We start from the raw sequence: 57,671 nt of genomic DNA on the forward strand, positions 1-57,671 counted from the left end.
AATTATTTATAAGAAAATATTAATAGATTTTATATAAAGAAAAGTTGTGTCGAAAGCATTTATACTCCCTTCGATGTAACCGCTCAAGAAATCTATATAATGTTAAGATTTTACAAGGAAAGAATTCCTTCAATACAAGAGAATTCAACATATTTATCCACCACATGCTGTGGACTAGTCATCACCACACGTATAGATACACTGGTAAATTTACCTGTACTGGATTCTTTGGTAAGTATAACCGCATCTTGACCATCAAAAGATGCTTCAATAATCGCAACACTCTCTAAACTTGATGGTACAATAAATTTAAACAAATACTCCGAAGGCCAGCTGGTATCTTTATCCAATTCGTCTTGTAGTCTTTTGTAGAACTCTTCTGTATTATTATCCATAGTAAATATATTAGGCAAATATACGCATATATAATCAAAGATATAAAAAGAAATAAAAAATCACTAATTGAAAAACAATTTTAACGGCTAAAGTATTTGTCGTAAATTTGCACCTTATTTTCAAAAACGTGAGCAAAGAAATCGTATTAATTATAGGAGGTCCCGGATCAGGTAAAACGACATTAATAAATGGTTTAGCTGAGAAAGGATACATCTGTTATCCAGAAATTTCAAGAGAAGTAACCCTTGAAGCACAACAGCAAGGCATCGAACAATTGTTCTTAACAGACCCTCTATTGTTTAGTCAAATGTTACTGAACGGCAGAGTCAAGCAATTTGAAAATGCTGCAAAAGAAACCGATGAAATTGTCTTTATCGATCGTGGCATACCTGATGTATTAGCCTATATGCATTATATCGGCGACAGCTATCCAACCGACTTTGATTTGGCGTGTAAGCAACACACCTACAATCGAATTTTCCTACTTCCACCGTGGGAAAGCATCTACGAAAGTGATGAGGCTCGATATGAAAATTTTGAACAAGCTCAACTCATTCACCATCATTTGGTCTCCACTTACGAAAGTTATGGCTACCAATTGATCGAAGTACCCCGAGCCACGGTTAATGATCGAATTGATTTTATAATAAATAAAATATAACACGAATAAGGGTTGCAACTAAAATTTTGCAACCCTTATTATTTTTAGTATTTTTATAACAACAATCCAAACATGTCCTCCACCCCATGCAACAAGCTCTTGAGATTCTAAAAAAATATTGGAACCACGATACTTTTCGTAGCCCACAAGACTTGGCAATTCAGTCGATTTTAGATAATAACGATACTTTTGTGCTTTTACCTACAGGAGGCGGAAAAAGTATATGCTTTCAAATTCCAGCATTAGTCAAACCAGGCCTCTGTTTGGTTATTTCGCCTTTAGTGGCCTTGATGGATGATCAAGTTAAAAATCTCCGTAACAAAGGTATTAAGGCAGCGGCTATTATTGGTGGTATGCACACAGATGAGATTATCGCAACCTTAGACAATTGCGAATTTGGAGGCACCAAACTGCTGTATCTCTCCCCAGAACGACTACAACAGGACTGGGTGATTGATCGCATTAAAAAATTACCATTAAACAGCATCGCTATTGACGAAGCCCATTGCGTATCGCAATGGGGACACGATTTTCGTCCTGCTTATTTAAAATTAGCTGGACTCAAAGAGTTTTTTCCAAACATTCCCTTTATCGCCTTAACAGCTACCGCTAATCAAAGCGTTCAAGAAGATATTTGCACACATCTGGGATTAAAGAATCCCAATACTTTTAAAAAAAGCTTTTTACGAGAAAACCTAATTTATGGAGTATATGAAGTTGAAAACAAAGAAGTAACTCTTGAACGGATTCTAACCAAAAACCCGTATTCTTCGATCGTGTATGTTCGCAACAGAAAAGACTGCTTTGAACTGTCTAAAAAACTGAACCAAAAAAACTTCTCTGCAAACTTTTTCCACGGTGGCATAGCTACTTCTGACAAGAAAAAAAGACTCAAACTATGGCTAGACGAAAAAGTCAAAGTCATGGTTGCCACCAACGCCTTTGGAATGGGTATTGACAAAAGCAACGTCAAAACAGTAATCCATTATCATTTTCCTGAAAACCTAGAGAGTTATTATCAAGAAGCTGGCCGTGCGGGCAGAAATGGACAGAAAGCCTTTGCCAGTATACTCTTGGCTCCTAACGACATCAACAATGCCAAAAACAGCTTTAAAGAAACCCTCTTTGATAAAGATTTTCTTAAACTCGTCTATAAAAAACTCAATAACTATTTCCAAATTGCTTACGGTGACGGGTTCAACACCCAACATTCTTTGAATTTAAATCAATTTTGTAATGCCTACCAGTTAAAAGCAAAACAAACCTATAATGCGTTGCAATTTTTAGACCGTCAAGGTATCATTAACCTATCGCAAGATTTTGGGCAACAGTCCAAACTACAACTCTTAGGTTCCACTAGTGAACTGCTGGACTTCCTATCGGTTCATGATGAAGAAGAAGGTTTGTTGTTGAGCATTTTGAGAAATTACCCCGGGATTCACCATCAAATGATGACGATTAATTTGGAGCAATTGGCTCAAAAGACGGATTTAAGCTCCGAAAAAATCAACCAATACTTAACAGATTGGACCAAAAAAGAACTTTGTATCTTCGAAAATGCAAGCAATGATATCACCTTAACCTTCAATGAGGCTCGCGAAGACGAAAAAACACTAAACAGAACCTTTTACTATTTAAAACAACAAAACAATACTAAAGAAAAGCAGTTTAAATCGATGATTTTCTATTTGGAAAACAAGGATGTTTGCAAAAACAAGATTTTACTTCATTACTTTGACGAGATTCTAGCCAAAGATTGCAACTCGTGTTCTACTTGTTTGTCTAAAAACGCAAGTGAACGATCGATAGCGACACGGAGGCTTACTGAAGAAAGAATACTAACTTTGCTGACTAAACAAGACTATTCTTCCTTAGAATTGGAAGAGCAACTTCAGATAGACACCGCACTTTTAATAGAGTCTCTCAATCATTTGCTCGAGCAAAACAAAATAAAACCAACCCCAAACACTAAATACACATATATAAAATGAAAAAATTACGGATCGTCTTTATGGGAACACCTGAATTTGCTGTCGGAATTCTAGATACCATCTATAGCGAGAACTATAATATTGTAGGTGTAGTCACAGCTCCTGATCGACCAGCGGGACGTGGTCAAAAATTAAAACTCTCCGCAGTTAAAGAATATGCCACTTCTAAGGGTATACCCGTTTTACAACCGACCAACTTAAAATCCGAAGCATTTTTAGAAGAATTACAGTCTTTAGATGCTAATTTACAGATCGTTGTTGCATTTCGAATGTTACCAGAAGTAGTATGGAAAATGCCCGCGTTGGGAACTTTCAATCTACATGCTTCCCTTTTACCAGACTATCGCGGTGCGGCACCTATTAACTGGGCAATTATCAACGGCGAAACCAAAACTGGAGTCACCACCTTCTTTATCGATGATAAAATAGATACAGGCGCTATTATTTTAAAAAAGGAAATTGAAATTGAAACAGACGAAACAGCAGGACAATTGCACGATCGTTTGATGAATTTAGGTAGTGAAGCGGTAATAGAAACCCTTCACTTAATCAGTTCCGATAACGTAAAATTGACCAAACAAACGCTGGAGGAAACCAAAACAGCCTATAAGCTCAACAAAGAAAACTGTAAAATTGATTGGAATCAATCTGCCGAAACCATTCATAATCTTGTAAGGGGTTTGAGTCCTTACCCGGCGGCCTGGTGTTTTTTAACAGATGGAAACGACGAGTGGAACATCAAAATATTTGAAACAACTATTGAACTGGAAGAGCATCAAGAAAAAACAGGTCGTGTGGTCTGTACAAAAAAAGAAATGCGTATTGCCGTTGATAATGGGTACATTAAAATAAATAAATTGCAATTTCCCGGTAAAAAGCCCATGCTCACAGCCGATTTATTAAATGGCATTCAATTGACTTTGAATGCAGAAGTTAAATAAAACTTTACTATATTTACACTAAATCCCAAACTCGCAAGTGTTTTTATGAACATTGGGGAAAAGTTATCAACAATTTGCAATAAATTATTTGAAAATACTTGCGTAGTAACTGAATACGTATAAATTTGTGTAGGATAAGTTAAAATTAACCTTTTAAAAAAAATTATTATGAACAAAACAGAATTAATTGATGCAATAGCAGAAGATGCAGGAATCACTAAAGCTGCTGCAAAAAAAGCTTTAGAGTCTTTTTTATCTAATGTTGAGAACACATTAAAAAAAGGAGATAAAGTTTCTTTAGTAGGATTTGGATCTTGGTCTATATCTGACAGAGCAGCAAGAGATGGAAGAAATCCTCAAACGGGAAATACAATTAAAATTGCTGCTAAAAAAGTAGTTAAATTTAAAGCAGGTTCAGAACTTGAAAATTCTGTAAACGGAAAAAAATAATTTTTACTTTAAAAAATATTTTGAAGCCCTGCAGTAGTAGGGCTTTTTTTATAACAAATCTTTAAGGTTTTTTGAACATAAAATTCTTAATTTTATAGGACAATCCCCTATCACATGAAAGCAAGTGAACCTCGAAAAGGCACCGTACTTATCTCGTACCCCTCTACAAACAGCGGTGATACCATTTTTTCAAGATCCGTGATTTTAATCACAGAGTTCAATAAAGAAGGCGCTGTTGGATTTATTCTAAACAAGCCTTTAAATATTCGAATAAGCGATTTAATCCCGTATATCAACATGGATTTCCGCATATACAAAGGAGGGCCTGTGGAGACCGATAAGGTGTTTTTTATACACAATGTACCTCATTTGATTCAAGACAGCACTCCAATCACTGAGGACTTGTTTTGGGGCGGGGATTTTGAAGACCTGGTTCGCGTACTCAATGATGGATTGATCAATGAAAATAACGTTACTTTCTTTTTAGGCTATAGCGGTTGGGATTGCGACCAATTAAACAACGAAATCGAAGATGAATATTGGATTGTTGACAATCGTAAATTTCAAGCTAAGATTTTCAATCAGCTCCAAACAGAATTATGGAGAAACCACTTGTTGGAGCTGGGTGAGGAATATGCTATTTGGGCAAATGCTGCGGAAAGTCCGGAGCTCAATTAAGAAAATCGAATTTTAGCATTGAGTTTTTTCAGTAACTCCTGACTAAATTCAGTGGTAAACTCTTTTTTTCTATATTTGGTAACGGCTTGAATTCCGATTATGCAATTCGACAAGAAAATTTCATCTGCTTTTTGAAGTTCAAAAGGAGATACGGATTCTTCCACCAACTGGTAACCTTCGGTTTTTGCAATCAGTTCCATGAGTTGTTTTCGCATAACCCCTTTAATACAACCATCCGAAATCGGTGGTGTTTTAACCACCTTGTCTTTAATCACAAAGACATTCGCGTTTAGTGCTTCTACAATATTCTTTTCATCATTCAGCAACAAACAATTATCATAACCATTTTCAGCAGCAAAGATACTACCGGTGATCTGAATCATGCGGTTATTGGTTTTTAAGGTGGAAAGCAAGTGTTTGGTTACATAAAAGTCTTTATACAACTCTACCTCATAGGCTGCACTGTTCCAAGAATAAACAGCTTGATCTAAGGGCGTGGCTTGTGCGATATAACTCGTTTTATTAGATAAAGGTAGATAAAGCCCATCCGCATCTCTAAACACCGTAAAACGCACTCTATATGATGCCGCCTTAACTTCTAGTGCATTCACTATAGCTAAGATTTGCTCTTCGAAGTACTCCATAGTAAAATTCATTGGAATCTCCATGCGCACGATACGCATGGAAGACATCAATCGAAAATAATGATCTTCTAAGAAAAGTACTTTTTGATCGAGCACTTTAATAGTTTCAAAAATGGCATCCCCGTAAAGAAATGCCCTATTATTTTCTATGGTAATATTAGATTCTGTAAGAATCTGTCCGTTACTATTAATCATATTTATTGTCTCCTATAATATTCGACAAAGATAAGTTTAATATTATTTATACAGAACCCAAAACCTGCTTTAAATCTGAAATTTGATTCTCCCACAATAACTTGGATTGATCTACATCATCTTCATCAGAAAAGTCAGTGATCGCTAAAGAAACATCTTTAGTGATCTCATCGCGGATAATCTTTATTTCAAAATAATACTCCGTATCATTTCCGTCTTCATCCAACCATCTAAATTTGACTCTTTCATCCGTTTTTTTAGTGACTAATTTGGCTTTTTCTTCCGAATCATTCCAAATAAATGTGAAATACTCTCCTCTAGAGTTCACATTATCAGCGAACCACTCAGAAAGACCCGATGGATCAGAGATGTATTGATATAGTAATTGAGGGGAAGATGTTATAGAAAACTCTAATTCATATTTAATTTTCATATTCGTACAATTTTTTTTGGAAATATAAACAATTTTAAGAGAAATAAAAAACTTTAATATTTTATTTAATTTTGAACATTTTTTTTGGAAGTAATAAAATAAGTTCTATATTTGCACCCGCATTAAGGAAGTAATTTACTTCACAAATGGCGAGGTAGCTCAGTCGGTTAGAGCGCAGGATTCATAACCCTGAGGTCACGGGTTCAACTCCCGTCCTCGCTACAAACTCCAAGTGTGGACATCAAGCGGTTTAAGGAAACTTAAACCGCTTTTTTTATAGAGTAAATTCTCCATTTGTGTTTTTATTTTAACAAAAATCCGACTCATTCGCTTTTTTTGCTTTTGACAAAAAAACACGAGTTCATACATCCGTAAAAAGACCGCAATACCTCAGGGAAACAGTTTGCGCTAAAATTATTCTTTTAAGGTCTTTATTCGTAGCATTCCACTAGTCTCCCCCCCTCTTTTCATTACTTAACACCCTAATATTAATTCTATTTGCATTCAAGTACCAAAAACAGTTTTACGGTATTTTTTGTTAATTTCAATCACAAATTTGCTGAAAACCCAAAAACTATAATTTCGTGAAGTGTTTTTTATATACATTTATGACTAACCAAATAGTCAAATTATGAAAAAATTAATGTTAGTGGGAGCTTTTGCATTCTCCATGGGAGCTTTTGCTCAGACCGAATCCAATCAAATTAAGCCTACTGAACCGATCAATCCAGTAACTCAGTGCTATATCTATCCACTATCAAATTGTGATGAGAACGGCAACTCTACTGGAGATATGCTCGGACCTCTTGTTACTATTTATAATGCCAACTATAATGCCGCAGGTAAAGCCGAAAAGCAGCGAATATATTGTGAAACCGGAGTAGTCGATAATGACTGTCCTCGCTAATAATAAAAAGCGACCTTAATTGGTCGCTTTTATTTATTTCATTAATAATTCAATTATCACTCCATTAGTCCCTCTATTTTCTTTGATTCATCTGCTGCGCTTAATAAAATCATTCGTATACAATGGTCAAATTATCTACTGTCGACTCCTTCCATACATTTTCTGTTACAGACGTTAAAGTGATTTAAACGTTACAGGTTGCAGCAGCAAAATGATTGTTTCTCCCAATTAGCCCAGATACCCTTCACTCACTTCTCGAATTCATAATTGTGGATTTCCGTAAGTAAAACATAATTATTTATCTATATTTAAAACAATTATCTTAAAAACGAAATATTATGGAAAATAATTTTAAATCCGGAGAAGTGGTTCAATTAAAAACTGGAGGACCAAAAATGATTATCAAAGAAATTGACTTGGAAATGAAAATGGCCTATGTCTCGTGGTTAGATACTAAAGAACAGGTACAAAGCAAAGATATTGAACTATCACTTTTAAAGTATGCGCCCAATACGACTTTTAATACTATTCGAGGTTAACGAACATAGTCGTAATAATTCATTAAAGAATCACAGCTTAAGCTTAGAACTTCAAAAGACGGGAAATCAGACACAGTTTGTCAGGATTTATTACTATAACTATTTAATAACAAAAATTTATTCCCCTTTAAAAGCGACCTCAAACGGTCGCTTTTACCGTTACATCATGGACTAGCTTCTCAAAAATCCCTTTCTAACACACCTAGCGCTAAGCGAAGTTCTATTTAAAATCAATTCATATACACAAAAACAGAACGAGGTAGTTTTACGGTAATTTTTGTTAATTTTAGTGTTAAACATCAAAATATAAACAAGAAAAAACCTGTTTTTATTTTTAATCTATATATTTACTGCTAACCAAATATTCAAATTATGAAAAAATTATTTTTACTGGGAATGTTATGCTTCTCCTTTGGGGCTTTTGCACAAATTACCAATCCTGCCAATGACATGTACCTTGCAATATACAGTTGTGGAGTAGAAGAAGTTCTTTATGGAAGCGAAACAGCGACTGGAGATTTTCAAGCACTAAAAGCTGAACGCGAAAAATGGTATTGTACAGAAAACCGTTATTGTTCTCCTCCTGGCGCGAGAAACCCGCTAACCTTTGATCAAATCTTTATGATGAAGCATAAAAGAACTCCAACATTTATAGAGCGATACAATTTAAATAATTGCAAACCGCATGTACCAATTTTAAATCCTCCTACACCTTTCTAGTTTCGACAAGAGAAAGCTGAATACCAAGCGACCTTAACCAGTCGCTTTTTTGTATACGTGTTTTCCAATTCCAATTACTACTCCATGGAAACGACCTATTATCCTCCTTTTATCATCTTCTATTAATGAAATTACTCCTAAGTGATGCTCTAATTGACTTCTTATTTCGGATCCATCTTGATTTCACCCAAACAGTATAAAAATTCAATACCATCCAAATAGGTTCTAGCTCATCGAACTTCAATTTTTTAAAGCCCGTACAATTGCAATAAGAACAACAGTTATCCGCCAAGTAAAAAATCGAATATTTCATTTATTTACAACATAAAAAGAAGATAATTTCAACAAAACCGTATAAAATATTATTTTTCACAGGAAGCGTTTTACGGCATTTGGCCCAAATCCCAAAAATTCCTTAAAAAAAATATTATTTTTTACATTATTTTTATATATGTTTGCATACCATTCAAAAATAAATTATGAAAAAAATTCTTACACTTACTCTTTTAATGTCGCTTCTATTTATATCCTGTAGTAGTGACGATGATTCAGATACAATTGTACCCACTATAGCCGCTACAATGACTCCTCCTGCATGGACACACGGTACATGGAACATTACCGTCCCAAGCAGTATCAAAGGTTTTACATTTTCTAGTTTCAATCTATGTCAGGTTTTAAAAGACGATACGTCTTCTTGTTATCAAGAAAAAATTATCAACCATAATTTTGCTCATTTGACCAATATCGTTGAGGAGACTAAGAGTGCAGAGATTTACAATGTTACGATAAAACTACATAAATCCGTAGTTACCTATAAGTTTAGAAAGGGAGAAGAAGATCTCAATGGAAACTATTTGATCTATTGGATTATTCCCAATGCAGATCCAGAAATTCTGGAGACTGAAATTCCAATGGAAAATACCAAACCAAAGGTTCCACCAGTGACACCACCAACTGGACCAGTACCTGGTCCACCAGTTACTACATAGTATTAACACATAAAAAAACCGGTCTTCAATGAAGACCGGTTTTTTTATGCTTTATTCATATTGAAGCCATACAGCATCCTCTGTCAAGGTTTTGTCAACAAAAGATTCTACGCGCTCATCAACAATCGTCGAGAAATAGATTCTCTGTGTTTTACCAATACTTTCTGAGACTCTTAAGAATTTAGGCTCCAATCGCATTTTCAACTGTTCATCCACATCATCCACCACAAACATTTTCAATTGATTGACATCGAATCCTGCCGAACTAAACATACTGTTTAATTTTTCCATGGTACCAATCAAAATATCATTCCCTTCCGAAAGCATATTTTTGTCGTTGTCCAAATCGGTATTGTTGTGTACCCCATAGACCCTTAAATCCATGCGTTTGGTTAACTTTTCGAAAAGCGCAGTCATTTCCAGAACTTGCTCTTTATCTTTAACAACGACTAAAGCGCGAGTAGCTATTAAATGTGCTTTATCCAATTTCTGAATAACGCTGATAGCCAAGGCCAGTGATTTACCCTCTCTCGTAGGTGCCACAACCATCACATCTACACCACTTTTAATCACGCTAAAGCTTTCCTTTTGCAAAGCCGTAGGTTCTACTAAAGAAAGACCAACCAACGCCTCCTCTAACTCTATATTAATCTTTTTTAATTTCATTTTATCTATTTACTTGCAAATAACTGTACGTCTTCTTTGGAAATTTCTTTTCCACCTAAAATAATCAATCGTTCTACGACATTGCGCAGTTCTCTTATGTTTCCGGTCCAATCGTATTCCTGTAATAAAGCGATGGCTTCAGGCTGAAAATACTTTGCCGAAGTACCGTATTCTACAGCAATTTTTTCAGAGAAATGTTCTATCAACAACGGAATATCCTCTCTCCTGTCGTTTAGAGCCGGAACCTTGATTAAGATAACCGCTAATCGATGGTATAAATCCTCTCGGAATCTTCCTTCTTCAATCTCACGTTTTAAATCTTTGTTCGTGGCAGCGATAACCCGAACATCTATCTTAACATCTTTATCTGCGCCTACTCTACTAATTACGTTTTCCTGCAAAGCTCTTAAAACCTTTGCCTGAGCTGAAAGACTCATATCTCCAATCTCATCCAAAAAGATCGTGCCCTTGTTTGCTGCCTCAAATTTACCAGCCCTATCCTTTACCGCTGAGGTAAAAGCGCCTTTGACGTGTCCAAACAACTCACTTTCGATCAATTCCGATGGTATCGCAGCACAATTCACTTCGATTAATGGAAAAGCAGCTCGCTCGCTTTTTTCATGCAATTGGTGCGCTACTAGTTCTTTTCCCGTACCATTGGCACCAGTAATCAAAACCCTCGCATCAGTAGGAGCTACCTTCTCAATCATCTCTTTGATCTGACCAAGGACTTTACTCTCTCCGATAATCTCGTAGTTTTTACTGACCTTCTTTTTTAGAATTTTATTTTCTACAACCAGATGTTTATTGTCTAAAGCATTCCGTACCGTATTGAGCAAGCGATTTAAGTCCGGTGGTTTTGAAATATAATCAAAGGCACCGAGGCGCATCGTATTGACCGCGGTTTCCAAATCACCGTGTCCAGAAATCATAATCATCGAAATCTCAGGTTTGATTTTTTTGACTTCGATCAAGACTTCCTCACCGTCCATTTTCGGCATTTTAATATCACAAATGACCAAATCGTAATCTTCTGCTTGAATTTTCTCCAGTCCAATTAGTCCATCTTCCGCTTCATCAACTTTATAGTTTTCATTCTCCTCCGTAAGGATACGTGTTAACACACGTCTTATCGAGGCCTCATCTTCTATAATTAATATTTTAGATATTTTTGACATCATTCTTTGTTGTATTAGAAAATATATTTTTTTTAAGTGGTCAACTTAATATTTCAACCATTTATACAATTCTTTCCACGATGGACGTTTTCCGTACATCAAAATACCAATTCTATAAACCTTAGCAGCAAACCAAACTACCAAAAAGAAAGTTCCAAACAAAATTAGTAAGGAAATAGCGATCTGCCACCACGGCACTCCAAATGGAATACGCATCAACATAACGATCGGCGAGGTAAATGGTATCATCGAAAAAACCGTAGCCACCGTTCCATGAGGATTGTTGATTACCGTAAAGAATCCCACATAAACTCCCAACATCAAAGGTAACATAATCGGCAGTAAAAACTGTTGGGTATCGGTTTCACTATCCACAGCGGCCCCAATTGCGGCATACAGTGAACTATACAAGAAATACCCACCTATAAAAAACAAAAAGAAATAACAAACCATCGAAAAAATCGGAAGGTTCATAAATTCTGTCAGATAGTTTTGCGCATTTAAGATGGCACTTTCAGACACCACCCCATCCAGAGGAACATTAGCTACATTAGTCGTTGCATTAATGCCAAATACTGCTGATATGACAAACAATAAGAAACCTCCAATGATGGCCCAAATCGAAAACTGCAAAATACCGGCCATCGAAGTCCCAATAATTTTCCCCATCATCAACTGAAACGGCTTAACGGACGAAATGATAATCTCTATAATTCTATTGGTTTTTTCTTCGATAACACTTCGCATCACCAAATTGCCGTAGATAATTATAAACATCATAATAAGGTAACCAAACAAGCCCCCTATAATGATTTTCATTTCATTCAAGCCTTTTACAGTGGCCTCACCCGAAGCTTTTTCTAAAGTCAAATCGACCTTTGCTTTCGTGGACTCGATTAATTTTAAATCCATGCCTGATTTCATCACATTATAGGTCGTGATTTCATTGGCGATTACCCCTTCTATTTTTGTGATAAAACCAATACTTGGGCTTTCATTCGAAATATATTGGATTCCTTTCTCTAAATCAGAAATATTAGTTGTTTTAGGAATATACAACAGTCCTTCATAGGCCTCTGAACTGATACTGTCTTTGATGATTTTAATATCAATAGCCGATAAGTTTTGGAATTCATACTGTTCTGTATTCTCAAAATGATCTACAAAATATCCAGTCTCGTCGTGTATAGCAATCTTTTTAACATCGGCTTTCATCGTACTGAGGTACGCGATTAAAAAAGACAATAGCACAAATATAACCGGACTTAAAAAAGTCATCACGATAAAAGATTTATTGCGCACTTTGGCAATAAATTCTCTTTTTATTATTAAAGTTAGAATACTCATTATATTAACTTACAGTTTGGATAAAAATGTCATTTACAGTAGGTATTTTCTCTACAAAATGGGTTACTTGACCATTGAGTACTAAAATCTGAAGCAAATCATTTGGCGCTGATTTGCCCAATTCGATTTCCAATTGCAATTCGTTGTTCAGTGATTTAAAGCTCGTCTGAGAAACGGTGAAATGTTGGGTTAAATCAAACATTAATTTTTCGACTTGGCTAGAAATTATCCCAACTTGATAGGTATTGGTTCTAAATTGTTTTTTTACATCGACTAATTTCCCTTCAATCAATTTATTGGACTGATGAATTAAAGCAATATGGTCACACATTTCTTCCACGCTTTCCATACGGTGAGTTGAGAAAATGATCGTGGATCCCTTTCTTTGCAATTCGAGAATCTCATCCTTAATAATGTTGGCATTCACCGGATCAAATCCAGAAAAAGGTTCATCAAAAATCAATAATTTAGGTTGATGTAATACGGTAACTACGAATTGAATTTTCTGTGCCATCCCTTTCGATAGCTCCTGTATTTTTTTGTTCCACCAGCCTTGTATCTCTAGTTTCTCAAACCAATATTCGAGTTGTTTTTTGGCTTCCTCCTTAGTAAGTCCTTTTAATTGGGCCAAATACAAAGCTTGTTCCCCTACTTTCATAGTCTTATACAAGCCGCGTTCTTCGGGCATATAACCAATGTGTTTAATGTGTTTGGGAGCAAGGATTTCGCCGTCTAGCAGTATCTGTCCTTCATCGGGTAGGGTGATTTGGTTGATGATTCGAATCAACGAAGTTTTACCTGCACCATTTGGTCCAAGTAACCCGTAAATACTTCCTTTTGGTATACTTAATGATACCTGATTTAAAGCCGTTTTGTCGGCATATCGTTTAACAACATTTTGAACTTCTAATATGGGATTCATTATGCGCGTAAGTTTATTTTGTAAAAGTAGTTTTTTTTATCTATATTTAGAATAAGTAGTGTAAACCAAATCGAAAAGTCCAAAAAAAACCCATCCTTATTTAAAAATAAATAAGGATGGGAAAAATTGCTATGAAAAAGAAAATCCACCGTTTTATAAGTGTTGTCCAAATATAAAACTTTTTTTCCATATTACGAAAACATTTCTTTTACTTTTTCAAAAAAAGATTTGTCAGACTTTCCGGGATGTGGCACGAAATTTTCGTGATCCTTCATCTTTTCGAAAAATTCTTTTTGTTCTTTATTTAGTGTTTTAGGCGTCCATACGTTAACATGGACTAATAAATCACCCGTACCGTAGCGATTTACGCTAGGCAAACCTTTACCTTTTAATCGAAGGATTTTTCCAGATTGAATCCCCTCTTCGAGTTTGATTCGCACTCGTCCATTGACTGCTTCAATTTCTTTAGAACCGCCTAAGGCTGCTTCTGCAAAACTGATGTACAGATCATAATGTATATTTTCTCCTTCACGTTTTAATTTCTCATGCTCGACTTCTTCGATGACAACGATTAAATCACCAGGTACACTATTGCTACCTGGAGCTTCGTTTCCTTTACCAGAAACCTTTAATTGCATACCATCAACTACACCGGCAGGAATTTTGATTGAAACGGTTTCCTCGTCCATCACCATTCCCTGTGCATCAGCACCTGCTGGTTTACTATCCAAGATTTGACCAGCTCCACCACAAACATGACAAGGTGCTGAAGTTTGCATTCTACCTAAAATGGTATTGGCGATCTTAGTAACTTGCCCAGTACCGTTACAAGTTGGACAGCTTTTAAAAGTCACCCCTTTTGCTTGTACTTTTCTTTTTACCTTAACCTTTTTCTCAACGCCATTAGCGATATCTTCCAAAGTCAATTTGACCTTAATACGCAAACTGGTACCTTTAACTCTTCGTTGTTGGGCACCGCCGCCGAAGCCGCCGAAACCACCACCTCCAAAAATATCTCCAAACTGACTAAAGATATCATCCATATTCATATGATTACCGCCGCCGCCGCCGTATCCACCGCCACCTTCAAAGGCCGCATGTCCATATTGGTCATAACGCGCTTTCTTATCTGGATCACTTAAAACTTCGTAAGCTTCTGCTGCTAGCTTAAATTTCTCCTCAGCTGTAGCATCGCCCTGATTTTTATCAGGATGATGATCAATCGCTTTTTTTCGATAAGCTTTTTTAATCGCAGCGGCATCTGCGCTTCTATCAATACCTAATATTTCGTAATAATCTTGTTTCATTTGAAATCTACTATTTTATGATGTAATCTAAATTTTATTGTCCGATAACAACTTTCGGGAATCGAATGATTTTATCACCCAATTGATATCCCTTTTCAATTACATCTACTATTTTACCTTTCATTTTATCTCCAGCTGGAATCTGAGTAATCGCTTCCGCTTGATCTGCGCTAAAAGCATCTCCTATTACCAAAGGAACTTCTGTTAAGCCTTTTGAAGATAATATATCACGGAATTTATTGGAGATCAAAGAAACTCCTACCAGATTCTCTTGACTTTCTATTTTTGCCATTTCGATCAAAGCTCTGTCAAAATCATCCAAAACTGGCAATAAGGCAACCAAAACTTCCTCATTGGCAGTTTTAAAAAGCTCCATACGTTCTCTAGAAGTACGTTTTTTATAGTTTTCAAATTCTGCAAATAGTCTTAAAAACTTATCTTTCTCCTTTGCTAATTCTTCTTCAACAATTAACTCAGTTACTTCAACATCTTGATTATCATCGAGGTTCTCTACAGTATTTACTTCTTGAACCACCTCTTCTTGATCTCTATTCATGTCTTTGTTTTCAGTGCTCATATTATCAACTTTTATTTTTTTCTATTATATTTACATTGCTACTATGCAAAAGTACTGCCAATTTGATTGGTCGTGCCATTTTGACACGATGCCCGCTCCCAACTGTATATTATAAAAACATTAAGCCCTCGATTTTTGCTTTTTTTTAAAGGAAAATTGATAATTAATTGATATGTTTGCTATAAATAAAATCAAATTTAACTATGAAAAAAAATGTAATTACTTTATTTGCCTTTGCTGCTTTAAGTTTGACAGCATGTAAAAACGATCCTAAAAACACGGTAGATACTACTGATACTATTGAAAGTACTGAAGCTTCGAAAGACGCTACACCTTTTTCTATTGCTGCTGCTGAATCTAAAGTAGAATGGACTGGATCCAAATTAACTGGAGGTAAACACCACGGAACCATTACTATTGCTAACGGTGAAATCAATGTGAAAGACGGTAAAATCGAAAATGGTAAAATCGTTTTTGATATGAAATCGATAGCTGTTGAAGATCTTAAAGCTGGAGACGGAAAAGAAGACTTAGAAGCACATTTAAAAGGAACGGGTAAAGAAGAAGCAACAGATCATTTCTTTAATGTAAATAAATATCCACAAGGAACTTTTGAAATCACTTCTATCACAGAAGAAAATGGAAAAAGTATTGTTTCTGGTAACTTAACATTAAAAGATGTTACTAAAGCGATCAAATTCCCAGCAATGATTACCGTTACTGACAAGGAAGTAATGATTCACGCTGATGAGTTCGCTATCAACAGAACACAATGGAACATCTCTTTCAATTCTAATTCTGTTTTTGACAACTTAGGAGACAAAGCGATCAACGATGATATCCTAATAAAACTTCATGTAAAAGCTACTAAATAATTCATCTTACAAACTAGCTTAATTACATATGACGAAAAAAGAGTTCTATAAATAGAACTCTTTTTTTATTTTAATAGATTCGTCAAAGCCATTTTGATTTCTGGAAACTTAAATTCAAAACCGGCATTTAAGGTCTTTTTGGAGCTGACGTTTTGACTTCCTGTAACCAAAATGTGTCGTTCGCCCAAAATCAATTTTAGAAACACAGTAGGGATTCGTGGAAAAAACACCGGCTTCTTTAAAATAGTTTTTAAATCCATGACCAATTCACGTTGCGTAATCGGATGTGGAGAAACGGCATTATATACGCCTTCAAGTTGATGACTGATGGCATATTCAAACAAGTAAATCAAATCTTCTCTGTGTATCCAAGAATGGATTTGTTCTCCTGATCCCAATACCGCTCCGTAATATCGCTCAATAGGTTTTACCAACTCTGGTAATGCTCCATCATTTTTAGACAACACCATTCCGATTCGAAGCAGGCAAACCCATATCCCCAATTCTTCGAATTTCTTGTTTTCAGCTTCCCATTGGGTTACTAAATCACCTAAAAAATCAGCGTCAACGCGTAGCGAGTCCTCTTGATGAATATAATCTAAACTATCTTCATAGATACCAATAGCAGAGGCTCCTATTAACTGTTTAACCTGATGCTTTTGCTCTTTTAAGGTCTGATAAAGGAATCTGGTAGAATTGATTCTACTGTCAATCATTTGTTGTTTGTTTCTCGGTGTCCATCTTTTTGAGATACTAGCCCCTGCCAGATGTACAATAACATCAACACCATCTAAAGCCTTTAAGTCAAATGAAGATTTTGCTGGATTCCAATAAAACCCGTGATAACGTACCGCATCTTTAATCTTGTCTCTATCTGTTGTTAAATAGTTTACCGTATAACCTTTACTCAATAAATACGATGTTAAAGAACTACCAATAAACCCCGTAGCACCAGTTATCAAAATTTTCATAAATTTTATTTTTTTGGGGTTTTAACTTTTATAGTCCATTCAAAATTCATCTCCGAAACGGCTTCTCCTTTTTCGTTTTTACCCACGGATTTCATCCAGAAGGTTTGCCCTTCACCTGTTGTAACGGCCTCTTGAATTGCTGCGTTTACTTTGGCTCCCTCCGTACATTCAAAGCGAATCCGTCCTACAGCTTTCTTGGTAAATATACTGTTATTCCGTGCAACTAACATCGAAATAGTAGCACCACTTTTTTGAATGTGATACATCACCAAAGCACCCGTTGACAATTCCGCAGCCATTGCTTGTACAGCAAAATACATGGAGCGAAACGGATTTTGATTGATCCAGCGATGTTTGACTGTAGACACACAACGGTCTTCAGATATTTCTTTAACCCGCACTCCTGTCCAATAAGCGGAAGGTAATTTTAAAAACAAATAACTATTGAGCTTGGATGGCGACCATTTCATATGCAAATCAGATTTTTATAATAATAAACATTTTAGCGCCCTACTCTCGAATCTAGTTTCAGCTAGCGGTCGGTTACTAACGCTTTGTCATAAAAATACAAAAAATTTATAGAGCAGGAAAATTATTTAAAAAGTTAAAATAAAGTTAAATAACAGTACCTTGCAATACAAAGTACAGTCCTTTGTATATATCTTTGCATAAGAAACATCGAAACATTCCATAACCATGAATATAGAAAACACTAAAGCGCAAATGCGCAAGGGTATTTTAGAGTTCTGCATCCTTTCCATCATGCAAGGAAGGGACTGTTATACTTCTGAAATACTAGACGAGCTTAAACAAGCGAAACTATTAGTTGTTGAGGGAACGATATACCCGCTACTTACACGACTAAAGAATGATGATTTACTCAGTTATCGCTGGGAAGAATCTAACGCAGGTCCACCGAGAAAGTATTACCGTCTAACCGACCTGGGGCAAGAATTTTTAGTAGAACTAGGTAAAACATGGACCGAACTATCCGTAGCAGTAGAAAAAATAACCACTAACACTCAACCTCATGAATAAGACCGTAACTGTAAATATAGCTGGAATCATTTTTCATATCGATGAAAATGCATACACCAAATTAAATCACTACTTGCAAGCAATCAGAAATTCGATTAATATAGAAGGTCGTGAAGAAATCATCCATGATATCGAGAGTCGCATTGCCGAATTATTTAGCGAGCGTATTGATCAAAATAACCAAGTGATCATTTTGACGGATGTCGATTCTATAATTTCAATTATGGGTGAACCAGAAGCTTATAGAATAGATGATGAGGAACCTCAGACATACAGTCAGCCTCATACCACAAATACTTTTTCACGAAAACTATATCGTGACACAGACAAAAGAGTACTCGGTGGTGTATTGGCGGGATTGGGACATTATTTTAGAGTAGACCCCGTTTGGTTGCGTATTTTATTGTTGATTTTAGTATTCTTCTATGGAACAGGTGTTTTGGTATATATTATCCTATGGATTGTGATACCCAAAGCGAGTTCTACTAGCGAAAAGTTAGAAATGAAAGGCGAACCGATCAATATCTCATCCATCGAAAAAAAAGTTCGAGAAAACATTGACTATGTATCGGATAAAGTAAACAATATCGATTACCAAAAAGTGGGTCATAACATTGGCCAAAACACTCGTGCCTTTGGAGATACTGCAGCACAAGTTCTCAGAAGAATATTTGGAATTGGCTTTTTGATTTTTGCTTTTTTCGGTTTTTTAGGTAGTGCCATAGCGGGTATTGTTATTTCAAACAATAAATGGCATTTTCCTCAAGGCGGGCCATTTGAATTTACACCGGGAGATTTCTCGTTAAGCACCCCACTTTGGGTAATGGGTTTAATCATTTTTCTGATTAGCGCTATTCCATTTATCATTTTGTTTTTACTGGGATTAAAACTGCTCTACAAAAATCTTAAATACGTAGGTTTAACCTCTATTATCTTAGCTGGCTTGTGGTTTTTTGCAATCATCGGATTAATATTTGTTACTATGCAGGAAGCGGGAAACAATTCTAAATTCTTTTCTACTGCCATCCATAAAGAGTTGAATATAGGCGAAGAATTATTTACGTCGTCAACAGATTTAATCCTTAATAATCAACCGTTAGAGGTTATATTTGTAGATGATAAATACTTTGAGTCAACAACTAAAAATGTAGATGAATTTAAAACCGCTTTAAGCGCTGGACAAAAAATGATCGAATTAGAGGTTTTACAGACCTACCAAGACAAGTCCTACCTCACGGTACAGTTAGAAGCGGTAAAAAACGACATTTTACACCTAGACACCGTTGCGGAATCAACACCAACTTACAACTTTGAGATCAAAGAAAATACGTTGATCTTGTCGGATAATTTTATTAACAAAGAAAATGATCCATATAGTGTTAAGAATATAAAATTATATCTATATTTATCTGAAAATTCAACGGCACGATTAAATAGCGATTTCCAAGCTTTTATGGATGATGATTTTGTTTTACAACCAGGTATTCATGTGTATAAAATCACTGATATAGATTTAAGTTGTATCGATTGTAAATAATTACCTATTATATAATACTACCAAAAAACGCATAAATTATGATAGCCCTTGCCTTAAAATTAATTGATTTAGTGCTTACTTGGATAATCGGGTTGATCTTTTAGAGCAACTTACTTTTACAAAAGCGGGTTTACTTTACAAAACCAGAATCGACTACAACACAGTTGGTTCTGGTTTTTTTGGTTCAAAAAAAAGGGTAGCGACCAATTGGTCGCTACCCTTTTATGATTTGATTACAATAAACTATCTTCCAGCTTCTTGTTGTGCATCTTGTACCATTTTTTCATTAGCCGTAATTCCAAATTCCACTCTACGGTTTTTGATTCTACCTGCGTCTGTATCGTTAGAAGCAATTGGATCAGCAATACCCATTCCTTTTGTTTTCATTCTATTAGCAGCAATTCCCTGTTTAGTTAAATATTGTTTCACAGAGTTCGCTCTTTGACCAGACAATTTTAAGTTATACTCTTCTTTACCAGTAATATCTGTATAACCATAAATTTCAATATTAGTATCTGGATTGTCTTTGAATACTTTTACTAATTTATCTAAGTTCGCTTGTGCTGTAGGAGTTAAGGTAGCTTGATTTAGATTGAAGTTTACAGAGCTCTCACCCAAAATCAATTTAATTCCTTCACCAATTCTTTCCACTTCAGCTCCAGGTACTGTTTCTTCAATCTGACGAGCTTGTTTGTCCATCTTATTTCCAATAACACCACCAGCTGCACCACCGATAACACCTCCTAATACTGCTCCAAGAGCACTATTCTTTTTGTTACCCACGTTATTACCAAGTATTCCTCCAATAAGAGCACCTCCAGCAGCACCAATTGCAGCACCTCTTTGTGTCTTATTAGAATTCTGTACAGCATTACAACTTGTCAGTCCAACTGAGGTGGCCAACATCGTTCCTGCTAATAAATAGATATTTAAGTTTTTCATTTGTAAGTTTAGTTTAGTTTATATAAAGTTTTAGTTGCGTTGAAATTGATAAATTACATCTGAAGATTGTCCACCAGCATTGATTTTATCCACCAATTGGAACGACGATTCAGTTTGATTAGCGACTCTTAGCGCATAGCCCGTTGTCACGTGTTTCGCTTTTTCACCTTGATCTACAAATTTAAAGCTAAATTCTCCTGAAGGCGCTATCGTCCATTTGAACTTACTATCAAATTGTGGACAATCACCACCAGCATTCAAGCTTAATGATCCGGAATTGTTATTGGACACAAAATTCCATTGACTTCCGATGAAACATTTAGAATCTGCAATATTAAAAGAATTTATTTTCACAAATTCTCCCCCAATGTGCTTAACATTGGTAAGGGTCCAATTCCCCTTAATTCCCACTTGAGACTTGGAGTCCATTGTAGGTTTACAAGAAACCACAAACAGAGCCATAGCGCCCAAAACAATTAGTTTTTTCATATGAAGATTTTAAATTTTACATTAAGATCATCTGCTATCGTTTTTACTCAAACAAAGGTTCACATGTTAAACCCTTACCCAGTGCCGATTTCATAGATCAATTTATTTTTACAAAATTACGTTAACAATAAACATGCCCAATTTTTTTAGGACTCTTTTTTTTGTTTTTTTTCTTTACTGCCAATATGGCGCTAATTACAATTTGGTACTCAATTTGTAATATTTCGGTTATAAAAGTAAATTTAATTATAAAAATACAAATAATTATGACATCAGGAAAAATTAATGTGACCGTTGAAAACATTTTCCCACTAATTAAAAAGTTTTTATATAGCGATCATGAGATATTCTTAAGAGAACTTATTTCCAATGCTACTGATGCTACTTTAAAGCTCAAGCACCTAACTACTATAGGAGAAACCGCTGTAGAATACGGATCTCCTGTTATTGAAGTAAAAATTGACAAGGAAGGAAAAAAACTTCATATCATTGACCAAGGTCTGGGAATGACCCGTGAGGAGGTTGAAAAATACATCAATCAGGTTGCTTTTTCAGGAGCAGAAGAATTTTTAGAGAAATACAAGGATTCCGCAAAAGATTCTGGAATTATCGGTCATTTTGGATTGGGTTTCTACTCTGCCTTTATGGTAGCTAGTAAAGTAGAAATTATCACTAAATCATACAAAGATGAACCTGCAGCACATTGGACTTGTGATGGTAGCCCTGAATATACTTTAGAAGCATCAGACAAACAAGATAGAGGAACTGAGATCATCTTGCATATAGCTGAGGATTCTCTAGAATTTTTGGAAGAGAATAAAATCAGTGAATTGTTGGTGAAGTACAATAAATTCATGCCTGTAGCCATCAAATTTGGTACGCGTACTGAAGGTGAAGGTGATGATCAAGTTGAAGTAGACAACATCATCAATAATCCAAATCCAGCATGGACCAAACAACCTTCTGAATTAACAGACGAAGATTATAAAAACTTCTACCACGAATTGTATCCAATGCAATTTGAAGAACCTTTATTTAATATTCACTTGAATGTTGACTATCCATTTAATTTGACGGGTATTTTATATTTCCCTAAGTTAAGTGCTGATCTTCAGATGCAGAAAGACAAGATTCAATTGTATCAAAATCAAGTTTTTGTAACGGATAATGTCGAAGGGATCGTACCTGAATTTTTAACGATGTTAAAAGGAGTTATTGATTCACCAGACATTCCATTGAACGTATCGAGATCATATTTACAATCCGATGGTAACGTAAAGAAAATCGCTAATTATATTACCAGAAAAGTAGCCGACAAACTCAAATCTTTGTTCACAGAAAACAGAGCTGATTTCGAAGCGAAATGGAACGATATAAAAATCGTTTTGGAATACGGTATGTTGTCAGAACCTAAATTCTTTGAAAAAGCAGGTGCCTTTGTGTTGTATCCTACCGTTGACGGTAAATACTTTACTTTAGAAGAGTTGAAAGAAGCTACTAAAGATCAGCAAACCGACAAAAACGGTAACTTAGTTGTGCTTTACGCGTCTAACAAAGATGCGCAACACAGTTATATCGCTGCGGCAAAAGACAAAGGATATGAAGTGATTTTAATGGATTCTCCGATTGTTTCTCACTTAATTCAAAAGTTGGAATCAGAAAATGAAAAACTGACTTTTGCTCGTGTTGATGCCGATCACGTTAATAACCTAATTAAGAAAGACGACAATCCGATTTCTAAATTAAGTGAAGAGGAGACTACAAGTTTAAAAGAAGTTTTGGAGACTGTAGTTCCAAAAGAAAAGTATACCGTACAAATGGAAGCTTTAGACAGTACCGATGAACCCTTCGTGATAACACAACCAGAATTTATGCGCCGTATGAAAGAAATGAGTGCGTCTGGAGGCGGAGGAATGTTTGGAATGGGTAATTTTCCAGAAATGTACAACTTGATCGTTAATACCAATTCTGAATTTGCAGCTTCTTTATTAAACAATACGGATACGGCAAAACGCGATAGCAATATCAAACAAGCCTTGGATTTAGCAAAATTATCTCAAGGACTTCTCAAAGGAGAAGAACTGACTGCGTTTGTCAAAAGAAACTTTAGTCAAATGTAATACCTTATAAGTATTTATTAAAAGTCCGATAAGCTTTAGTGTTTATCGGACTTTTTTTGTTATTCTTAAGTCGTGGTTTGTGTTTCAGTCTGTGCACCAAGCGTTCTACAAATTGTTAAATATTGGCTTTTCTATAAGAACTTGCGAAATATAAAAACGGTACCTTTACAGGCTGTAAAAAAAGCACAAAAATTCTCGCTTATACCGCTTTTCTGACGATACGACGGCAATAAAGATACGACGGCACTAAGGGAGTTTACAACTAAACATTATTTGGGTATGAAAGAAAAGAACATTACAAAAGGAGTTTTATTAATAGCATGTGGTGCCTCGAGTTTTGGTATGTTGGCATCCTTTGTCAAACTGGCATATCAGGCGGGATTTACCACAGCTGAAGTAACTTTTTCACAAGTGATATTGGGGTTATTCGGTATGTTTTTAATCAACTTATTTCGTAAAAAGCAATTGGGCGAAATTGCTGCCAACAACAAAGACATTCGTCAACTTATATTAGCCGGTACTTCTATGGGATTTACATCCGTATTATACTATATGGCTGTCAGTTATATCAACGCTTCTATAGCCGTAGTGCTGTTGATGCAATCGGTATGGATTGGAGTGGTTATCGAAAGTTTTATGACCAAAACCTTCCCTTCAAAAATCAAACTGGTAGCCGTTGCTTTAATCCTCTTCGGAACCGTATTAGCCACCAATATTATGGGAGACAAAATTGAAATGGATTACCGCGGTATCTTTTTGGGATTCCTTGCAGCTTGTTCCTTTTCGATGACTATGTTTACGACTAATTATGTCGCCAATCACTTAGCCGCGCCAAAAAGAAGTTTCTATATGTTAATTGGAGCCACTATAATTGTCAGTATTTTTACTTTTATTACCCAAGTTGGTCCTAATAATTTCGAGTTTATGCGCAGCTTTTTAGCCTCTATGACACAGGATACTTCGGGCATTCGCGATTTTGATTTTAGCATATTGCTCAACTGGGGATTAGTCCTCGCTTTATTTGGAACCATCATCCCACCTATCTTTTTAAACATGGGATTCCCACATGCTGGTGTTGGACTCGGAAGTATTATTTCTTCGATAGAGTTACCTGTTTCAGTAACAGTAGCCTATTTACTTCTCAATGAACCGGTTATCGCCATTCAATGGATCGGAATTTTATTAATACTTTCGGCTATCGTCCTTATGAATAGTCAGTTAATATTTAAAAAAACAAAGGATTAAAGCAATAAAACCACTTAAAAGCGCGCATTAATATTTGTTTTTATTAAAAATAAATTTATTTATTAAATTCTAAATTTATTTTTTGCTTATCTATTTTTTTTTATTAATATTGACATGAGAATATTAACATTAAAACTGGATTAACTTTTCATCTAATGAAAAAAGATAAGAACTTGGAGTTTGATCGCGAATCAATGGAACGGATAATTGCCATGGCGAAGGAAGAAAGAAAACCCTTCGAAGCAATTAAAAATGAGTTTGGAATCGGTGAACGAGAAGTCACCGAAATCATGAAAAAAAAATTTCCACCCCATGAATATGAATTGTGGAAAAAAAAGGTTGCGGCCAAAAAACCAAAACCCAAAGTGCAAGATGATGATCTTGACGACCTAGACAGTAAATACTATATCAAAAATAAATTTGATTAATTCTAAAATCTTCAGCTGATCGCTGAAGATTTTTTTTAATTTTTTTCCAATGAAGAAAAATATTTATATTCCTTTCTTACTCCTTGCCGGAGCCACTATGCATGCCCAAAACGATACAATCTGGACCAATTACAGCGATCAAGTCGTTGGAAAAACAGATGCGATGTACTACAAGACCATTCGCCCCTTAAAAGATAAAACCTTTGAGGTCAGTAAATACACAAAAACACATATACTGTATTCTAAAGGAATTTCTTCTACGGATGAGAATCCGTCTATTTATCAAGGTAATCTCCGTGTTTTTGATCAAAAAGGAAGTTTACTCAACACCTTTGAATACAAAGATGGTGTCATCAACGGTACTGTTATCAGTACTTTAAATGACGGTACGACTTATCAAGCGGTATTTAATGAAAATGAACTCTATAGCGGCACTGTTGTCTACGAATATGAAGATGTCTATACGGCAATGGAAGCCAAAGACGGAATGATCATTAAAGCAGAACTGTTTGCCAAAACACCCCAAAATTACAGACAAGTTGTCTACTTTGAAAACAACTTACCCGTCAAGGAAGAAACATTCGATGGCAAAGGGCAATTGATAGCTACTTGTACTTATTCTGGTTACGAAATATATAATGGAAACCACATAGACTTCTACTACAGTCCCCTACAATTAAAATCGAATTCCGAACACAAAGACGGTTCATTAGTTAAAAAGACTCAATATTATAGAACTGGTGAAATTAAAGAAGTGCAAGTTTTAAAAGACCAAGTCAATTCTTTTACTCAATACAATCGAAATGGGGAAGTAATTGCCGTATATCAAGAACAAACGGAAGCAGACAGTTATACAACTATCAACGACGGCACGCAAATCTTATATAACAGCGAGATTGGCAAAGAGGATTTGATGGAATTCAAGTACGTCTACAAAGACAGCAGTTTATCCGAATTATACGAGTATTCCAGCGAGGGCACTTTAAAACAATTGACGGAATACAACGATTACTATCCTACTAAAGTTACGTATTATGACAAAAACGGTCATAAAGAATCCGAACTGATTTACAACGAATCGGGTTCTCCTCAAGACGGTGTTGAAAAACTGGAAAATATCCATCGCGTTTACAGCAATGGTAATTTGGTTTCAGAAACCCTTTTTTACAGCAACGGTGCACCCTTTAAAAAGTATGCTTCATTTAAAGCGACTTATTTCGACAAAAAAGGCAAGCAAATAGGTCAGGCAGCTTTTGATAGTAAGGAAAACTACAACTACTATTCTACTCCAACTGACGGTGTTTTAATTAGTATCGATGACAAGGATTTAATAAACGAATCCAACACCTATAAAAACGCAAAACTAATCAGCTCCATAACCTTTGAAAACTACAAAGGAAAAGCTGCGAAGGTTCAAGAGATTAATTACGATGAAAACGAATACAAAATTTCTGAGATCAAGTATCATTCAAACGGTCAGATTTTAAGTGAAAGTCGATATGCGAATTACGAAGTAATACACAGTACTTTTTACGATGATAAAGGAAAACTGCTCGGTAAATTTGATCATGTCAAATTGGACGGAACACTTTATACCTTTTTTGATTCCACCAACGAAATACAAAGTATATCGAAATACAAAAATGCTAACTTACTGTATAAGAAAACATTTTATAAAGCTGATATTATCTTTGCTGAGAATTCAAAAACCTATCTAGAGTCAGAAATTGACTATTACAAAGAGGGTCTTTTTTATGAAAAAGGTGTTTTAGTTTCTAAAACCGTATACAAAGACGGCAAGCCATTTCAAGGGAAAACGATTATTCGAGATGATTATTCCTCAAAAGTCATCACTAATTATGAAAATGGACTAAAAGAGGGTGAAGAAGTGACCTATTCGGTATATCTTGATGATATTACTACTAGAGACTTCTATCATTTAGGAGAGCAAATATCTACGGAGCTATACGAAAACAATGTCGTTGTAGCGAGAATTCCGATGGAAAATGGCTACTATCATGGAGAAGCAATTTATTTCGACAGTGAGGGACAAGAAGCATCGCGTTTAACTTATAAAGAAGGAGTATATTATGACGGTGTTTTAATAGCTAATTTAGGATCCGATTCCAGTGAAACCTCAACATATAAAGAAGGCGTTTTAGTGGAAAGTAAAACCATTTCGGAAGGTCAAGTAAGAATGACCAGAACTTTATTAAACGAAGAAGAACTACTTTACCACGTACAAAACTTCACAGCTAGCGGCGTATTGCGATACGATTTTAAAATGAGAGACGATAACATCGATGGGGAAATCGTTTATTATAATGAAAAAGGAAAAGCGCAGAATAAAGCGCAACTTAGCGATGGGAAATTGATTTCTGGAACTATTGCACTAAAAGTTCAAGATTACAATTACGAAACATCCAATCATATTTTAGTGACTAAAAAAGGAACTAAATACACTACAAAAGTGTACAGTGACGAAAATGAGACCTTATTATATGAGTCTACAATCAAGATGATTGATAAAGGAGAGCAACACAACCCGCTACCGATCAGCATCCCAATCACCATAGAAAGCTTATACCCTACTCTGGTTGATTTTGGTCAATATTACTTCTAAAAAAACAATAACAATTTTAAAAAAGCTCCTCAAAAGGAGCTTTTTTTATACCTTGTTTTTTTACTTAAACAAGGTTGAAATAAATTTTATTAAAAAACCATTAAATATTATTAAAAAATACTTTAACTTTGATTATACATCATCAGTATATGAAAAACAAACTACCCATAAGTTGTCCGAGTTGCCACGATCCTTTAAAGGTGTCGGAATTGACCTGTGATCACTGTGAGACCAAGGTCAGTGGGAAATTTGAGCTCCCCCTATTACTTCAGCTTCCCCAAGAGGAACAAGATTTTATTTTACAGTTCTTTCTATATAGTGGAAGCTTAAAAGAGATGGCTGCCAATATGAATATCAGTTATCCAACCGTGCGCAATAAACTCGACGACATCATCACGCATATAAACCACTTAAAAACTCTCAACAAATGATTTGGCTCACCCAACTTTTTGAAAAAGTCGCAGATAAAAAACTGCTTAGCATCGGATTGGTATCCTTATTAATCGGATCCCTTATCGCTATTAATACCAATGCACGCTTTGATGGTGTTTTGGATATGCATCTGGTAAAGGAAGTACAGCCCATACAACCGTTTTTGGACAATATTATCAACACCATTATCTTGGCTGTTTTATTGTTTGCGCTTGGCAAATACGTCAATTCAAAAACGCGATTTATCGATATTTTAAATACCGCTTTTATTTGTAGAATTCCATTTTACCTACTCCCCTTATTCAATATCAACCATGCAATAACTACGATTACGGATGATTTACTTCCCAATATTGCAGAGCCCGATTTATTACTTCAAAGTTTAGCTACGCCAACTACCTTAATACTAATCGGAAGCTTTGCCCTAGTCAGCATACTTGCGCTTATACTCTTTGCATACCTAGTTTTTAAAGGCTTTAAAACGGCTACTAATCTAAAAAAAACCGTTCATATTATCCTTTTGGTAGTTACTGTCTTAATCGCTGAAGTACTCAGTAAATTCTTAGTTTATCTCTATTAAAAATGAAAGCAATACTACTCTCCTTTATAATTCTATTTTCAACGTCGTTGTTAGCACAATCATTTGAAAAAAAAATGCTTCAAATAGACCCGGAAATTCAAGGTGATTTATATATAGGATCTCCCAACAACGAAACCGTCATAGTAATCATTGCAGGGTCAGGACCCACCGACAGAAATGGTAATCAACCGCCGATGTCGATGAATAATTCCCTAAAATTTCTAGCAGAAGGATTGGCCACCAAGGGACACAACGTTTTTACATTCGACAAGCGCGTGATTGCTCAAATCAAAAACAAACACCTTCCCGAAGGCATTACCTTCGAAAACTCCGTAGATGATGTTGTTCTAATTACAAATAGTTTACGCGAGCAGTTTACGAATATTATTATTGCAGGACATAGCGAAGGAGCTCTAGTAGGCACACTGGCAGCTCAAAAAACTTCTGCAAAAGCTTTTATATCTCTAGCGGGTCCTGGACAGCGTATTGACAAGATTCTTACCAAACAAGTAACGGAGAAGGCGCCTTTTTTAAGAGTAAAGATGGATGAGATCTTTGCCCAATTGAGAAAGGGGCAAATAGTAACTGACGTAATTCCGATGCTACAAAGTTTATTTTTACCGATAAACCAACCTTACATCATGTCGTGGATGAAATATGACCCTACCTTGGAAATCGCTAAATTAAACCTACCTATATTAATTATCAACGGCACCAAAGACATACAGATAGAAGAAAATGAGGCAAAATTATTACATCAGGCATATCCCAAAAGCAAACTCGTACTGATAGAAGGAATGAACCATATTTTTAAAAATATTGAAAAAGACGAAGACAACCTCAAGTCCTACAATAATCCTAAGTTGCCTTTACATCCCGAATTAATTCCGACAATAACAGACTTTTTGAATGCCGTTCCATAAATTGGTACTTACATTACAAAATCAACAAGCCGTTTGAGCGTAAATCTCTAGCGGTTTTTGAGTACCAAAAAGGCTCAAAATCCTCCTGACAATAAGCTTCAAAATCTACTTTCATCTCTTGATAAGTTAGGGTTTTTGAGGCTTTTTCGTTTAGTTTTACAACCAAATCGACAAACCACTCTCCTATTACTTTGTCGGTATCTATAGCTAAGGTGTTTTTTTTAGTATAAAAAAGCATGCTTGCTTTTTCAAAGGTTCTTCCCTTTTTGGTTTTGGTATAAAACTCCAATTGAGGCGAAGTACCCAACCAGAAAACCTTGTTGGTTGGTTTGTAAATTGGAAGCACATCTTGTTCTAACACCGCAGCGATATAATTGGGCGATATCGATGTTCTAGGCACTTTAAAATCAAACCATTCTTGTAAAGCCCAATCAAAACAAACTCCGTGCATAAAGTTAAACAAGGATTTCTTTAAACCGTAGGAAAACTTATCGTGCTGTGCACCTGACTTTTCTTTATGAACCAGATCGTTATTGGCAAAACTACCCAATTCTGTGTTTATTTTGATCACATCAAATAATTCGGGATTCATACCGACCGGGCTGTGTGCGGTCATGGCAAATTGATGCCAAAAACCCGATTGCATAACTCCCATTTCAAACATTTGACGAACCATTTCCAAACTATCTATGGTTTCTTGCGCGGTTTGTGTAGGAAAACCATACATCAAATAAGCGTGCACCAAGATGCCCGCTTCAGTAAAGTTCTTATTGACCCGAGCAACTTGCTCTACGGTCACGCCTTTGTCAATTAATTTTAATAAACGATCAGACGCTACTTCTAATCCGCCGGAAACTGCAATACAACCCGAAGCTTTAAAAAGCAAACACAAATCTTTGGTAAAACTCTTTTCAAATCGAATGTTTGTCCACCAGGATACGGTTATTTTTCTTCGAATAATTTCCAAAGCAACTTCACGCATCAAAGCAGGTGGTGCCGCTTCATCGACAAAATGAAAACCGGTCTCGCCCGTTTGCTCAATTAGGGCCTCCATGCGATCAACGATCTGCTTTGCCGCTACGGGTTCATATACTTTTATATAATCTAAGGATATATCGCAAAAGGTACATTTACCCCAATAGCAACCGTGTGCCATAGTCAATTTATTCCAACGTCCATCACTCCACATTCGATGCATCGGATTGACGATTTCTATCACGGATATATATTCCGATAACAACAAACCCGAGTAATCAGGAGTGCCAACTTCAGCCTGTTTATAATCTCTCTTTAAAGGATTATTAATATATACAACCCTATCCTCCTTTAGCAATAAAGTGCGCTTTAACTCTTCTTGTAAAATCTTTCCCTCCACGTATAAAACGAGATTCTCCAACGGAGCTTCGCCATCATCCAGCGTAATAAAGTCAAAAAACTCAAAAACGCGTACATCGGTCAACGATCGCAATTCCGTATTAGGAAAACCGCCTCCCATCGTAATTTTAATCTGTGGATGGTTTTTCTTAATCCATTGAGCGCAGCGAAAAGAACTGTACAAATTACCTGGAAAAGGCACTGAAAAACCCACTATAGAAGGTTGAGAAGTGCTGATAATTTTCTCTAACAATTTTAAACTGATCTGATCAATATAGGTGGGTTCTTGATGTAAAGCTTCATACAACTCGTCAAAACTATTAGCCGAACGCCCCAATCTTTCGGCATAACGGCTGAAACCAAAGTTAGCATCGACCGTTTCGACAATTAAATCCGATAGATCTTCCAAATATAAGGTAGCTAAATGTTTGGCTTTGTCTTGGATTCCCATAGCTCCAAAGGCCCACTCCAATTCTTCCAATTGATTAAATCGAGAAGCTTGCGGTAGAAAAACATCCTGCGTAATCGCATGAGCCAACGTAGGGTTTTTACCTTGTAAAAAAGCCATAACCGGGTCAATAGTAGCCTTATACTCGTGTTGCAAAGCTACTATACGTCGGGTATTTTCAGAAAAATCCCCGTTATGAAGCTTGATGTATTCAAATAAATCCACCAGTCCTCGTTTAGAAAAAAGCTCTAAAATAACTTCGATTCCCAGATCAGACTGAAAACAAGCAATGGATTTCGTATTAAAAAAACCTTTGATATAAGCCGTAGCGGGATAAGGAGTATTTAATTGCGTAAAAGGCGGTGTAATTAAAGTAACTGTTGTTTCCAAGACTTTGAAATAAAGTACAAAAGTAATCAATTAATCTTTAGTTTAACGATACCTTGAAATTACAGAAACCGTATCAAAACAGCGCATATTCAACAATATTAATTAAAATACATCACATACTTAATATATTGTTAATTTTTTATATATATTTGAATAGCTTACCTTTAGATTAAAAGGAATGCGATTTCCAAGGATTTAAACTACGTGGACTTTACGCAAAAATTAAAAAAGTAATTATGAAATCGCCACGAAAACAACGCGTTTATACAACAAACGCCAATGATGATAAAGCGATGTCATATAACTTTATATAAAGATCTTATTGATATATGAAAAATATACTGCTTTTTACAATCGCACTACTGTACAATCTGACCTCCTATAGTCAGGCTGTCAGCCCCAGTGATATCATAGGAGTTTGTTCCAACCAAAACATTGTCAATCCCACTCCAACTGGTACCAAATACAACAACCTGATCACTCATTGTAGCACCATACCGTTGACCAACACTTTAGTACTTTACTATGTAGAGATCATGTCAGGAACAACCTTTGCCTTTACGATTACTCCCACCAATGATGTGGATTATGATTTTGCTACTTGGCTAAACCCCAACATCAATAATTTAGGTCCTGCCGATCGAGGATCACAAAACAGTCCGCTACAAACCGGTGTATATACCGTAGGTCTATCCCTACACGAACCGATAGAAACCTGCGAATTGCCCAGCGCAAATATCAGTGGACTGATACCGGGTATGGTTCGTTATTACGATGTTCAACCCGGTGATGCAATCTTGATTGCCGTAAATAGATGGTCTACCAAAGATTCCGGATTTACCCTATCCTTTGAAGGAGATGCGATTCTTAATTGTATCTTATTGGATAAAGCTTACCATAAATGTGACTTTGACAACGATGGGAAGGAAAACTTTGATCTCACTGAAATCGCTGATGAAATCAAAACTAGTGATCCCACCTATGTAGTTGACTTTTTCGCTTCAGAAATCGATGCCAACAATGCCACGGCGACCAATACCTTACCGTCAAATCACACCGCATATACCGCTAGTAACCCCAATTCTATTTACGCTCGCGTCAAACGTCCTAACGGGATTTTAAAAAAGGTCATGAAAATCGATCTTATTGTTGACAAATCCCCCGTTATCAAGCAGAAAAAAATCAGCTATGAAAGCTGTGATTATGACAGGTCCGGAACGGTTTCCTTTGACTTGACCAGCATGCAACCCACTATAGCAAACGGGCAAACGGATTTACAGTTTAAATATTATGAAAACTTATCCGACGCTGAAGACAACAATAATAAAACGATCGTTCAACCTCAAAAATATGTTTCTGGATTAAAAACCGTGTATATACGTGTAGCAATCAATGATAAATGTGCGAAAATCGTCGAAGCCGATCTCATACTGATTTATCCGCCAACTCTACTAGAAACCGAAATTGAATACGAACTGTGCGAGAGAGAATACACCGAAAAGGCTATTTTCGACTTGACCAGTCAAGAAAAATTTATCGCAAATAATCAAAAGGATCTCGTTTTTAAATATTATGAAAATCTAGTTGATGCAGAACAAGACAATGCCAATTTTATCTCAACTCCTACGTCGTATACAGCAACAAGCAGAACCGTTTATACTCGAGTAAGTATACAGGGAAAATGTGCACTAACGGCAACTTTAAACTTAATAGTTGACAGCAATCCACGGGTAACCGACACACAATTTGATTATGAAATTTGTGACGATGATTTAGACGGCATGGAAACTTTCGATTTAAAAAGTTATGAATCTATTATTGTATCCGATCCAACCGGTATCGAATTTAAATATTACAAAAACCTGACAGATGCTCAAAATAACAGCGCGGCTGTTATTAGCAATACCAAAGAATTCACTTCAAAGAAAACGACGGTTTACGTCAGAATCACTTTAAATCAAAAATGTCCAATTCTGGTAGCCTTAAATTTAATTCCAAGTCGCACAACTCTAAGCTCTAGCGAGACTCGTATTTCCGAAATTTGCGGTGAAGAACATACTGATGGATTGCGTTTTAATTTAACTCGCGCATTGACGTCTCTACTAAAAGGGGAACAATCGGGTAAATATAAAATCAGCTATTACCGAGAAGAAGAAGATGCCAGAAACGCGAACAATGCACTGGAAAACTATAAATCTCATCTGGTAGCCTATGGCACCGAAGAAACCGTCTATGTTCGCTTTGAAAATGGAAAAGGCTGTTATATCATTTCCCATATATCTCTCGAATCCAATAGACGAATCACGATTCCAGATCAGTACAACAAAGAATGTGATCCTTATCAGCTTCCGGTACTACCCGAAGCCTATGCTTATTATACCCAACCGCATGGACCACGAGGAACCGGAACCCGGATCGATCCAAAGGCACCCGAAAGCAGTTCGATTTTCGGTAAACGCCTGATCTATATTTATGCCAGTTCTAAAGGTGAAAAAGACCTTGTTGACAAAGAAAAACCAGATGCCGATGAATGCATCTTTGAAACCAGCTTTACCGTCTTTAACAACGATTGTAAAATACCTAAGGGTATATCACCAAATGGAGATGGCAAAAACGACTCTTGGGATTTGACGCCATTCGGTGTCACCGATGTAGTGATTTTCAATAGATGGGGACAAGAAGTATATCAGTTCTCAGGAAACTATATCAATCAATGGTATGGACAATCGAGCAGTGGAAAAGAATTACCCGACGGGACCTATTGGTATAGCCTCGAAACACTCAACGGAAAATTGCAAGGCTGGGTGCAAATAATGCGATGATTTTAAAATGGTAGGGTGAGATTTTAGCCTTAACTGAGGAAGTTGCTGCATATTAAAAAACCACAAAGTTGCTATCAAAGTTAGAAATACTTAAAAGTATCCAGCTAAACAGACTTGGAAGAATCGTACTATGCATTGAAAATGTTAAATCGATATGCTTCAAACCCAATATCGATTTATTTTCTTTAAGGTTCTTTTTTTCTTTAAATTAGCAAAAAAACAAACTATGCCTTTGGACTGTATTACTTATCAAAATTCCGGTTATTTTTCCGAGTTAATTATAGACTATCTCAACCAAGAGCCCAAAATAAAAGAACTCTATCATCGATTTCCTACCTTAGAGAATTTCGAAGATCAATTTCAGGAAAAACAGCAACAATTTCCAAAAGCCCATCGTGAGGTATTGCATCAAGCATTACAGTTACAATATCAAAAGTTCCATACGAGTAAAGAAACCCAACAAAACATAGACAGTCTACTTTCTGAGCAGACTTTTACGATAACCACTGGCCATCAATTAAATTTGTTCACAGGACCTTTATACTTTCTTTATAAAATCATCTCGACGATCAATTTGACCCAGCAATTAAAAAAACAATATCCGAAACAAAATTTTGTACCGGTTTATTGGATGGCCACAGAGGATCACGATTTTGACGAGATCAATCACTTTCAATTTGAAGATAAAAAAATCCAATGGAACAGAGCGGCTTCTGGCCCAGTAGGTAGATTATCTACCGAAGATTTAGACAAAGTTTTTACCGTGTTTTCTTCTCATTTAGGTGCTGGTATTCATGCCAACCAAATCAGAGATTGGTTTAAAAAAGCTTACCTAGAGCACGACAATCTAGCCGATGCAACGCGTTATTTGGCCAATGCCCTTTTTGGTCAACACGGTCTTATTATTTTGGACGGCGATGACAAAGAACTAAAAACGATATTTGCCCCTTATGTTCAAGCAGAGCTTTACGAACAAAGTTCTTTCACAAAAACTCAACAGAGTTTTGACTTATTAAACGATTATTTCATACAAGTAAATCCCCGAGAAATCAATCTCTTCTATATCAAAGATGGATTGAGAGAACGCATCTTATTTGAACAAGACCAATATAGGATCAACCATACTAACCTCGTCTTTTCACGCGAAGCTATTTTGGAAGAACTTCGAGCATTTCCGGAACGATTTAGTCCAAACGTGATTCTTCGTCCCCTATATCAAGAGATCATTTTACCCAATCTCTGCTATATTGGCGGCGGTGGCGAATTAGCATATTGGTTGGAATTGAAGAAAGTGTTTGAACACCATCAGATCGTATTCCCGATGTTGTTGTTGCGCAATGCGGTACTATTGGTTAGTGAGAAACAAAACAAAAAGATCGAACGCCTCAAACTGAGCTGGCAAGAGCTGTTTCTAAAACACGATGAATTAATTCGTTTAAAGAGTAAGGCCTTATCAAATAACACATTTGACTTTGACCAACAGCGGCAATTTCTGCTAGCCCAATTTGAAGACCTAGAAAAGATAGCTTTGAAAACCGACGCCTCCTTTATCGGAGCCGTTAAAGCACAGGCAAAAAAACAATTGAACGGATTAGACCATTTGGAACAACGCCTATACAAGGCAGAGAAAAAGCTTAACGGTGAAGCTCTTGAACGGATTAGTCATATTCATTTGAGTTTGTTCCCAAACAACAGCTTACAAGAGCGGGTAGTCAATTTTTCGGAATTCTATAAGGAATACGGCGAGCAATTTATCGACCGTTTATTCGAAGAACTAAAACCTCTTGAACATCAATTCAATATCATCCGACTATAAATTCAAATCCGATACAAATTTCAAAAGATATATGCATGCATATATCTTTTTTGTTATATTTACGTAACGTATAAATTTTAAGTTATGGATTTTACTGCTAAAATGCTTCGTGATGGAGCCCTTGACGACAAGGTAATTGTTGTAACTGGTGGAGGAAGTGGCTTGGGAAAAGCCATGTCTACTTATTTTTTAGAATTGGGAGCAAAAGTAGCTATTACCTCTAGAGATATTGAGAAATTAAAAACAACCGCTACTGAATTGGAAGCCTTAACAGGAGGAACATGTTTACCTATTGCTTGTGACGTACGTCATTACGATCAAGTGGAGAACATGCTAAAAGAGGTACTTGAAAAATTTGGAAAAGTAGATGTGCTATTAAACAATGCTGCGGGTAATTTTATTTCACCCACGGAGCGCTTGTCTTCCAATGCTTTTGACACGATTATCGACATTGTACTCAAAGGGTCTAAGAATTGTACTTTAGCTTTTGGAAAACACTGGATCGATCAGAAGGAACGCAACAAAGTTATTTTAAATATCACCACCACTTATGCCTGGACAGGATCGGGATATGTAGTTCCCTCTGCCACGGCTAAAGCTGGAGTATTGGCGATGACCCGTAGTTTGGCCGTTGAATGGGCAAAATACGGTATCCGATCTAATGCTATTGCTCCTGGTCCATTCCCTACTAAAGGCGCTTGGGATCGCTTACTGCCTGGAGATTTACAAGAAAAATTTGATTTAACGAAGAAAATACCACTTCGCCGTGTCGGTGTTCATCAGGAATTAGCGAATCTAGCTGCCTATTTGGTTTCTGATTTTTCATCTTTTGTCAACGGTGAAGTAGTTACCATAGATGGAGGAGAATGGCTACAAGGTGCCGGCGAATTCAATATGCTCGAACAAATACCTTCGGAAATGTGGGACATGCTCGAAGCCCATGTACGAAACAAGAAATAAGTCTCATTTTTAAATTTATAAAGAAGTCAATCTTAATTTTTTTAGTTTGACTTCTTTTTTTATATAAAACACTGAGCAATAGATACTTTTGCAAATTGTTGATAAATTAGATTTTCTAAACCCATAAAAAATTGTATTTTTACGACTCAAAATATTTTAGATACAAAATGGGTAAAATTATTGCAATTGCCAACCAAAAAGGAGGCGTTGGAAAAACCACAACTTCTGTTAATCTCGCAGCGTCTTTAGGTGCTTTGGAGAAAAGAGTGCTTTTAATTGATGCCGATCCACAAGCCAACGCTACTTCTGGACTAGGAGTAGATGTTGAAACCATTGAAATCGGGACTTATCAATTATTAGAACACAGCAATACCCCAGAGGAAGCCATCATTTCTTGTTCTGCTCCTAACGTATCTCTAATTCCAGCTCATATCGATTTGGTTGCTATTGAGATTGAATTGGTTGACAAAGAAAAAAGAGAATATATGCTTAAGCAGTCTTTGGCAAGCATCAAAGACCAATACGACTATATAATTATTGATTGCGCCCCTTCTTTGGGACTGTTAACCTTAAATGCTTTAACAGCTGCTGACTCTGTTGTGATTCCGATTCAATGTGAATACTTCGCTTTAGAGGGACTAGGAAAATTATTAAACACCATTAAAAGTGTTCAAAAAATACACAATCCCGATTTAGATATTGAGGGCCTATTATTGACGATGTATGATTCTCGCTTGCGACTGTCCAATCAAGTTGTCGAAGAAGTTCAAAAACACTTCAACAATATGGTATTTAAAACCATCATACAGCGAAATGTAAAACTCAGTGAAGCCCCTAGTTTTGGAGAGAGTATTATCAATTATGATGCAACCAGCAAAGGAGCTACCAATTATTTAAGCTTGGCAGAAGAAATTATTCAAAAGAACAAATAAGTTGCGTATACGATAATTATGGCAAAGGCAATAAAAAAACAGGCTTTAGGAAGAGGTTTATCCGCCTTGCTAAAAGATCCTGAAAACGATATAAAATCTGCAGCAGACACCAATGCTGATAAAGTAGTCGGTAATATTATTGAATTGGATATCGATGCTATTGAAATCAATCCATTTCAACCTAGAACCAACTTCAACGAAGATTCTTTAAAAGAATTGGCTACGAGTATTAAAGAACTCGGAGTGATTCAACCGATAACGGTTCGAAAAGTAGAATTTAATAAATACCAACTAATCTCTGGAGAACGCCGTTTGCGCGCCTCTAAATTGGTCGGTTTAACTACTGTCCCAGCCTATATTCGCTTGGCAAACGATAACGATTCTCTAGTGATGGCCTTGGTTGAAAACATCCAACGTCACGACTTAGATCCAATTGAAATTGCCCTCTCCTACCAACGTTTGATCGATGAAATCCAATTGACGCAAGAGCAAATGAGTGATCGTGTAGGTAAAAAGCGATCTACCATTGCTAATTACTTACGATTATTGAGATTAGACCCGATTATTCAAACGGGAATTCGCGACGGCTTTATCACGATGGGCCACGGTAGAGCGATTATAAACATCGATGATCTTGATGCTCAAACCGACATTTACCACAAAATCATTAGTGAAAACTTATCCGTACGCGAAACGGAAGCTTTGGTAAAGAGTTACCAGCAGAAATTATTGGGCTTAGACGATAAACCAGCTAAACCGAATACTTATAAATTACCCGAAAATTACCAAAACACTTTTGCTTCCTTTTTTGGAGCGAAAGTGGATATCAAAGCGACAGCCAATGGAAAAGGGAAGATTTCAATACCGTTCCATTCAGAAGAAGATCTTCATAGAATAATCAAACTCCTAGAAGAGTAGTGAAACAAATAACGTACCTTATTTTAATCGGATTTTGTATAGTAAATGTTGCAAAATCCTATAGTCAATCCAGTTCAGATACGCTACAATTTAGCACTCCTGACGTGATTGTGGAGAAACCAATGGATCCATTATCACCTGCAAGAGCTGCATTTTACTCGGCCGTAGTTCCAGGATTGGGTCAATTTTACAATAAAAAATACTGGAAAGTTCCTATCCCTTATATCGGGATGGGAATTTCGCTTTATTTCTATTCCGACAACCATAAGAAGTATAAGGAATACAGAAATGAATATAAAAAACGACTCAATCACACCAATAATCCCGATGACCCAAAATTTGGCAGAATAGATAGCGATAGAGTCATTGCAGGACAGCGTTTCTATCAACGAAATCGTGATTTATCGGCCGTAATTACAGCTGGAATCTATATACTTACCATCATTGATGCCAATATCGATGCTCATTTATTGCAATTTAACGTCAGCGATCAATTAACATTTCAGCCAACGTTTCAACTCAATGAAGTAGACTACCAATACCAATACGGATTGAGTTTACAGTATAAATTTTAACAAGACAACTTTATGAAAATAGCACTTTTGGGATATGGTAAAATGGGCCAAATCATCGAAAAAATCGCTCGTGACCGCGGTCACGAAATCGTTCTTAAAAAAACGAGTACTACCTCTTTTGACCAATTAGACCAAGCCGATGTTGCTATTGACTTCAGTATACCCGATGTTGCGGTTACCAATATCAAAGCAGCTTTAGACCTCAATATCCCAGTTATTTCCGGTACCACCGGTTGGCTAGAACAATACGACGAAATCTGCGAATATTGCGAACTTAAAAATGGCGCTTTTTTATACGGCTCCAACTTTAGCGTTGGCGTGAATATCTTCTTTCAACTTAATGAATACCTAGCACAGATCATGAGTCAATTAGATTCATACCAAGTATCTATGGAAGAAATTCATCATACTCAGAAACTCGATGCCCCAAGTGGAACAGCGATTACCTTGGCTCAAGATATCATCAAAAACTCTAGCTACACCCTATGGTCTCTCGATGAGAAAACCGCAGCCGATTCAATTCCAATTTATGCGAAACGCATAGATCAAGTTCCCGGTACACATACTGTAGACTATAGTTCTGATATCGATACCATCGAAATCAAACACACCGCTCATAATCGCAATGGATTTGCCTTAGGAGCCGTATTAGCTGCAGAATGGATTTTTCATAAAAAAGGCATCTTTTCTATGAAAGATGTTTTAAATTTGAAAAAATAACAGCCTTTTTAAAAACTTAATTCTTAAGCTATGACACTTATACAATGGTTTATATTTTTCTTAATCATCCAAGTTGTGCACTTTGCCGGAACTTGGAAACTATATCAAAAAGCAGGTAGAAAACCTTGGGAAGCAATAGTCCCTGTTTATAATGCCATCGTTTTAATGAAAATCATCAACCGACCAACATGGTGGGTGATCTTACTTTTTATTCCTATAGTAAACTTAATTATGTTTCCTGTGGTATGGGTTGAAATCCTCAGAAGCTTTGGGAAAAACAAAACTGCAGATACCATACTTGGCGTAGTAACGCTAGGCTTGTATATCTACTATATCAATTATGCCGTTGATGTTACCTATATTCCAAACCGCAGTTTAAAACCGACCACTTCTTCTGGAGAAACGGTAAGCTCCATTTTATTTGCCGTGGTTGTCGCAACATTAATACATACGTATATCATACAACCCTTTACCATTCCAACTTCTTCGTTAGAGAAAACCTTGTTGGTTGGTGATTTCCTGTTTGTGAGTAAAATCAATTATGGTCCACGAACACCGATGACTACCGTAGCCTTACCGATGGTTCATGATTCTATACCTTTTACAAAAACAAAATCGTATTTAATTGAACCGCATCTACCTTATTTTAGACTGCCTGGATTCCAAAAAGTACAACACAACGATATCGTTGTTTTTAACTGGCCTACGGATACTGTTTATGACTTTTCAGGCAAACATACCCAAGGTGTATACAAACCCCTTGACAAAAAGACCAATTACGTTAAGAGAACTGTTGGTTTACCCGGTGAGAGCCTAGAAATCAAAGATGGTGTTGTATATACCGACGGAAAAGAACTGATTTTAAACGATCGTGCCAAATTACAATATTCGTATACCGTTGTTACCGACGGAACGCCTATAGATCAAAATTTTATCTTACGCGATTTAAAAACCACTGAACCGTTTGGTTATACCGCCGTGGATACGATGTTATTTTATGCTTTGACCTTCGATAATGTAGAGCGTTTGAAAACCCTATCCAATGTAAAAAGTATCACACGTATTATTGATAAAACAGCAACAACTGCTATATTTCCACATACTAAAAATTGGACACAAGACAACTTAGGGCCTATTCCAATTCCAAAGAAAGGTCAAGTTGTAAAATTGAACGCGGAAACATTGCCGTTTTACAAACGCGTTATAACTGCCTACGAACACAATACGCTAGAGACAAACGGAGAAGAAATTAAAATAAACGGTCAACCTGTTACGGAATACACCTTTAAACAAGACTATTACTACATGATGGGAGACAACCGTCACAACTCTCTAGACAGTAGATACTGGGGATTTGTACCGGAAGACCATATTGTAGGAAAACCCGTTTTCGTTTGGATGAGTTTGGATCAAAATGTACCGTGGAGCAAAGCCATAGACAAAATCCGTTGGGAACGCATGTTTACTACCGTTGGTGGCAATGGCGAACCGGTATCCTATTTCAAATACTTTGTAATCCTAGTAATTGGATGGATTGGATATGATTTTTATAAAAAGAGAAAAGCGAAAAGAAATTCGTAAATGAAGTTTTATTAAATGGATATTTTATTACACCCTACCTACTTTCCGTCGATCAGTCAGTTCGTAGCCATGGCGCAGGCCGATACCATTACTTTTGAAGTAGATGATAACTTTCAAAAGCAAACGAATAGAAATAGAATGTATATCTATAGTGCCAATGGAATGCAAATGCTCAATATACCTGTTAAACACGCTATAGACCTGCATCAAAAGTTTAAAGACGTACAGATAGAGAATTCCTTCAATTGGCAAAAACAACATTTAAAATCCCTAGAGGCATCATATAGAACCTCTCCGTATTTTGAATATTTTGAAGATGATATTCGCCCGATATTTGAAAAGAAACATCAATTTCTGATGGATCTCAATTTTCAAATTTTAGAAATCCTAACCGATTGTTTGGCTTTACCAATAACGTATAGCAAAACAGAGGAGTATTTAAAAGATCCTGTTCAAAGTTTAGATCTACGCCATTTAGTCAATGGAAAAAAAGATGATTCGCAATTCGAATCCTATGTACAAGTATTCGATGACAAATATGGTTTTATAAGTAATTTAAGCATACTCGACCTCCTTTTCAATGAGGGAAGACATGGAGTAGACTATTTAAAGAATCAGCACTTAGTTATGAAATAAAAAAAACGCTCTAAAAGTTAGAGCGTTTTTTTTTACTATTTCTTTTTATTTTTCATCAAAACCGTAAACTTGATTCAGAAAACACTTCATCAGTACACGCTTTTAATTCACCAGCTCTTCCTTTTTACTCATTTTTAGGCGAGAAACTATCGGATAATGATCTGAATTGATAAATTCATCGTGGGTTGTAAAAGACTTCACCTCGATTTGTTGATCTACAAATATATAGTCGATTCGCGCCGGATAATACATAAAATGATAACTTTTCCCGAATCCATCTCCGGCCTCAACAAAAGCATCCTTTAAATCGCCTCTAATATTGCGATACACATAAGAAAAGGCGCTGTTGTTCATATCCCCACAAACAATTTTGGGATGCCTAGAATCGTCCATATGGGACTGTATCAGCTCCGACTGCAATTGCTGCTCTCTAAACGCAAGACTTAATCGATTAAAGATCAATTTTGATTTTCTCTCATCGATTTTTTCGTGTATATCTGGACTGATATTGACCGATTGTAAATGCATACTGTACACCCTCACTGTATCCTTATCCTTGACAATATCAACGTAAATCACGTTATTATTAGAGTTTGGAAAACGGATTTCTCCTTTATCAATAATTCTGTATTTGGAAAAGATAGCCTGACCGGTCTGAATGTTTTGACCGTGGGAAGTGGTGTACTTGAATTTATATTGTGGAAATTTCAGTTTTGCGTTTTTAGAATACTCCTGTACACATAAGATATCCGGATCTTCATGATCGATAAACTCTTTGATTTTAAACGGTACATCACTGTCTTTAATCCAATTGAATAGATTAAACAAACGCACATTATAGGTCATCACCACGAAGTCTTGATCTTCTGTCAACTCGTCTCTACCGCTAAATTTATAAAATTTCGTTATAAATGTGGTCCCCAACAGTAAGATAACCACGGATAAGAAGACCTGTCGCTTTAATTGAACTCCCCAATACAACAGAAAAAAAATATTAGCAATTAAAAGCAACGGTAAAATCAGCGTTAATACCGATAGAAAAGGAAACAACTTTGGCGCTAAAAAAGGCAGGAAATATCCGAGCAGCGTCATGACTGCCAACACGATATTTAAAAAAAATACTGCTTTATTAAACCACGAAAGTTTTTTCATATATGACTAATACTTTTACATTAAGATTCTTATAGTGTTCCTGTTTTTCTAAGCCAACGGAATCTAAAACTAATTCGATGACCTGCCTAATTGGAAACTATTTCCCGATTTTAAACAAAAAATCCTTTTCTTCTTTGCTAAGGCTGTCGTAACCCGATTTACTAATCTTATCGAGTATGTGATCAATGCGCTGTTGCTCTGGGTCTTTAACAACCCCCGCTGTACCTACACCAATCAAACCGCCTTGTGAAGACTGTGTAGTATGCTGCGTTTTATTAGGATTCACATGCACCTTTTTAAATGGGTGTTTAGCCGGTTTTGGATTAAATAAATTCGCTGCTTTATCAACTACAAACGTAAAGGGTTTGCTGATATCCGTACCGCTTTGTAATGCTTTGATAAATAAAAACCCAAAAAAAGCACCACCTAAATGCGCAATATGTCCACCGGTATTACTAACGGGTATTTGAATTAAATCCATGATCAATAAAGCCAAAGCGATATGCCACATCTTCACCTCGCCTATCAGCAACAAACGTACCGGCATATACGGAGCATAGGTAGCCAAGGCCACTAATGCAGCCATAATTGCAGCAGAAGCACCCACCAATATAATACCTGTACTAAACACAAAACTCGATAATACGTAAAATATACCTCCAAAAACTGCACCAAGACAGTAAACAGCCAAAAATTGTTTTTGGGTAAAATACGTCATAAATAAACGCCCTACGAAGTTCAACACGATCATATTAAAAATCAAGTGAAACACATTGGCATGTAAAAACGCATAGGTAAAAAAGCTCCACGGCCTAGCTAAAGCAATAGTGGTCTTAGACGACAAGCCTATCCACCCCAACAACAAGTGGTGAAACGAAGGAACAAAAGCATTTAAAATAAAAAAAACTACAGAAACGCCTATGTTCCAAAACAATAACTTTTGAACGACACCGCCAATTCTGTATTGCATTTTAAAATCGTCTAAAAGAGCCATGATATACTAGTATTACTTACAAATTTAAAATTAATGATCCCAACGATTTTGTTCAAACTGATTTTTCTTCCAGTACCACATCATCAAGAAACCGACCACAGCTCCACCGATATGAGCAAAATGCGCAATGCCGGTAGATCCTCCAAAAATAGAACCTCCATTTAAGCCCATATACAAATCCATAACCAAAATACCCGGTACAAAATACTTGGCTTTAATCGGTACGGGAATAAACATCAAAGCTAATTCTGCATTGGGAAACATAAAGGCAAAAGCCACCAATAATCCATAGATAGCACCAGAAGCACCAACTGCAGGAACATTATAGGACATGATCATATTCTCTAACGCGCTTGGTGACAGAAACTGCGCCCAAGCTGGACTATACATCCCTCTACCTTGGTTTAAAACAGCAAATATTTCATCCTTCTGAAAACCGTTTGCTACTAAAGTATTCACCCCGTCGTGTACTAAATAATAATTGACACCACTGTGCAATATAGCCGCTCCTAAACCACATGAAATATAAAAAAACAAAAACTTCTTACTGCCCCAAAACTGCTCTAGGGTTGACCCAAAAGAGTACAGCGCAAACATATTGAAAAACAAATGCATCCATCCACCGTGCATAAACATATGCGTCAGGGGTTGCCAATATTGAAAACTGGGGTTTTCAAAATAATATAAGGCTAAATAACCATCCATAGCAGGCACGAATTGTGCTCCTAAGAAAAATATAACGTTTATTATCAACAGTTGTTTTACTGTTTCTGTAATTTGCATCATAAAGTGAATTTTTTGTCGATGTCTTCAACGCGCATCGTGATAAATGTTGGTTTTAAAAATGGGGAAACACTGGGCTCTTTACAAGCAAAAAGTGAATTAACCATGTTTTCTTGTTCTTCGTCATTCAAATACGAACCGGATTTTACGGCCAAACTCAAGGCTAGCGATTTAGCGATACGATCGGTTTGACTAAAACTTACTTCGGGTAATTCTCCCTGTAAATCGTTTAATAAATCTTCTAATACGATAGAGGCCTCGCTCTCGGCAACATGCACTGGAAGTCCTGAAATAACCACTTTATCAGAATCTATAGACTCAAAAATAAATCCGGTTTGCTTTAAGGCACTTTCTAACTCGCGCAACAATTCAATTTCAAAAGGCGCATAGTACAGCGGCAAAGGAAACAACAATTGCTGGCTCGTAGCTTGCTGCACGGTAATATTACTCAAAAACTTCTCATATAAAATGCGTTGATGAGCTCTGCGTTGATCGATAACTACCAAGCCCGATTTAATAGGGCTAATGATATATTTTTTATTGAGTTGAAAAGAACGACTATACGACTTATCGTCGATCAGTCCTTCAAACAACGAACTGGTTTTAACATCCTCTTCCAAGTTCAGTCCAGACAAATCCAGATCATCCGCAGATGATTTCAAACCCTCGTACAAGGTTTCCCACGAACCACTGGTATCGGGCTTTTCAAAACTAGGTGAAAAAACAGGTTTTGAAAAAGCAGATCCCCCACTACTGCTCGCAAAAGATTTTGAAGGAGCGCTACGAGATTCAAACGCCGTTCTACTCTTTTTAGTATCGCTATCGTCCTCACGAAAAGGATTAAAATTCGTATCTACCTGAATGGTTGGAGTCGGCGCCTTTTTTTCCTTAAAATCATAAGGTGTATCCATAGTAGCATCGCGCTGAAAATCCAACACCGGTGCTACGTTAAATTGCCCCAAACTGTGTTTAATCGCCGATCGTAAAATCGCGTACAAAGCTTGTTCGTCATCAAACTTTACCTCGGTTTTAGTCGGGTGAATATTGATATCAATTGAGTTTGGAGGCAAGGTTAAGTACAAAAAATAGCTCGGATGTGTTCCTTCCTTTAACAAGCCCTCAAAAGCCGCTAGTACCGCATGATGCAGGTAACCACTTTTGATAAAACGCTCGTTGACAAAAAAGAATTGTTCACCCCGGCTCCTTTTTGCGAACTCGGGTTTTCCAACAAAACCACTGATCCCTATAATCTCTGTAATTTCCTGTACAGGAACCAACTTCTCATTGGTCTTTGCTCCAAAAATATTGACAATCCGCTGGCGGAAATTTGACACCGGTAGATTAAACATTTCACTACCGTTGTGAATCAATATAAAATGAATGCCACTATGCGCCAAAGCTATGCGTTCAAATTCATCGATAATATGACGAAATTCGACCGTATTAGACTTTAAAAAATTGCGTCTGGCTGGTATATTAAAAAAAAGATTTTTAACGGCAAAAGAAGTTCCTTGCGGAACTACAGCTACTTCCTGCGAAGTAATCTTACTGCCTTCTATCACTAAATGCGTTCCCAACTCATCATCGACTTGACGGGTTTTTAACTCCACATGAGCAATAGCCGCAATCGAAGCAAGAGCTTCCCCACGAAATCCCTTAGTGCTTAAAGCAAATAAATCCTCCGCCACCGAAATCTTCGAAGTAGCATGACGTTCAAAAGCCATACGCGCATCGGTCTCGCCCATGCCTTTACCGTTATCTATAACTTGAATAAGCGTTTTACCCGCTTCCTTGACAACCAATTTAATTTCAGTTGCACCAGCATCTACAGCATTCTCTACCAACTCCTTCACTACCGAAGCCGGGCGTTGAACCACTTCTCCAGCAGCAATTTGATTAGCGACATGATCGGGCAGTAATCGGATTACATTTGACATTTAAAACGTTTTTGGATTTTACACCTAATAAGATTAGAAAATATACTAAAAACACAAAGTTAAAGAATAAAAATGGGCTTTCTAAAGTTGCTTTTTACTAAATATTCTATAAAAAAGAAAACCTGTAAAAAAAATTCTTACAGGTTTTTAAAAGTTTAAGATCAAATTGATTTCATTTAAAATTGCTGATTCAGAGCAATCATTTTCAAAGCCGCTACAGCAGCTTCTGTACCTTTATTTCCATGGACTCCACCACTTCTGTCTAAAGATTGTTGCTCATTATTATCTGTTAATACACAGAAAATAACCGGAACCTCAGAAATTAAATTCAAATCTTTAATTCCCTGAGTAACCCCCTCACATACAAATTCAAAATGCATCGTTTCCCCTTTAATCACGCAACCAATTACGATCACGGCATCGACTTCATGGGTTTCAATCATTTTTTTAGCTCCGAATATCAATTCAAAACTTCCCGGTACATCCCAGCGAATTAGATTCTCTGCTAATAAACCACAATCTAACAAGGCTGCTTCAGCTCCTGCAAACAAACCGTTGGTCACTTTATCATTCCATTCTGAAACAACAATACCAACCGTAAATTCTTTTGCATTAGGCAAAGTCGCTTTATTGTATTCCGAAAGATTTTTATTTGCCGTTGCCATAAAAAATATTATTGTGCCATTCCAATCATCATATCTACCGTAGTAGCTTCACTTGATGACTGATAATTGTTTTTAATATCGTTAAATAATTTCAGTGCTTCGTCTTTTTTACCCAATTCCAAAGCTACCATACCTGCTTTATTTAAAAAACGTGGTGTAGTAAAATCATTTTTATTTATTTCAGCTGCTTTTTTGTAAAAATCAAAAGCATCTTGTTTTTGATTTAATTCTGAAAATGCATCTCCAATTCCTCCTAAAGCTAAAGAACCTAATAACATATCTTTAGAGCTAAATTTCTCTAAATGAGCAATCGCTTCTTTATTTTTTCCTAAGTTCAAATAAGCCATACCCGCATAATAGTTTGCAAGATTTGCTGATTCTGTACCTGAATAAGTTTCCGTAATTCCGATAAATCCTAATTTACCTTCTCCGCCTTTTAAAGCCAAGTTATATAATGAATCACTAGCTACAGGACTTGTTGTTGCTTCTTGAAAATAAGTTTGCGCTTGAAACATTTCGTTTGCAGCTTCGTCATTCTTAGGTTCAACTACGAATTTATCGTACAAAACATATCCTACAGTAAGTAAAGCTATCGCACCAACAGCACCAAAAATATATTTTTGGTTTCTCGCTACCCAGCCTTCCATTTTAGAAGCTCCTTTATCTAATGAATTAAAAACTTCAGCAGTAGTACTATGTTGAGCATTTACTTGACTGAATTGATCGAATTCACCCGCTTCTTTTTCTTCTTCTGGTTTCGGAGCTTTATAACCTCTTTTATTATAAGTTGCCATGTACTAAAAATTTTATGAGTGGCAAAAATAGGATTTTTATTGTAATATAAAAGTGCTTTCTATTGATATTTTATATAATTTGCACCAAAATTCAAAAAATAAGCACTTCCAATCCTAAAAGAACACTTCTCGCGTGTATTTAAAAAAGTTAACCCTACTCAATTACAAAAACATAACCGACCAAAATTTTGATTTTAACAAAAAAATCAATTGTTTTATCGGCAAGAACGGCGTGGGTAAAACAAACGTCCTCGATGCTATTTATTATCTTGCTTATGGAAAGAGTTATTTCAATCCAGTAGCTTTACAAAACATTCAACACGGAACGGATTTTTTTGTGATCGACGGCACTTTTGAAAAGCAAGATCGCGAAGAGCATTTGGTATGCAGCTTGCGCAAGGGACAGAAAAAAACCATTAAAAGAAACGGCAAAGCCTATGATCGCTTTTCCGATCATTTCGGTTTTATTCCGTTGGTAATTATCTCTCCCTCCGACAGTGACCTCATCACTGAAGGTAGTGAAATGCGCCGAAAATTCATGGATAGCGTTATTTCTCAATTGGACTCCAACTACCTTCAACAACTGATTCAATACCAAAAACTAATTGTTCAGCGCAATGCACTTCTTAAGTATTTCGCATTGAATCACACTTTTGAATCGGCTACACTAGAAGTTTATAACGAACGCCTTTCTTTGTTAGCACAACCCATATTTGAAAAAAGGAAGGATTTCATCAATACTTTCACTCCTATATTCAATAGTTACCACAACCAAATTACACAAAAACAAGAATCGGTACAGCTGCGTTACGAAAGTCAACTCTTTGACAAATCCTTGTTGGACTTATTTACAGAAAACCAATCTAAAGACCGCATCCTACAATATACGAGTACCGGAATCCACAAAGACGACCTCGCTTTTGAACTAGACGGACATCCGATCAAAAAATTCGGATCGCAGGGGCAACAAAAATCTTTTTTAATTGCATTAAAACTCGCTCAATTCGATTTTTTAAAAAAACAAAGTGGCGTGGCTCCTATATTGTTGTTTGACGATATTTTTGACAAACTAGACGAAGATCGCGTACGACAAATCATTGAATTGGTTCATCAAGATACCTTTGGACAATTGTTTATTTCCGACACCCACGAAGATCGCACAGAACGCTTACTAAACAGTATCCACCAAGAGTTTGAAATTTTTAAAATTGAAAAACAATTTTAAGGCTTCAGAAAAAGGAAACCGTATCTTTGTAGCTGTTAAATTGACCTGAATAACATGACTCCAGCCACCGACATTTCGTTAAAAGAATTGAATACTTTTGGTATTGATGTTAAAGCTAAACGCTTTATCGTTACCACTCAAACAGAACAACTCCTTAACCTATTAAAACAATATCGTGACGACACCTTATTTTTCTTAGGCGGTGGAAGCAATATGTTACTGACCAAGGATATCGAGGCTTTAGTAATACAATTGGCCATTAAGGGAAAGAAAATTCTTCGTGAAGACGATGACTTTGCTTGGGTTGAAGCTCAAGTAGGCGAAAATTGGCACGAATTTGTTTTATGGACTTTGAAACACAATCTGGGCGGCTTGGAAAATCTTTCCTTAATACCGGGTCAGGTAGGTACGACCCCCATTCAAAATATCGGCGCTTATGGCGTGGAAATTAAAGACCAAATGGTCGAATGTGTAGCCCTGCGAATTAAAGATCTGGAACTCGTAACTTTCTCCAACGAACAATGTGCGTTTGATTATAGAGAAAGCGTCTTCAAAAATGCATTAAAAGACCAGTATATCGTACTATCTGTAGTTTTTAAACTAACTAAAAGAAACCACAAGCTGCATATTGGATATGGTGCTATACAGTCGGAATTGCAACAAAACAACATCATCGAACCCACTATTCACGATGTCAGCAAAGCCGTAATTGCCATACGAGAAAGCAAACTTCCCAACCCCAAGGAAATCGGAAATAGCGGCAGTTTCTTTAAAAATCCGGTAATCTCCACGCAACAATTTCACGAGCTTCAACGAGAATACCCGGAAATACCCCATTACACCGTCAACGAGGAATTGACAAAAATACCCGCAGGATGGCTTATTGAACAAACCGGATTTAAGGGAAAACGCTTCGGTGATGCTGGTGTACACAGCAAACAAGCCTTAGTACTAGTCAATTATGGAAACGCTACTGGTGCAGAAATTGCTCAATTAGCCGCAACTATACAAGAGGCTGTACTACAGAAATTTCACATTGAAATATCCGCTGAAGTAAACATTTTTTAATTGTTTAAATTCCTAGTAAAATCGTACATTTGCTTTCCTTATTTCGAAACGTAAATCACCATTATGCTAACGATTCTATTTTATTTTTTCATTGGAATTGTTTTAATACAAATCATCTATTACATCTCTGTTTTTGGACCAATCACCTTTCGTCAAGCACAGAAATGTACACCGAAAAGAATCCCAATTTCGGTATTGATTTGTGTGAAAAACCAATTTGAGCCCTTAAAAAAGCTCCTTCCACTACTGATCAATCAATCGTATCCCGACTTTGAGATCGTATTGATCAACAATGCTTCTACCGACGACTCCTTAGAACTCATGAAAGACTGTGCTTCACAGTTTCCATTTGTCAAAATTGTAGATGTTGTCAATAATGAAGCCTTTTGGGGCAACAAAAAATACGCCTTGACTTTAGGGATTAAAGCGGCAAAAAACGAATACCTCCTTTTTATTGAACCCGATTCCTATCCGGATTCTCCACAATGGATTATGAACCTCAGCGCCCAATTTACTTTGCACAAAACCATTGTAATTGGTCATGCTCGTATTGAGCCAAAGGCAAAATCTTGGACCAATAAATTGTTTCGATTTCAAAACACTTTGCAAACCTTACACGTTTTTTCCTGGACATTGATGGGCAAACCCTTTTTGGGAAATGGTCGTAATCTCGCTTATAAAAAAGATGAGTTCTTTAGCGTAAACGGATACATAGAACACATGAGCCTTCCCTATGGTGAGGACTCCCTATTTATCAATCAAGTTGCGCATGGTAAAAACACCACTATATGTGATGCTCCTATGGGCTTTACAACAACTGCTGTTAAAAACAACTTTAAATCCTGGACCTCAGCAGTATCCTTTCAAAATAAAACTCTGGCTTTGTTAGGCTTTGGTGATCAATTAAAAATTCGCTTTTTTAATTTCACTCAAATCACCTTATTGATCAGCGCGGCATTATTATTCTCCTTTCAATTTGAATGGATGATCGTATTAGCCATTCTACTCTTTAGATATTTGATCGTCTGGATCTATATGAGCAAAGCTTGCAAAAAATTTAACGAAAAAGATATCAGCTATTGGTTTCCCGCTTTAGAGTTTATTCATACATTTACTCAGTGCGTTATATATATTAGTCATTTGTTTTCACCGAAAAAAATTTGAAAATAACTTCCGAATCCCTAAAAAACAATATCTCTTTAGCTATTGAAGGAGATCAGACCGCGTTTACCTTTCTTCTAAATCACTTTTGGAACGAGGTATTCAATTTTATATTGAAAAGAACAAGCAACGAAGCCGATGCCGAAGACATCACTATTGAAACCTTTGCAAAAGCCTTTGATAAACTGATTTCATACAATGAGAAATACGCTTTCAATACTTGGTTGATCGCTATCGCAAAAAACGTACATATTGATTTAATTCGAAAGAGAAAAAACGCTCATTTTCTAGAGCTCAACAACGACGACGAGGAACAATATTACAAAAACATAGCCGACGAAACTCCGTCTATTGAAGACGAACTGATTCGCAAACAAAACCTAAACACCCTCTTAAATTTAATCAAACAATTAAAACCTCACTATCAAGAGGTGATTCAATTGCGTTATTTTCAAGAGTTAAGTTATAATGAGATTGCAGAAATACTCGAAGAACCACTGAATAATGTCAAAATAAAACTGCTAAGAGCTCGAAAACTGCTGTTGGAAATCATTATACATTATCGACAGAACACCGTAGAGTAAATAGACTTACGTGAAAATTCATAAAACAAAAAGCAGTAGTAAATCAACTTTTACTACTGCTTTTTGTTTTTCAAAAAACCTCATAAAAAAACAGTTATAAGACGAATCTTATAACTGTTTGTATAAAAAACATGGACTGCTATTAGGCTTCCAATATCTGTATCATTTCATCTAAACTCACGATTTGCTGATCTCCCGACCCCAAGTGTTTTAAAGTATATTTTTGTTGGCTAATTTCATCCGAACCAACGATAACCGCATAGGGAATCCCTTTTTTATCAGCATACTGAAATTGTTTACCCATTTTAGCAGCATCGGGATACAACTCTGTTCTAATTCCTAGATCACGTAATTTTAAAACGGCATTAAAAGCATAATCCATTTCCGATTCTCCCAAGTTTAAAAACATCACTTTAGAAGCGGCATTAACGGCATTGGGAAACAATCCCAATTCTTCCATGACCAAATAAATTCGATCTAGTCCAAAGGAAATGCCTACTCCACTAACGTTTTTAAGTCCAAAAATACCGGTTAAATCATCATAGCGTCCTCCGCCTCCTATAGAACCTAGTTGCACGGATTCCGGAGCTGCTACTTCAAAAATAGCCCCAGTATAATAATTCAATCCGCGAGCCAAAGTGACATCTAAATTCAAATTTGCCGATTGCAATCCAGCTTTTAAAGCTTTTTCACAAACAAATCTCAATTCATCAATTCCCTTCATTCCCTCGGTAGAAGTAGCTAACATCTGAGCCAATTGATCTAACTTTTCCGTAAAACTACCCTCCAATTGAAATAACGGAGCAACGGCTTGAATCGCTTCTTCCGAAATTCCTTTTTCAATCATTTCCTTCTTAACACCATCCTCGCCGATCTTATCCAGCTTATCCAATGCCACTGTAAAGTCAATCAGTTTATCTTTAGCACCAATTACCTCAGCTATACCTGATAAAATCTTTCTATTATTAATTTTGATAGTCGTTCCCTGAATTCCAAGAGCAGTAAAAACACTGTCGTATAAAAGGATAAACTCCACTTCTTGCCACAGTGAATTGGACCCAACCACATCGGCATCACATTGAAAAAATTCTCTATAACGCCCTTTCTGTGGACGATCCGCTCTCCACACCGGTTGAATTTGATAACGCTTAAACGGAAAATCAATTTCATTTTGGTGCATGACTACATATCTCGCAAAAGGCACCGTCAAATCGTATCGCAAAGCCTTTTCAGAAATATGTGGAGTCAATTTCTGGCTGTCTTTATTGGCTAAAACCGCATCGTCTGCCTTAGCTAAATAATCACCTGAATTAAGTATCTTAAAGATCAGACGGTCTCCCTCTTCTCCATACTTACCCATCAACGTTTCATAATTCTCGAAAGAAGGCGTCTCGATGGGATGGAATCCAAATTTTTCAAACCCCTGTCTGATCGTCTGAATAATATACTGTCTTCTCGCTACTTCACTCGGTGAAAAATCTCGGGTTCCCTTTGGAATACTGGGTTTTTGTGCCATTGTCTCTTATTAATTGATATCTTTTACTACTTACACAAAAATAGTCCTTTTTTTAGGATTATCGAGAATCGACAAATAGATAATTTTATAGATGGAAGCAAACACCCGAGTAATTTTTTTTTATCAACTACTTTTAAAACCAAATACCCGCTATCTTTACTAATTAAAAGACCACATCATACCACCTATATAATAACTTATTTTTAAATTTACCCACTAGCCAAGGATAATTTTGCCGCTAACTGTAACAAAACACTTCCGAAAGCTACCTATAGATATATGCTTAGACTCGTAAAAGAAAATACCAAGATTGCCTTAGGCGCTATTCGCTCCCAATTGTTGAGAACGGTGATAACTGTTTTCATCATTGCCATTGGTATTTGGGCTTTAGTTGGAATTTTATCGGTTGTATCCGCATTGAAAAACACGATTTTAGAAGATTTCGCGACCATGGGTGCCAATACCTTTTCAATTGAGCAATACGACTACGCTTCAAAAATGACCAAAACTAAAAGCGACAGCAAACCCAATCCGATATTTACTTATGCCGAAGCCAAGACTTTCAAGGAAACCTTTGATTTTCCATCGGCAGTCACCTCCATTTCTTTTAATGCAGCATCGAATATCGAAGTCAAACACGAATCGGAAAAAACAGATCCGGAAATTCAGGTTTTTGGTTGCGACGAAAACCATTTTCTCAACAGCGGTCTCAAATTAAGTTCAGGAAGAAGTTTTACTGATTTTGACATCAGTAATAACATTTACGTCTGTGTGGTGGGGTCTGATTTTGCAAAAGGGTTGTTTAAAAACGTTTCACCTATCGGCAAAACACTTTCGATACGAGGCACTAAATTTAAAGTGATCGGAATCTTAAAAGAAAAGGGAAGTACTTTTGGTAAAAATGAAGATTTAAGGGTTTTTATCCCCCTACCGATAGCTCGATCCATCTTTTCACAACCTGCTATCAATTACGAAATCAAGGTTTCTGTACGTCAAGAAATGCTCTTAAATCAGGGTATTGATCAGGCTACAGTAGTCATGAGAAACATTCGAAACTTACCGCCGAGTCAACCAAATAATTTCGGTATCGAACGCAGTGATGATTTAGTAAAAACACTGATGTCTCAGGTCGATATGCTGAATGCCAGCGCCTGGTTGATAGGAATTATCACCATATTAGGATCTTCTATTGCACTGATGAATATCATGTTGGTCTCCGTTACCGAACGGACCAGAGAGATTGGTATTCGAAAATCATTAGGAGCCAAACGCAGTACTATTGCTTGGCAATTTTTCACAGAAACTCTTGTGATTGGTCAATTGGGAGGACTATTAGGCACTATACTTGGAATCGCAACCGGTTACGGAATATCCACCGTTATTCACTTTGCTTTTACCATACCATGGGTAGCGATTATCGCCGCTTTTATCACCACTTTTGTAGTAGCTATCGTTTCAGGATCCTATCCCGCTATCAAAGCATCACGCCTAGATCCGGTTGAAGCCCTGCGTTACGAATAATGCAAATACCGCTATAACAATTGATTTAAGAGGATTCATTTACCTCAATTGAAGATACGATCTTTATTTGATTCAATAAGCATTTACCAATACCGCTACTATCGAGTAACCTCCAATGTTATCGCAAAATAAACCGCCAACAACTATCTCTTTCGCGCGCGAATCATGCGATCATTGTCGCGGTAATCCTTTTTTAATTCTGGAGTATCAAATTGCACGGCATCTATTACTGCAAGGGTTTCAGCGCCCAAATACTGATTGATCTCAAAGAACAGATAGCCTCCAGGGACCAAAGACTGAGTTGCCAATTGGGCTATTTTTCGATAAAAGATCAAAGGGTCTTCATCCGACACAAACAAGGCCAGTTCCGGCTCATATTGTTTTACGTTATTGTGTATTTCTACCTTTTCCAATTCGCGAACATAGGGTGGATTGGACACTATAATATCAAAAGACGCTGACAAGTCATCAAGCTCTAAAACACTTTGAGACATCCATTGTATATCCACTTCATTCAAGACTGCATTTTTCCGGGCAATGCTCAGCGCTTTTTCGGAAACATCCATAGCGGTTACTCGTGCTAAGGGAAGTTTTTTAGCCAGAGTAATAGCAATACAACCGCTACCCGTTCCGATATCGAGTATACGAATCGCCTTATCTTTGGGAACCGTTTTTAAAATCCACTCCACCAACTCCTCTGTTTCCGGTCTGGGAATCAACACCCCTTCTTCGACATAAAAGGTCAAATCATAAAAGAAAGCCTGGTTAAGCACGTATTGCAGCGGCCGTTCCCGTTGCAATTCACTTAAATAACGCTGCCACAACACCAAGTTTTCATCAGAGGTCTCGAGTTCTGGACTTAAAATCAAATCAATTCGTGTTTTATTTTCCAAGCGCTCTAGCGAACGGTAAAAAAAAACCGCTATTTCTTCTGGTTCAAAAAGATCTTTAAGGGTTTCTGTAAATTGATTTTTAAGATTTTTAAGCTTCATAGCGCATTGCGTTTTTAGACAAACTAGCTTCTTTAATTGAAAAAGCTTAATTTTGTTCAAAGATACAGTTTTATAATTTTGGAGACACACAAACCTTTTATTTTAAGATGCCTTGAATTGGCCAAACAAGGCACATTTGACGCTTTACCCAACCCCAGTGTTGGTGCTGTAATCGTACACCAAGGACGCATCATTGGTGAAGGTTTTACTTCTAAATACGGCGGACCGCATGCCGAAGTCAACGCCATAAATTCCGTTGACAATCACGAGTGGCTTAAAGAATCCACCCTATATGTCAGTTTAGAACCTTGTAGTCATTTTGGCAAAACACCTCCTTGTTCCGACTTGATTATAGCCAAA

The 57,671-nt window shown here is 36.5% G+C and carries 56 protein-coding genes and 1 tRNA gene (1 of these 57 cut by a window edge); 35 read left to right on the forward strand and 22 right to left on the reverse strand.

The features are described 5' to 3' along the window. Positions 1 to 110: 110 nt before the first annotated feature. Positions 111 to 395, reverse strand: coding sequence for a DUF493 family protein (locus tag L1275_RS06850; RefSeq protein ID WP_253471143.1), 285 nt, complete (start codon positions 393 to 395; stop codon positions 111 to 113). 128 nt (positions 396 to 523) lie between these two features. On the opposite strand from L1275_RS06850, the gene L1275_RS06855 reads away from it, so the two are divergent. The 5 genes from L1275_RS06855 to L1275_RS06875 all read left to right on the forward strand — a co-directional run bounded on the left by L1275_RS06855 (position 524) and on the right by L1275_RS06875 (position 5,117). Beyond that, positions 524 to 1,057, forward strand: coding sequence for an AAA family ATPase (locus L1275_RS06855; RefSeq protein WP_253471145.1), 534 nt, complete (start codon positions 524 to 526; stop codon positions 1,055 to 1,057). Positions 1,058 to 1,143: 86 nt separating this feature from the next. Then, positions 1,144 to 3,048, forward strand: a complete 1,905-nt coding sequence (locus L1275_RS06860) for an ATP-dependent DNA helicase RecQ (RefSeq protein WP_253471147.1) — start codon at positions 1,144 to 1,146, stop codon at positions 3,046 to 3,048. Beyond that, a complete protein-coding gene (fmt, locus tag L1275_RS06865; RefSeq protein WP_253471149.1) occupies positions 3,045 to 3,989 on the forward strand; it encodes a methionyl-tRNA formyltransferase in 945 nt (314 codons plus the stop codon). Before L1275_RS06860 ends, fmt begins: the two co-directional genes overlap by 4 nt. A 168-nt stretch (positions 3,990 to 4,157) precedes the next feature. Continuing rightward, the gene (locus L1275_RS06870) at positions 4,158 to 4,439 is read left to right on the forward strand and encodes an HU family DNA-binding protein (protein WP_219293381.1); all 282 of its coding nucleotides are present in this window, start codon (positions 4,158 to 4,160) and stop codon (positions 4,437 to 4,439) included. 114 nt (positions 4,440 to 4,553) lie between these two features. After that, positions 4,554 to 5,117, forward strand: coding sequence for a YqgE/AlgH family protein (locus L1275_RS06875; RefSeq protein WP_253471151.1), 564 nt, complete (start codon positions 4,554 to 4,556; stop codon positions 5,115 to 5,117). Here the strand turns inward: L1275_RS06875 and L1275_RS06880 are convergent. Both L1275_RS06880 and L1275_RS06885 read right to left on the reverse strand, forming a co-directional pair. Continuing rightward, entirely contained in the window at positions 5,114 to 5,956 is an 843-nt protein-coding gene (locus tag L1275_RS06880; protein WP_253471153.1) for an aminotransferase class IV, read from the reverse strand. The genes L1275_RS06875 and L1275_RS06880 overlap by 4 nt on opposite strands. 46 nt (positions 5,957 to 6,002) lie before the next feature. Next, entirely contained in the window at positions 6,003 to 6,389 is a 387-nt protein-coding gene (locus L1275_RS06885; protein WP_219293377.1) for an START-like domain-containing protein, read from the reverse strand. A gap of 148 nt (positions 6,390 to 6,537) precedes the next feature. Between L1275_RS06885 and L1275_RS06890 the strand changes: the two genes are divergently transcribed. The 5 genes from L1275_RS06890 to L1275_RS06910 all read left to right on the forward strand — a co-directional run bounded on the left by L1275_RS06890 (position 6,538) and on the right by L1275_RS06910 (position 9,547). Further along, positions 6,538 to 6,611, forward strand: a tRNA-Met gene (locus tag L1275_RS06890). A gap of 409 nt (positions 6,612 to 7,020) precedes the next feature. Then, positions 7,021 to 7,296 carry a hypothetical protein gene (locus L1275_RS06895; RefSeq protein ID WP_253471155.1) on the forward strand — a complete coding sequence of 92 codons (276 nt, stop codon included), beginning with the start codon at positions 7,021 to 7,023 and terminating at the stop codon, positions 7,294 to 7,296. A 338-nt stretch (positions 7,297 to 7,634) separates the two neighbouring features. Further along, the gene (locus L1275_RS06900) at positions 7,635 to 7,835 is read left to right on the forward strand and encodes a DUF2158 domain-containing protein (RefSeq protein ID WP_253471157.1); all 201 of its coding nucleotides are present in this window, start codon (positions 7,635 to 7,637) and stop codon (positions 7,833 to 7,835) included. Between the two features lie 372 nt (positions 7,836 to 8,207). Further along, positions 8,208 to 8,555, forward strand: a complete 348-nt coding sequence (locus L1275_RS06905; RefSeq protein WP_253471159.1) for a hypothetical protein — start codon at positions 8,208 to 8,210, stop codon at positions 8,553 to 8,555. Positions 8,556 to 9,034: 479 nt separating this feature from the next. Continuing rightward, the gene (locus tag L1275_RS06910) at positions 9,035 to 9,547 is read left to right on the forward strand and encodes a hypothetical protein (RefSeq protein WP_253471161.1); all 513 of its coding nucleotides are present in this window, start codon (positions 9,035 to 9,037) and stop codon (positions 9,545 to 9,547) included. Positions 9,548 to 9,598: 51 nt separating this feature from the next. On the opposite strand, the gene L1275_RS06915 is transcribed toward L1275_RS06910, so the two are convergent. The 6 genes from L1275_RS06915 to L1275_RS06940 all read right to left on the reverse strand — a co-directional run bounded on the left by L1275_RS06915 (position 9,599) and on the right by L1275_RS06940 (position 15,544). Continuing rightward, complete coding sequence (locus tag L1275_RS06915) at positions 9,599 to 10,213, reverse strand: DEAD/DEAH box helicase (RefSeq protein WP_253471163.1); 615 nt, start codon at positions 10,211 to 10,213, stop codon at positions 9,599 to 9,601. Positions 10,214 to 10,218: 5 nt separating this feature from the next. Then, positions 10,219 to 11,382, reverse strand: a complete 1,164-nt coding sequence (locus tag L1275_RS06920) for a sigma 54-interacting transcriptional regulator (protein ID WP_253471324.1) — start codon at positions 11,380 to 11,382, stop codon at positions 10,219 to 10,221. A 54-nt stretch (positions 11,383 to 11,436) separates the two neighbouring features. Beyond that, positions 11,437 to 12,738 carry an ABC transporter permease gene (locus L1275_RS06925; RefSeq protein WP_253471165.1) on the reverse strand — a complete coding sequence of 434 codons (1,302 nt, stop codon included), beginning with the start codon at positions 12,736 to 12,738 and terminating at the stop codon, positions 11,437 to 11,439. Between the two features lie 4 nt (positions 12,739 to 12,742). Further along, on the reverse strand, positions 12,743 to 13,660 hold the full coding sequence (locus tag L1275_RS06930; protein WP_253471167.1) for an ABC transporter ATP-binding protein: 918 nt from the start codon (positions 13,658 to 13,660) through the stop codon (positions 12,743 to 12,745). Between the two features lie 191 nt (positions 13,661 to 13,851). Further along, positions 13,852 to 14,967: a molecular chaperone DnaJ gene (gene dnaJ / locus L1275_RS06935; RefSeq protein ID WP_253471169.1), complete on the reverse strand. Its 1,116-nt coding sequence runs from the start codon at positions 14,965 to 14,967 to the stop codon at positions 13,852 to 13,854. 34 nt (positions 14,968 to 15,001) lie between these two features. Beyond that, the gene (locus tag L1275_RS06940; RefSeq protein WP_253471170.1) at positions 15,002 to 15,544 is read right to left on the reverse strand and encodes a nucleotide exchange factor GrpE; all 543 of its coding nucleotides are present in this window, start codon (positions 15,542 to 15,544) and stop codon (positions 15,002 to 15,004) included. A gap of 203 nt (positions 15,545 to 15,747) precedes the next feature. Here L1275_RS06940 and L1275_RS06945 point away from each other — a divergent pair, with 203 nt between their 5' ends. Further along, entirely contained in the window at positions 15,748 to 16,419 is a 672-nt protein-coding gene (locus L1275_RS06945; protein WP_253471172.1) for a YceI family protein, read from the forward strand. A gap of 65 nt (positions 16,420 to 16,484) precedes the next feature. Here the strand turns inward: L1275_RS06945 and L1275_RS06950 are convergent, their stop codons facing one another. Then, entirely contained in the window at positions 16,485 to 17,390 is a 906-nt protein-coding gene (locus L1275_RS06950; RefSeq protein WP_253471174.1) for a TIGR01777 family oxidoreductase, read from the reverse strand. Positions 17,391 to 17,395: 5 nt separating this feature from the next. Then, complete coding sequence (locus tag L1275_RS06955; protein WP_253471176.1) at positions 17,396 to 17,860, reverse strand: DUF4442 domain-containing protein; 465 nt, start codon at positions 17,858 to 17,860, stop codon at positions 17,396 to 17,398. A 226-nt stretch (positions 17,861 to 18,086) separates the two neighbouring features. Between L1275_RS06955 and L1275_RS06960 the strand changes: the two genes are divergently transcribed. Together L1275_RS06960 and L1275_RS06965 are read left to right on the forward strand one after the other, a co-directional pair. Continuing rightward, positions 18,087 to 18,428 carry a PadR family transcriptional regulator gene (locus L1275_RS06960; protein WP_253471178.1) on the forward strand — a complete coding sequence of 114 codons (342 nt, stop codon included), beginning with the start codon at positions 18,087 to 18,089 and terminating at the stop codon, positions 18,426 to 18,428. Then, positions 18,421 to 19,965, forward strand: a complete 1,545-nt coding sequence (locus L1275_RS06965) for a PspC domain-containing protein (RefSeq protein ID WP_253471180.1) — start codon at positions 18,421 to 18,423, stop codon at positions 19,963 to 19,965. Before L1275_RS06960 ends, L1275_RS06965 begins: the two co-directional genes overlap by 8 nt. A 243-nt stretch (positions 19,966 to 20,208) precedes the next feature. Here the strand turns inward: L1275_RS06965 and L1275_RS06970 are convergent, their stop codons facing one another. After that, positions 20,209 to 20,907 (reverse strand): OmpA family protein, encoded by a 699-nt coding sequence (locus L1275_RS06970; protein WP_253471182.1) that lies wholly within the window; start codon positions 20,905 to 20,907, stop codon positions 20,209 to 20,211. A gap of 30 nt (positions 20,908 to 20,937) precedes the next feature. Then, positions 20,938 to 21,396 (reverse strand): lipocalin family protein, encoded by a 459-nt coding sequence (locus L1275_RS06975; RefSeq protein ID WP_253471184.1) that lies wholly within the window; start codon positions 21,394 to 21,396, stop codon positions 20,938 to 20,940. A 266-nt stretch (positions 21,397 to 21,662) separates the two neighbouring features. Between L1275_RS06975 and htpG the strand changes: the two genes are divergently transcribed. The 7 genes from htpG (at position 21,663) to L1275_RS07010 (ending at position 29,747) form a co-directional block, all read left to right on the forward strand. Next, positions 21,663 to 23,516, forward strand: a complete 1,854-nt coding sequence (gene htpG, locus L1275_RS06980) for a molecular chaperone HtpG (protein ID WP_253471186.1) — start codon at positions 21,663 to 21,665, stop codon at positions 23,514 to 23,516. 279 nt (positions 23,517 to 23,795) lie between these two features. Then, entirely contained in the window at positions 23,796 to 24,761 is a 966-nt protein-coding gene (locus L1275_RS06985) for a DMT family transporter (RefSeq protein ID WP_253471188.1), read from the forward strand. 155 nt (positions 24,762 to 24,916) lie between these two features. Further along, positions 24,917 to 25,189 (forward strand): DUF2805 domain-containing protein, encoded by a 273-nt coding sequence (locus L1275_RS06990; RefSeq protein ID WP_219293346.1) that lies wholly within the window; start codon positions 24,917 to 24,919, stop codon positions 25,187 to 25,189. Positions 25,190 to 25,238: 49 nt separating this feature from the next. Further along, entirely contained in the window at positions 25,239 to 27,812 is a 2,574-nt protein-coding gene (locus tag L1275_RS06995; RefSeq protein ID WP_253471190.1) for a hypothetical protein, read from the forward strand. A 149-nt stretch (positions 27,813 to 27,961) separates the two neighbouring features. Further along, the gene (locus L1275_RS07000; protein WP_253471192.1) at positions 27,962 to 28,243 is read left to right on the forward strand and encodes a DUF2089 family protein; all 282 of its coding nucleotides are present in this window, start codon (positions 27,962 to 27,964) and stop codon (positions 28,241 to 28,243) included. Continuing rightward, entirely contained in the window at positions 28,240 to 28,824 is a 585-nt protein-coding gene (locus tag L1275_RS07005; RefSeq protein WP_253471194.1) for a hypothetical protein, read from the forward strand. The genes L1275_RS07000 and L1275_RS07005 overlap by 4 nt, the downstream gene beginning before the upstream one ends. A gap of 2 nt (positions 28,825 to 28,826) precedes the next feature. Next, complete coding sequence (locus L1275_RS07010; RefSeq protein ID WP_253471196.1) at positions 28,827 to 29,747, forward strand: alpha/beta hydrolase; 921 nt, start codon at positions 28,827 to 28,829, stop codon at positions 29,745 to 29,747. A gap of 13 nt (positions 29,748 to 29,760) precedes the next feature. Here L1275_RS07010 and L1275_RS07015 read toward each other — a convergent pair whose 3' ends face one another. Beyond that, positions 29,761 to 31,959 carry a radical SAM protein gene (locus L1275_RS07015; RefSeq protein ID WP_253471198.1) on the reverse strand — a complete coding sequence of 733 codons (2,199 nt, stop codon included), beginning with the start codon at positions 31,957 to 31,959 and terminating at the stop codon, positions 29,761 to 29,763. Between the two features lie 329 nt (positions 31,960 to 32,288). Between L1275_RS07015 and L1275_RS07020 the strand changes: the two genes are divergently transcribed. The 9 genes from L1275_RS07020 to L1275_RS07060 all read left to right on the forward strand — a co-directional run bounded on the left by L1275_RS07020 (position 32,289) and on the right by L1275_RS07060 (position 42,919). Further along, positions 32,289 to 34,781, forward strand: a complete 2,493-nt coding sequence (locus L1275_RS07020; RefSeq protein WP_253471200.1) for a gliding motility-associated C-terminal domain-containing protein — start codon at positions 32,289 to 32,291, stop codon at positions 34,779 to 34,781. Between the two features lie 226 nt (positions 34,782 to 35,007). Continuing rightward, positions 35,008 to 36,597: a bacillithiol biosynthesis cysteine-adding enzyme BshC gene (bshC, locus tag L1275_RS07025; protein WP_253471201.1), complete on the forward strand. Its 1,590-nt coding sequence runs from the start codon at positions 35,008 to 35,010 to the stop codon at positions 36,595 to 36,597. Positions 36,598 to 36,681: 84 nt separating this feature from the next. Continuing rightward, the gene (locus L1275_RS07030; protein WP_253471203.1) at positions 36,682 to 37,557 is read left to right on the forward strand and encodes an SDR family oxidoreductase; all 876 of its coding nucleotides are present in this window, start codon (positions 36,682 to 36,684) and stop codon (positions 37,555 to 37,557) included. Positions 37,558 to 37,724: 167 nt separating this feature from the next. After that, the gene (locus tag L1275_RS07035) at positions 37,725 to 38,489 is read left to right on the forward strand and encodes a ParA family protein (RefSeq protein ID WP_253471205.1); all 765 of its coding nucleotides are present in this window, start codon (positions 37,725 to 37,727) and stop codon (positions 38,487 to 38,489) included. An 18-nt stretch (positions 38,490 to 38,507) separates the two neighbouring features. Continuing rightward, positions 38,508 to 39,407, forward strand: a complete 900-nt coding sequence (locus L1275_RS07040) for a ParB/RepB/Spo0J family partition protein (RefSeq protein ID WP_253471207.1) — start codon at positions 38,508 to 38,510, stop codon at positions 39,405 to 39,407. A gap of 122 nt (positions 39,408 to 39,529) precedes the next feature. Next, positions 39,530 to 39,982, forward strand: coding sequence for a DUF5683 domain-containing protein (locus tag L1275_RS07045; RefSeq protein ID WP_253471209.1), 453 nt, complete (start codon positions 39,530 to 39,532; stop codon positions 39,980 to 39,982). A 12-nt stretch (positions 39,983 to 39,994) separates the two neighbouring features. Then, complete coding sequence (gene dapB / locus L1275_RS07050) at positions 39,995 to 40,702, forward strand: 4-hydroxy-tetrahydrodipicolinate reductase (RefSeq protein ID WP_253471211.1); 708 nt, start codon at positions 39,995 to 39,997, stop codon at positions 40,700 to 40,702. A gap of 30 nt (positions 40,703 to 40,732) precedes the next feature. Beyond that, a complete protein-coding gene (gene lepB, locus L1275_RS07055; RefSeq protein ID WP_253471228.1) occupies positions 40,733 to 42,283 on the forward strand; it encodes a signal peptidase I in 1,551 nt (516 codons plus the stop codon). A gap of 15 nt (positions 42,284 to 42,298) precedes the next feature. Then, complete coding sequence (locus L1275_RS07060; protein WP_253471230.1) at positions 42,299 to 42,919, forward strand: WbqC family protein; 621 nt, start codon at positions 42,299 to 42,301, stop codon at positions 42,917 to 42,919. A gap of 102 nt (positions 42,920 to 43,021) precedes the next feature. On the opposite strand, the gene L1275_RS07065 is transcribed toward L1275_RS07060, so the two are convergent. From L1275_RS07065 to L1275_RS07090, 6 genes are all read right to left on the reverse strand, one after another. Beyond that, positions 43,022 to 44,071: an endonuclease/exonuclease/phosphatase family protein gene (locus L1275_RS07065; RefSeq protein WP_253471232.1), complete on the reverse strand. Its 1,050-nt coding sequence runs from the start codon at positions 44,069 to 44,071 to the stop codon at positions 43,022 to 43,024. Positions 44,072 to 44,168: 97 nt separating this feature from the next. Beyond that, a complete protein-coding gene (locus tag L1275_RS07070) occupies positions 44,169 to 45,065 on the reverse strand; it encodes a rhomboid family intramembrane serine protease (protein WP_253471241.1) in 897 nt (298 codons plus the stop codon). A gap of 30 nt (positions 45,066 to 45,095) precedes the next feature. Beyond that, the gene (locus L1275_RS07075; protein WP_253471243.1) at positions 45,096 to 45,851 is read right to left on the reverse strand and encodes a rhomboid family intramembrane serine protease; all 756 of its coding nucleotides are present in this window, start codon (positions 45,849 to 45,851) and stop codon (positions 45,096 to 45,098) included. Continuing rightward, a complete protein-coding gene (gene mutL, locus L1275_RS07080) occupies positions 45,848 to 47,785 on the reverse strand; it encodes a DNA mismatch repair endonuclease MutL (RefSeq protein ID WP_253471245.1) in 1,938 nt (645 codons plus the stop codon). Before mutL ends, L1275_RS07075 begins: the two co-directional genes overlap by 4 nt. 176 nt (positions 47,786 to 47,961) lie before the next feature. Beyond that, a complete protein-coding gene (gene ribH, locus L1275_RS07085; RefSeq protein ID WP_253471247.1) occupies positions 47,962 to 48,450 on the reverse strand; it encodes a 6,7-dimethyl-8-ribityllumazine synthase in 489 nt (162 codons plus the stop codon). Between the two features lie 8 nt (positions 48,451 to 48,458). Beyond that, the gene (locus tag L1275_RS07090; RefSeq protein ID WP_253471249.1) at positions 48,459 to 49,244 is read right to left on the reverse strand and encodes a tol-pal system YbgF family protein; all 786 of its coding nucleotides are present in this window, start codon (positions 49,242 to 49,244) and stop codon (positions 48,459 to 48,461) included. Between the two features lie 133 nt (positions 49,245 to 49,377). Here L1275_RS07090 and L1275_RS07095 point away from each other — a divergent pair, with 133 nt between their 5' ends. From L1275_RS07095 to L1275_RS07110, 4 genes are all read left to right on the forward strand, one after another. Continuing rightward, complete coding sequence (locus L1275_RS07095) at positions 49,378 to 50,469, forward strand: DNA replication and repair protein RecF (protein ID WP_253471251.1); 1,092 nt, start codon at positions 49,378 to 49,380, stop codon at positions 50,467 to 50,469. A gap of 54 nt (positions 50,470 to 50,523) precedes the next feature. Continuing rightward, a complete protein-coding gene (gene murB, locus L1275_RS07100; RefSeq protein WP_253471253.1) occupies positions 50,524 to 51,537 on the forward strand; it encodes a UDP-N-acetylmuramate dehydrogenase in 1,014 nt (337 codons plus the stop codon). Between the two features lie 63 nt (positions 51,538 to 51,600). Beyond that, positions 51,601 to 52,701: a glycosyltransferase gene (locus L1275_RS07105; RefSeq protein WP_253471255.1), complete on the forward strand. Its 1,101-nt coding sequence runs from the start codon at positions 51,601 to 51,603 to the stop codon at positions 52,699 to 52,701. Next, on the forward strand, positions 52,698 to 53,282 hold the full coding sequence (locus L1275_RS07110; RefSeq protein WP_253471257.1) for an RNA polymerase sigma factor: 585 nt from the start codon (positions 52,698 to 52,700) through the stop codon (positions 53,280 to 53,282). Before L1275_RS07105 ends, L1275_RS07110 begins: the two co-directional genes overlap by 4 nt. Positions 53,283 to 53,424: 142 nt before the next feature. Here the strand turns inward: L1275_RS07110 and hisS are convergent, their stop codons facing one another. Further along, positions 53,425 to 54,798 (reverse strand): histidine--tRNA ligase, encoded by a 1,374-nt coding sequence (gene hisS, locus L1275_RS07115; RefSeq protein WP_253471259.1) that lies wholly within the window; start codon positions 54,796 to 54,798, stop codon positions 53,425 to 53,427. 279 nt (positions 54,799 to 55,077) lie between these two features. On the opposite strand from hisS, the gene L1275_RS07120 reads away from it, so the two are divergent. Next, positions 55,078 to 56,319 (forward strand): ABC transporter permease, encoded by a 1,242-nt coding sequence (locus tag L1275_RS07120; protein ID WP_253471261.1) that lies wholly within the window; start codon positions 55,078 to 55,080, stop codon positions 56,317 to 56,319. A 143-nt stretch (positions 56,320 to 56,462) separates the two neighbouring features. Here the strand turns inward: L1275_RS07120 and prmC are convergent, their stop codons facing one another. Beyond that, positions 56,463 to 57,311: a peptide chain release factor N(5)-glutamine methyltransferase gene (gene prmC / locus L1275_RS07125; protein ID WP_253471263.1), complete on the reverse strand. Its 849-nt coding sequence runs from the start codon at positions 57,309 to 57,311 to the stop codon at positions 56,463 to 56,465. A gap of 78 nt (positions 57,312 to 57,389) precedes the next feature. Between prmC and ribD the strand changes: the two genes are divergently transcribed. After that, positions 57,390 to 57,671, forward strand: partial view of a bifunctional diaminohydroxyphosphoribosylaminopyrimidine deaminase/5-amino-6-(5-phosphoribosylamino)uracil reductase RibD gene (ribD, locus tag L1275_RS07130; RefSeq protein ID WP_253471266.1) — the 5' portion only. 756 nt of this gene lie beyond the right edge of the window; the window shows 282 of its 1,038 coding nt (coding positions 1–282); it begins with the start codon at positions 57,390 to 57,392; its stop codon lies off the right edge, out of view.

The sequence above is a fragment of the Flavobacterium sp. HSC-61S13 genome, from assembly GCF_024171535.1.
In the GTDB taxonomy this organism is placed as follows: domain Bacteria; phylum Bacteroidota; class Bacteroidia; order Flavobacteriales; family Flavobacteriaceae; genus Flavobacterium.

Coding starts and splice junctions, on each gene's coding strand:
- lepB (WP_253471228.1), top strand. CDS start 40,733: ATGACACTTATACAATGGTTTATATTTTTCTTAATCATCCAAGTTGTG.
- L1275_RS06895 (WP_253471155.1), top strand. CDS start 7,021: ATGAAAAAATTAATGTTAGTGGGAGCTTTTGCATTCTCCATGGGAGCT.
- L1275_RS06900 (WP_253471157.1), top strand. CDS start 7,635: ATGGAAAATAATTTTAAATCCGGAGAAGTGGTTCAATTAAAAACTGGA.
- htpG (WP_253471186.1), top strand. CDS start 21,663: ATGACATCAGGAAAAATTAATGTGACCGTTGAAAACATTTTCCCACTA.
- L1275_RS06940 (WP_253471170.1), bottom strand. CDS start 15,544: ATGAGCACTGAAAACAAAGACATGAATAGAGATCAAGAAGAGGTGGTT.
- L1275_RS07090 (WP_253471249.1), bottom strand. CDS start 49,244: ATGGCAACTTATAATAAAAGAGGTTATAAAGCTCCGAAACCAGAAGAA.
- L1275_RS06905 (WP_253471159.1), top strand. CDS start 8,208: ATGAAAAAATTATTTTTACTGGGAATGTTATGCTTCTCCTTTGGGGCT.
- L1275_RS06965 (WP_253471180.1), top strand. CDS start 18,421: ATGAATAAGACCGTAACTGTAAATATAGCTGGAATCATTTTTCATATC.
- L1275_RS06915 (WP_253471163.1), bottom strand. CDS start 10,213: ATGAAATTAAAAAAGATTAATATAGAGTTAGAGGAGGCGTTGGTTGGT.
- L1275_RS06995 (WP_253471190.1), top strand. CDS start 25,239: ATGAAGAAAAATATTTATATTCCTTTCTTACTCCTTGCCGGAGCCACT.
- L1275_RS07040 (WP_253471207.1), top strand. CDS start 38,508: ATGGCAAAGGCAATAAAAAAACAGGCTTTAGGAAGAGGTTTATCCGCC.
- mutL (WP_253471245.1), bottom strand. CDS start 47,785: ATGTCAAATGTAATCCGATTACTGCCCGATCATGTCGCTAATCAAATT.
- L1275_RS06880 (WP_253471153.1), bottom strand. CDS start 5,956: ATGATTAATAGTAACGGACAGATTCTTACAGAATCTAATATTACCATA.
- L1275_RS06945 (WP_253471172.1), top strand. CDS start 15,748: ATGAAAAAAAATGTAATTACTTTATTTGCCTTTGCTGCTTTAAGTTTG.
- L1275_RS07000 (WP_253471192.1), top strand. CDS start 27,962: ATGAAAAACAAACTACCCATAAGTTGTCCGAGTTGCCACGATCCTTTA.
- L1275_RS06990 (WP_219293346.1), top strand. CDS start 24,917: ATGAAAAAAGATAAGAACTTGGAGTTTGATCGCGAATCAATGGAACGG.
- ribH (WP_253471247.1), bottom strand. CDS start 48,450: ATGGCAACGGCAAATAAAAATCTTTCGGAATACAATAAAGCGACTTTG.
- L1275_RS07045 (WP_253471209.1), top strand. CDS start 39,530: ATGGATCCATTATCACCTGCAAGAGCTGCATTTTACTCGGCCGTAGTT.
- L1275_RS06930 (WP_253471167.1), bottom strand. CDS start 13,660: ATGAATCCCATATTAGAAGTTCAAAATGTTGTTAAACGATATGCCGAC.
- L1275_RS07005 (WP_253471194.1), top strand. CDS start 28,240: ATGATTTGGCTCACCCAACTTTTTGAAAAAGTCGCAGATAAAAAACTG.
- dnaJ (WP_253471169.1), bottom strand. CDS start 14,967: ATGAAACAAGATTATTACGAAATATTAGGTATTGATAGAAGCGCAGAT.
- L1275_RS07020 (WP_253471200.1), top strand. CDS start 32,289: ATGAAAAATATACTGCTTTTTACAATCGCACTACTGTACAATCTGACC.
- L1275_RS06950 (WP_253471174.1), bottom strand. CDS start 17,390: ATGAAAATTTTGATAACTGGTGCTACGGGGTTTATTGGTAGTTCTTTA.
- L1275_RS06860 (WP_253471147.1), top strand. CDS start 1,144: ATGCAACAAGCTCTTGAGATTCTAAAAAAATATTGGAACCACGATACT.
- fmt (WP_253471149.1), top strand. CDS start 3,045: ATGAAAAAATTACGGATCGTCTTTATGGGAACACCTGAATTTGCTGTC.
- L1275_RS06985 (WP_253471188.1), top strand. CDS start 23,796: ATGAAAGAAAAGAACATTACAAAAGGAGTTTTATTAATAGCATGTGGT.
- prmC (WP_253471263.1), bottom strand. CDS start 57,311: ATGAAGCTTAAAAATCTTAAAAATCAATTTACAGAAACCCTTAAAGAT.
- L1275_RS07010 (WP_253471196.1), top strand. CDS start 28,827: ATGAAAGCAATACTACTCTCCTTTATAATTCTATTTTCAACGTCGTTG.
- L1275_RS06875 (WP_253471151.1), top strand. CDS start 4,554: ATGAAAGCAAGTGAACCTCGAAAAGGCACCGTACTTATCTCGTACCCC.
- L1275_RS07060 (WP_253471230.1), top strand. CDS start 42,299: ATGGATATTTTATTACACCCTACCTACTTTCCGTCGATCAGTCAGTTC.
- L1275_RS06850 (WP_253471143.1), bottom strand. CDS start 395: ATGGATAATAATACAGAAGAGTTCTACAAAAGACTACAAGACGAATTG.
- L1275_RS07075 (WP_253471243.1), bottom strand. CDS start 45,851: ATGATGCAAATTACAGAAACAGTAAAACAACTGTTGATAATAAACGTT.
- dapB (WP_253471211.1), top strand. CDS start 39,995: ATGAAAATAGCACTTTTGGGATATGGTAAAATGGGCCAAATCATCGAA.
- murB (WP_253471253.1), top strand. CDS start 50,524: ATGACTCCAGCCACCGACATTTCGTTAAAAGAATTGAATACTTTTGGT.
- L1275_RS07065 (WP_253471232.1), bottom strand. CDS start 44,071: ATGAAAAAACTTTCGTGGTTTAATAAAGCAGTATTTTTTTTAAATATC.
- L1275_RS06970 (WP_253471182.1), bottom strand. CDS start 20,907: ATGAAAAACTTAAATATCTATTTATTAGCAGGAACGATGTTGGCCACC.
- L1275_RS06885 (WP_219293377.1), bottom strand. CDS start 6,389: ATGAAAATTAAATATGAATTAGAGTTTTCTATAACATCTTCCCCTCAA.
- L1275_RS06955 (WP_253471176.1), bottom strand. CDS start 17,860: ATGAAATGGTCGCCATCCAAGCTCAATAGTTATTTGTTTTTAAAATTA.
- L1275_RS06975 (WP_253471184.1), bottom strand. CDS start 21,396: ATGAAAAAACTAATTGTTTTGGGCGCTATGGCTCTGTTTGTGGTTTCT.
- L1275_RS06910 (WP_253471161.1), top strand. CDS start 9,035: ATGAAAAAAATTCTTACACTTACTCTTTTAATGTCGCTTCTATTTATA.
- L1275_RS07120 (WP_253471261.1), top strand. CDS start 55,078: ATGCTTAGACTCGTAAAAGAAAATACCAAGATTGCCTTAGGCGCTATT.
- L1275_RS07070 (WP_253471241.1), bottom strand. CDS start 45,065: ATGGCTCTTTTAGACGATTTTAAAATGCAATACAGAATTGGCGGTGTC.
- L1275_RS06925 (WP_253471165.1), bottom strand. CDS start 12,738: ATGAGTATTCTAACTTTAATAATAAAAAGAGAATTTATTGCCAAAGTG.
- L1275_RS06870 (WP_219293381.1), top strand. CDS start 4,158: ATGAACAAAACAGAATTAATTGATGCAATAGCAGAAGATGCAGGAATC.
- L1275_RS07105 (WP_253471255.1), top strand. CDS start 51,601: ATGCTAACGATTCTATTTTATTTTTTCATTGGAATTGTTTTAATACAA.
- L1275_RS07030 (WP_253471203.1), top strand. CDS start 36,682: ATGGATTTTACTGCTAAAATGCTTCGTGATGGAGCCCTTGACGACAAG.
- L1275_RS07035 (WP_253471205.1), top strand. CDS start 37,725: ATGGGTAAAATTATTGCAATTGCCAACCAAAAAGGAGGCGTTGGAAAA.
- bshC (WP_253471201.1), top strand. CDS start 35,008: ATGCCTTTGGACTGTATTACTTATCAAAATTCCGGTTATTTTTCCGAG.
- L1275_RS06960 (WP_253471178.1), top strand. CDS start 18,087: ATGAATATAGAAAACACTAAAGCGCAAATGCGCAAGGGTATTTTAGAG.
- hisS (WP_253471259.1), bottom strand. CDS start 54,798: ATGGCACAAAAACCCAGTATTCCAAAGGGAACCCGAGATTTTTCACCG.